The organism is Microbispora sp. NPDC049125, assembly GCF_040802045.1.
In the GTDB taxonomy this organism is placed as follows: domain Bacteria; phylum Actinomycetota; class Actinomycetes; order Streptosporangiales; family Streptosporangiaceae; genus Microbispora.
Genome location: NZ_JBEZDW010000031.1, coordinates 1 through 57671 on the forward strand (window position 1 = coordinate 1; position 57671 = coordinate 57671).

45 protein-coding genes (1 of these 45 running past the window's edge) are annotated in these 57671 nt (G+C 71.7%); 14 read left to right on the plus strand and 31 right to left on the minus strand.

From position 1 onward, the window contains the following. Positions 1 to 119: 119 nt before the first annotated feature. From ilvC to AB0B72_RS29210, 6 genes are all read right to left on the minus strand, one after another. Positions 120 to 1112, minus strand: coding sequence for a ketol-acid reductoisomerase (gene ilvC / locus AB0B72_RS29185; protein ID WP_367742425.1), 993 nt, complete (start codon positions 1110 to 1112; stop codon positions 120 to 122). Between the two features lie 64 nt (positions 1113 to 1176). Further along, positions 1177 to 1701 carry an acetolactate synthase small subunit gene (gene ilvN, locus AB0B72_RS29190; RefSeq protein WP_367742325.1) on the minus strand — a complete coding sequence of 175 codons (525 nt, stop codon included), beginning with the start codon at positions 1699 to 1701 and terminating at the stop codon, positions 1177 to 1179. Continuing rightward, positions 1698 to 3443 carry an acetolactate synthase large subunit gene (locus AB0B72_RS29195; protein ID WP_367742326.1) on the minus strand — a complete coding sequence of 582 codons (1746 nt, stop codon included), beginning with the start codon at positions 3441 to 3443 and terminating at the stop codon, positions 1698 to 1700. The genes ilvN and AB0B72_RS29195 overlap by 4 nt, the downstream gene beginning before the upstream one ends. Positions 3444 to 3900: 457 nt before the next feature. Further along, complete coding sequence (locus AB0B72_RS29200; protein WP_367742327.1) at positions 3901 to 6753, minus strand: putative bifunctional diguanylate cyclase/phosphodiesterase; 2853 nt, start codon at positions 6751 to 6753, stop codon at positions 3901 to 3903. A gap of 186 nt (positions 6754 to 6939) precedes the next feature. Next, on the minus strand, positions 6940 to 7860 hold the full coding sequence (locus tag AB0B72_RS29205) for a 2-hydroxyacid dehydrogenase (protein ID WP_367742329.1): 921 nt from the start codon (positions 7858 to 7860) through the stop codon (positions 6940 to 6942). Between the two features lie 210 nt (positions 7861 to 8070). After that, positions 8071 to 8934, minus strand: a complete 864-nt coding sequence (locus AB0B72_RS29210; RefSeq protein WP_367742331.1) for an SDR family oxidoreductase — start codon at positions 8932 to 8934, stop codon at positions 8071 to 8073. Between the two features lie 87 nt (positions 8935 to 9021). On the opposite strand from AB0B72_RS29210, the gene AB0B72_RS29215 reads away from it, so the two are divergent. Both AB0B72_RS29215 and AB0B72_RS29220 read left to right on the plus strand, forming a co-directional pair. After that, positions 9022 to 9762 carry a TetR/AcrR family transcriptional regulator gene (locus AB0B72_RS29215; protein ID WP_367742334.1) on the plus strand — a complete coding sequence of 247 codons (741 nt, stop codon included), beginning with the start codon at positions 9022 to 9024 and terminating at the stop codon, positions 9760 to 9762. 135 nt (positions 9763 to 9897) lie between these two features. Further along, positions 9898 to 11106 carry a sorbosone dehydrogenase family protein gene (locus AB0B72_RS29220; RefSeq protein WP_367742335.1) on the plus strand — a complete coding sequence of 403 codons (1209 nt, stop codon included), beginning with the start codon at positions 9898 to 9900 and terminating at the stop codon, positions 11104 to 11106. Here AB0B72_RS29220 and AB0B72_RS29225 read toward each other — a convergent pair. From AB0B72_RS29225 to AB0B72_RS29255, 7 genes are all read right to left on the minus strand, one after another. Further along, positions 11092 to 13041, minus strand: a complete 1950-nt coding sequence (locus AB0B72_RS29225; RefSeq protein WP_367742336.1) for a VanW family protein — start codon at positions 13039 to 13041, stop codon at positions 11092 to 11094. The genes AB0B72_RS29220 and AB0B72_RS29225 overlap by 15 nt on opposite strands. A 270-nt stretch (positions 13042 to 13311) precedes the next feature. Beyond that, positions 13312 to 14820 (minus strand): Asp-tRNA(Asn)/Glu-tRNA(Gln) amidotransferase subunit GatB, encoded by a 1509-nt coding sequence (gatB, locus tag AB0B72_RS29230; RefSeq protein ID WP_367742339.1) that lies wholly within the window; start codon positions 14818 to 14820, stop codon positions 13312 to 13314. Then, a complete protein-coding gene (locus AB0B72_RS29235) occupies positions 14813 to 15304 on the minus strand; it encodes a hypothetical protein (RefSeq protein ID WP_367742341.1) in 492 nt (163 codons plus the stop codon). Before AB0B72_RS29235 ends, gatB begins: the two co-directional genes overlap by 8 nt. After that, the gene (locus AB0B72_RS29240; protein ID WP_367742342.1) at positions 15304 to 16563 is read right to left on the minus strand and encodes an AAA family ATPase; all 1260 of its coding nucleotides are present in this window, start codon (positions 16561 to 16563) and stop codon (positions 15304 to 15306) included. Before AB0B72_RS29240 ends, AB0B72_RS29235 begins: the two co-directional genes overlap by 1 nt. Positions 16564 to 16590: 27 nt before the next feature. Further along, the gene (gene gatA, locus AB0B72_RS29245) at positions 16591 to 18081 is read right to left on the minus strand and encodes an Asp-tRNA(Asn)/Glu-tRNA(Gln) amidotransferase subunit GatA (RefSeq protein ID WP_367742343.1); all 1491 of its coding nucleotides are present in this window, start codon (positions 18079 to 18081) and stop codon (positions 16591 to 16593) included. Between the two features lie 31 nt (positions 18082 to 18112). Further along, the gene (gene gatC / locus AB0B72_RS29250) at positions 18113 to 18412 is read right to left on the minus strand and encodes an Asp-tRNA(Asn)/Glu-tRNA(Gln) amidotransferase subunit GatC (protein WP_367742345.1); all 300 of its coding nucleotides are present in this window, start codon (positions 18410 to 18412) and stop codon (positions 18113 to 18115) included. 172 nt (positions 18413 to 18584) lie between these two features. After that, complete coding sequence (locus AB0B72_RS29255) at positions 18585 to 20729, minus strand: putative bifunctional diguanylate cyclase/phosphodiesterase (RefSeq protein WP_367742346.1); 2145 nt, start codon at positions 20727 to 20729, stop codon at positions 18585 to 18587. A 292-nt stretch (positions 20730 to 21021) separates the two neighbouring features. Between AB0B72_RS29255 and AB0B72_RS29260 the strand changes: the two genes are divergently transcribed. Then, positions 21022 to 22452, plus strand: coding sequence for a glycoside hydrolase family 6 protein (locus tag AB0B72_RS29260; RefSeq protein ID WP_367742347.1), 1431 nt, complete (start codon positions 21022 to 21024; stop codon positions 22450 to 22452). 181 nt (positions 22453 to 22633) lie between these two features. Here AB0B72_RS29260 and AB0B72_RS29265 read toward each other — a convergent pair whose 3' ends face one another. Then, on the minus strand, positions 22634 to 23311 hold the full coding sequence (locus tag AB0B72_RS29265) for a hypothetical protein (RefSeq protein ID WP_367742348.1): 678 nt from the start codon (positions 23309 to 23311) through the stop codon (positions 22634 to 22636). 237 nt (positions 23312 to 23548) lie between these two features. On the opposite strand from AB0B72_RS29265, the gene AB0B72_RS29270 reads away from it, so the two are divergent. After that, complete coding sequence (locus AB0B72_RS29270; protein ID WP_367742349.1) at positions 23549 to 24049, plus strand: hypothetical protein; 501 nt, start codon at positions 23549 to 23551, stop codon at positions 24047 to 24049. A 325-nt stretch (positions 24050 to 24374) separates the two neighbouring features. Then, entirely contained in the window at positions 24375 to 24503 is a 129-nt protein-coding gene (locus AB0B72_RS29275; protein WP_367742350.1) for a hypothetical protein, read from the plus strand. A gap of 14 nt (positions 24504 to 24517) precedes the next feature. Here AB0B72_RS29275 and ligA read toward each other — a convergent pair whose 3' ends face one another. After that, positions 24518 to 26662 (minus strand): NAD-dependent DNA ligase LigA, encoded by a 2145-nt coding sequence (gene ligA / locus AB0B72_RS29280; protein ID WP_367742426.1) that lies wholly within the window; start codon positions 26660 to 26662, stop codon positions 24518 to 24520. Between the two features lie 339 nt (positions 26663 to 27001). Continuing rightward, positions 27002 to 28012 (minus strand): methionine synthase, encoded by a 1011-nt coding sequence (locus AB0B72_RS29285; protein ID WP_367742351.1) that lies wholly within the window; start codon positions 28010 to 28012, stop codon positions 27002 to 27004. 19 nt (positions 28013 to 28031) lie between these two features. On the opposite strand from AB0B72_RS29285, the gene AB0B72_RS29290 reads away from it, so the two are divergent. Further along, the gene (locus AB0B72_RS29290) at positions 28032 to 28664 is read left to right on the plus strand and encodes an MBL fold metallo-hydrolase (protein WP_367742352.1); all 633 of its coding nucleotides are present in this window, start codon (positions 28032 to 28034) and stop codon (positions 28662 to 28664) included. 13 nt (positions 28665 to 28677) lie between these two features. Here AB0B72_RS29290 and mnmA read toward each other — a convergent pair whose 3' ends face one another. After that, positions 28678 to 29778 (minus strand): tRNA 2-thiouridine(34) synthase MnmA, encoded by a 1101-nt coding sequence (gene mnmA, locus AB0B72_RS29295; protein WP_367742353.1) that lies wholly within the window; start codon positions 29776 to 29778, stop codon positions 28678 to 28680. 117 nt (positions 29779 to 29895) lie between these two features. On the opposite strand from mnmA, the gene AB0B72_RS29300 reads away from it, so the two are divergent. After that, the gene (locus AB0B72_RS29300) at positions 29896 to 30936 is read left to right on the plus strand and encodes a DUF695 domain-containing protein (protein ID WP_367742354.1); all 1041 of its coding nucleotides are present in this window, start codon (positions 29896 to 29898) and stop codon (positions 30934 to 30936) included. 20 nt (positions 30937 to 30956) lie between these two features. On the opposite strand, the gene AB0B72_RS29305 is transcribed toward AB0B72_RS29300, so the two are convergent. After that, positions 30957 to 32111, minus strand: a complete 1155-nt coding sequence (locus tag AB0B72_RS29305; RefSeq protein WP_367742355.1) for a cysteine desulfurase family protein — start codon at positions 32109 to 32111, stop codon at positions 30957 to 30959. A gap of 104 nt (positions 32112 to 32215) precedes the next feature. Here AB0B72_RS29305 and AB0B72_RS29310 point away from each other — a divergent pair, with 104 nt between their 5' ends. The 3 genes from AB0B72_RS29310 to AB0B72_RS29320 all read left to right on the plus strand — a co-directional run bounded on the left by AB0B72_RS29310 (position 32216) and on the right by AB0B72_RS29320 (position 34940). Continuing rightward, positions 32216 to 32707, plus strand: a complete 492-nt coding sequence (locus tag AB0B72_RS29310) for a TetR/AcrR family transcriptional regulator (protein WP_367742356.1) — start codon at positions 32216 to 32218, stop codon at positions 32705 to 32707. A 176-nt stretch (positions 32708 to 32883) separates the two neighbouring features. Continuing rightward, entirely contained in the window at positions 32884 to 34074 is a 1191-nt protein-coding gene (locus AB0B72_RS29315) for an MFS transporter (RefSeq protein ID WP_367742357.1), read from the plus strand. 80 nt (positions 34075 to 34154) lie between these two features. Next, on the plus strand, positions 34155 to 34940 hold the full coding sequence (locus AB0B72_RS29320) for a rhomboid family intramembrane serine protease (protein ID WP_367742358.1): 786 nt from the start codon (positions 34155 to 34157) through the stop codon (positions 34938 to 34940). 127 nt (positions 34941 to 35067) lie between these two features. Here the strand turns inward: AB0B72_RS29320 and AB0B72_RS29325 are convergent, their stop codons facing one another. From AB0B72_RS29325 to AB0B72_RS29370, 10 genes are all read right to left on the minus strand, one after another. Further along, entirely contained in the window at positions 35068 to 36021 is a 954-nt protein-coding gene (locus AB0B72_RS29325) for an electron transfer flavoprotein subunit alpha/FixB family protein (protein ID WP_367742359.1), read from the minus strand. A gap of 10 nt (positions 36022 to 36031) precedes the next feature. Further along, entirely contained in the window at positions 36032 to 36811 is a 780-nt protein-coding gene (locus tag AB0B72_RS29330; protein WP_367742360.1) for an electron transfer flavoprotein subunit beta, read from the minus strand. A 283-nt stretch (positions 36812 to 37094) separates the two neighbouring features. Next, positions 37095 to 38579 carry a serine/threonine-protein kinase gene (locus AB0B72_RS29335; protein WP_367742361.1) on the minus strand — a complete coding sequence of 495 codons (1485 nt, stop codon included), beginning with the start codon at positions 38577 to 38579 and terminating at the stop codon, positions 37095 to 37097. A 38-nt stretch (positions 38580 to 38617) separates the two neighbouring features. After that, the gene (locus AB0B72_RS29340) at positions 38618 to 40579 is read right to left on the minus strand and encodes a serine/threonine-protein kinase (protein WP_367742362.1); all 1962 of its coding nucleotides are present in this window, start codon (positions 40577 to 40579) and stop codon (positions 38618 to 38620) included. Positions 40580 to 40590: 11 nt separating this feature from the next. Further along, positions 40591 to 42960, minus strand: coding sequence for a protein kinase (locus tag AB0B72_RS29345; protein WP_367742363.1), 2370 nt, complete (start codon positions 42958 to 42960; stop codon positions 40591 to 40593). A gap of 106 nt (positions 42961 to 43066) precedes the next feature. Then, the gene (locus AB0B72_RS29350; RefSeq protein WP_367742364.1) at positions 43067 to 43630 is read right to left on the minus strand and encodes a YbaK/EbsC family protein; all 564 of its coding nucleotides are present in this window, start codon (positions 43628 to 43630) and stop codon (positions 43067 to 43069) included. Beyond that, positions 43631 to 45199, minus strand: coding sequence for a flavin monoamine oxidase family protein (locus AB0B72_RS29355; RefSeq protein WP_367742365.1), 1569 nt, complete (start codon positions 45197 to 45199; stop codon positions 43631 to 43633). A 51-nt stretch (positions 45200 to 45250) separates the two neighbouring features. Continuing rightward, the gene (locus AB0B72_RS29360; protein WP_367742366.1) at positions 45251 to 46093 is read right to left on the minus strand and encodes a M55 family metallopeptidase; all 843 of its coding nucleotides are present in this window, start codon (positions 46091 to 46093) and stop codon (positions 45251 to 45253) included. After that, positions 46090 to 47334: a DUF6395 domain-containing protein gene (locus AB0B72_RS29365; RefSeq protein WP_367742368.1), complete on the minus strand. Its 1245-nt coding sequence runs from the start codon at positions 47332 to 47334 to the stop codon at positions 46090 to 46092. Before AB0B72_RS29365 ends, AB0B72_RS29360 begins: the two co-directional genes overlap by 4 nt. A 5-nt stretch (positions 47335 to 47339) precedes the next feature. Next, the gene (locus AB0B72_RS29370; RefSeq protein WP_367742369.1) at positions 47340 to 47702 is read right to left on the minus strand and encodes a hypothetical protein; all 363 of its coding nucleotides are present in this window, start codon (positions 47700 to 47702) and stop codon (positions 47340 to 47342) included. Positions 47703 to 47847: 145 nt separating this feature from the next. On the opposite strand from AB0B72_RS29370, the gene AB0B72_RS29375 reads away from it, so the two are divergent. Next, positions 47848 to 50544, plus strand: coding sequence for a LuxR C-terminal-related transcriptional regulator (locus AB0B72_RS29375; RefSeq protein ID WP_367742370.1), 2697 nt, complete (start codon positions 47848 to 47850; stop codon positions 50542 to 50544). 2 nt (positions 50545 to 50546) lie between these two features. Continuing rightward, positions 50547 to 51422 carry an alpha/beta fold hydrolase gene (locus AB0B72_RS29380; protein ID WP_367742371.1) on the plus strand — a complete coding sequence of 292 codons (876 nt, stop codon included), beginning with the start codon at positions 50547 to 50549 and terminating at the stop codon, positions 51420 to 51422. Positions 51423 to 51459: 37 nt separating this feature from the next. On the opposite strand, the gene AB0B72_RS29385 is transcribed toward AB0B72_RS29380, so the two are convergent. Next, positions 51460 to 52233 carry an enoyl-CoA hydratase/isomerase family protein gene (locus AB0B72_RS29385; RefSeq protein ID WP_367742372.1) on the minus strand — a complete coding sequence of 258 codons (774 nt, stop codon included), beginning with the start codon at positions 52231 to 52233 and terminating at the stop codon, positions 51460 to 51462. A 51-nt stretch (positions 52234 to 52284) separates the two neighbouring features. After that, positions 52285 to 53370 carry a glycosyltransferase family 4 protein gene (locus AB0B72_RS29390; RefSeq protein ID WP_367742373.1) on the minus strand — a complete coding sequence of 362 codons (1086 nt, stop codon included), beginning with the start codon at positions 53368 to 53370 and terminating at the stop codon, positions 52285 to 52287. Between the two features lie 678 nt (positions 53371 to 54048). Between AB0B72_RS29390 and AB0B72_RS29395 the strand changes: the two genes are divergently transcribed. Then, positions 54049 to 54759, plus strand: coding sequence for a hypothetical protein (locus tag AB0B72_RS29395; RefSeq protein WP_367742374.1), 711 nt, complete (start codon positions 54049 to 54051; stop codon positions 54757 to 54759). A gap of 295 nt (positions 54760 to 55054) precedes the next feature. Then, on the plus strand, positions 55055 to 57439 hold the full coding sequence (gene fxsT, locus AB0B72_RS29400) for an FxSxx-COOH system tetratricopeptide repeat protein (RefSeq protein ID WP_367742375.1): 2385 nt from the start codon (positions 55055 to 55057) through the stop codon (positions 57437 to 57439). A gap of 78 nt (positions 57440 to 57517) precedes the next feature. Here fxsT and glgP read toward each other — a convergent pair whose 3' ends face one another. After that, a protein-coding gene (gene glgP / locus AB0B72_RS29405) for an alpha-glucan family phosphorylase (RefSeq protein WP_367742376.1) crosses the window boundary here: on the minus strand, positions 57518 to 57671 show its 3' end. Its footprint extends 2444 nt past the window's final position; 154 of the gene's 2598 nt are visible here — the last part of the coding sequence; its start codon lies beyond the right edge, outside the window; it ends in the stop codon at positions 57518 to 57520.

Genomic DNA, 57671 nt, shown 5'->3' on the forward strand with positions numbered 1-57671 from the left:
GCGTCCCCGCGGGGTCCCGGGGGCGCGCCGCCCCCCCCCCGGGGGGGGCGCCGCGGCGACGTTCAGGACTGAGCCTTCAGAACTGCAACATCAGAACTGGACCTTCAACGTCCGGGCCTTCAGGACTGGGCGTTCTTGAGCCAGCTCATCATCGGGCGGAGCTTCGCGCCGGTCTCCTCGATCGGGTGCCCGGCCATCTCCTCGCGGTACTTGTTGAAGTTGGCCTGCCCGGAGTCGAACTCCTCGACCAGCTCGCGCGCGAAGCGGCCGTCCTGGACCTCGTCCAGGATGCGGCGCATCTCCTTCTTCGTCTCCGCCGTGACCAGGCGCGGGCCACGGCTGTAACCGCCGTACTCCGCGGTGTCGGAGACCGACCAGTACATCTTCGAGATGCCGCCCTCGTACATCAGGTCGACGATCAGCTTCATCTCGTGGAGGCACTCGAAGTACGCGACCTCGGGCTGGTAGCCCGCCTCGATCAGCGTCTCGAACCCGGCCTTGATCAGCTCGGAGACGCCGCCGCACAGCACCGCCTGCTCACCGAACAGGTCGGTCTCGGTCTCCTCGGTGAAGGTCGTCTTCAGCGCGCCGGCCCGGGTGCCGCCGATGCCCTTGGCGTACGACAGGACCAGCGGCCAGGCGCCACCCGTCGCGTCGCGCTCGACGGCGACGAGACAGGGCACGCCGCGGCCGGCGGCGTACTGGCGGCGGACGAGGTGGCCGGGGCCCTTGGGCGCGACCATGGCGACGTCGACGCCCTCCGGCGCCTCGATCAGGCCGTACCGGATGTTCAGGCCGTGGCCGAAGAACAGCGCGTCGCCCTCGACCAGGTTCGGCGCCACGTGCTCCGCGTACAGGTGCCGCTGGATGTGGTCCGGGGCGAGGATCATCGTGAGGTCGGCCTCTTCGACGGCCTCACCCGGCGTCAGCACGCGCAGCCCGTCCGCCTCGGCCTTCTCCCGGCTCTTCGAGCCCTCGGGAAGGCCGACCCGCACGTCCACGCCGGAGTCGCGCAGGCTCAGGGCGTGCGCGTGGCCCTGGCTGCCGTATCCGAGGACGGCGACGTGGCGGCCCTGGATGATCGACAGGTCGGCGTCGTCGTCGTAGAAGATCTCAGTCACTTGCTTACCTTTCGCAGAATGTCGTCCGATTGCTCGAACCGCTCGAACCGCGCGGCTATGCGCTGCGGTCGAGCGCCCGAAGCGAACGATCGGTGATGGAACGGGCGCCGCGGCCGACGGCCACCATGCCCGACTGCACGAGCTCCTTGATGCCGTACGGCTCAAGGACCCGGACGAACGCCTCCAGCTTGTCGGTCGTGCCCGTGACCTCGATGGTCACCGCGTCGGTGGCGACGTCGACACAGCGGGCCCGGAACAGGTTGACCAGCTCCAGGACGTGGGACCGGCTCTCCGCGTCGGTCCTCACCTTGATCAACATCAGCTCGCGCTGCACCGACTGGACCGAGTCCAGCTCGACGATCTTGATGACGTTGACCAGCTTGTTGAGCTGCTTGGTGACCTGCTCCAGCGGGAGCTCCTCCACGTTGACGACGATCGTCATCCGGGAGATGTCGTCGTGCTCCGTGGGGCCGACGGCCAGCGAGTCGATGTTGAACCCCCGGCGGCTGAACAGCGCCGCCACCCGGGCCAGCACGCCCGGCTTGTTCTCCACCAGAACGGACAGCGTGTGCCTGCTCATTCGTCGCCCTCCCACTTCGGCGCCATGTCGCGGGCGTACTTGATGTCGTCGTTGCTCGTGCCGGCGGCGACCATGGGCCAGACCATGGCGTCCTGGTGGACGACGAAGTCGACCACGACCGGAACGTCGTTGATCTCCATGGCCTTCTGGATGGTCGCGTCGACGTCCTCGGGACGCTCACACCGCAGGCCGACACAACCGTACGCCTCGGCCAGCTTCACGAAGTCCGGAATCCGCTTGACCCTGTTCAGGTCGCTGTTGGAGTACCGCTCGTCGTAGAACAGCGTCTGCCACTGCCTGATCATGCCGAGGTTGCCGTTGTTGATGACCGCCACCTTGATCGGCACGCCCTCGATGGCGCAGGTGGCCAGCTCCTGGTTGGTCATCTGGAAGCAGCCGTCGCCGTCGATGCACCACACCGTGGCGTCCGGCATGCCCATCTTTGCGCCCATCGCGGCCGGGACGGCGAAGCCCATCGTGCCGGCGCCGCCCGAGTTGATGAACGTCCCCGGCTTCTCGTAGCCGATGAACTGCGCCGCCCACATCTGGTGCTGGCCGACGCCCGCGACGTAGTACGCGTCCGGGCCGACGAGCGCGCTCAGCCGCTCCATGACGTACTGCGGGGCCAGGGAGCCGTCCTCGTACTGGTCGTAGCCCAGCGGGTAGGTCTCCTTGTAGCCGTTGAGGAGCCGCCACCAGTCGGCGTAGTCGCCCTTGCGGCCCTCGTTGTGCTCGTTGCGCACCACGGTGACCAGGTCGCCGATCACCTCGCGGCAGTCGCCCACGATCGGGACGTCCGCGTGGCGGTTCTTGGAGATCTCCGCCGGGTCGATGTCGGCGTGGATGACCTTGGCGTTCGGCGCGAAGCTGGACAGCTGGCCGGTCACGCGGTCGTCGAACCGGGTGCCGAGGGCGATCAGCAGGTCCGAGCGCTGCAGGGTCCCGACCGCCGAGACGCTGCCGTGCATGCCCGGCATTCCCATGTGCTGGGGGTGGCTGTCGGGGAACGTGCCGCGGGCCATCAGCGTGGTGACCACCGGGATGCCGGTCAGCTCGGCCAGCTCCAGAAGCTCCGCCGAGGCTCCGGCCTTGTGGACGCCGCCGCCGACGTACAGCACCGGCCGCTTCGCCTCGCGCATCAGCCGGGCGGCCTCGCGGATCTGCTTGGAGTGCGGCCGGGTCACCGGACGGTAGCCGGGCAGCTGCATGACGGGTGGCCAGACGAACGTCGTGAGGGCCTGGAGCGCGTCCTTGGCGATGTCCACCAGCACCGGCCCGGGGCGGCCGGTCGCGGCGATGTGGAACGCCTCCGCGATCGTACGAGGGATGTCCTCGGCCTTGGTGACGAGGAAGTTGTGCTTGGTGATCGGCATGGTGATGCCGGAGATGTCCGCCTCCTGGAAGGCGTCGGTGCCGATCAGGGGGCTGGAGACCTGGCCCGTGATCGCCACCATCGGCACGGAGTCCATGTACGCGTCCGCGATCGGGGTGACCAGGTTGGTGGCCCCCGGGCCGCTGGTCGCCATGCAGACCCCGACGCGACCGGTCGCCTGCGCGTACCCCTCGGCCGCGTGGCCGGCGCCCTGCTCGTGCCGTACAAGCACGTGCCGGACCTTGGTCGAGTCGTAGAGGGGATCGTACGCGGGGAGGATGGCCCCGCCCGGGATCCCGAACACCGTGTCGACCCCGACCTGCTCCAGCGCCCTCACGAGGGCCTGGGCACCTGTCATCTGTTCGGTCATCGGCTCGTTCCTTGTGGCTGAGCGTGTGTGGCTGGGTGGCTGCTGGCATAAAAAATGCCCCGTCCGCCGGGGGCGGAGCTGGGGCGCGCGCAGGACCGAGGGCTTCGTCAGGCTGCGCGCCTGCGAAGTACTACGAGGATCCCACCGCTATGCATGGCTCCACCTTGTCCGATGGACCGCCCCTACGTCAAATCATGTGGGACGCCAATCTCACCATCCGGACTCTACTCGATTGCGCTCGCTTCGCTCGCGCGGGCTCGGGGCGCCCTTGAGGCCGCTTGATCGTGCCGAAGGCGCGTCATCAACACAGCCCTCGTCGCGCTCTGGTCGCTTCGCTCCCGCGCGCTCCTCAGTCCAGACACGGCCGCGCCCCTCACGTGACAGTTGCACGCCGCACCACACCTCGCGCGGGCTCGGGGCGCCCGTGAAGGCCTCGTGACGGCCGGGCGCCTGCGGGCTACGCGGTGTTCTGGAGGGGGCTGCCCATGAGGGTGTCGATCTCGCGGGCGGTCATGGGGCGGGCCACGAGGTAGCCCTGACCGCGGGTGCAGCCCATCTCACGCAGCAGCTCCAGCTGCTCCGCGCGCTCGATGCCCTCGGCGACGACGACGAGACCGAGGTCGTGGCCGAGCCGTACGATCGTGCGGGTCAGCAGGGTGACGGTCTCGTCGCTGCCCAGCCCGGAGACGAACGACGGATCGATCTTGATCATGTCCACGGGAAGCTGGCGGAGGAACGCCAGCGAGGCGTATCCCGTGCCGAAGTCGTCGATGGCGAGCCGTACGCCGAGGGCGCGCAGCTCCGACAGCTTGGTGATGGTGTCGCCGGCGTCCTCGACCAGCATCTCCTCGATGACTTCGAGGGTGAGCGCGCTGGCCGGCAGCCCGCTTTCCGCCAGGGCCTCCGAGACGGTCTCGACGAATCGCGGAGCGGTGATCTGGCGTGTGGACAGGTTGAGCGACAGGCCGATGTCCCACGAGGAGGCCCGCCACGCCGCGACCTCGCGGCACGCCTCGCGGAGGATCCACTCGCTCAGCGGCACGATGATCCCGGTGTCCTCGGCGGGCCCGAGGAACTGCTCGGGCGGCACGATGGTGCCGCCCCGCCACCACCGGACCAGCGCCTCGACCGCCGTGACACGGGAGGTCGCCAGGTCCACGATCGGCTGGTACTCGACGGCGAACTGGTTTTCCAGCAGCGCCTTCTGGAGGTCGGTGGAGATCTCCAGGCGGCGTACGACGTCGGCGTGCATGTGGGTGGCGAAGACCTCCACCCGGCGGCCGCCGAGCTCCTTGGCCCGGGACATCGCGACGTCGGCGTTGCGGAGCAGGTCGCCGGCGGGCAGCCCCTCTTCGGCGAAGGCGACGCCGACGCTGGCCGTCAGCGCGACGTCCCTGTCGGCCACCCGGAACGGCTCGGAGGAGACCGCACGGACGAGGCGCTCGGCGAGGTCGATGGCGGTCTGGGCGTCGGTGCCCCCGGCGGGGCCGCCCTCCAGCAGCACGGCGAACTCGTCGCCGCCCCAGCGGGCCAGCGTGTCGTCGGCCCGTACGGCGGAGCGCAGCCTGCGGGCCGCCTGGCCGAGCAGGTAGTCGCCGCTGGCGTGGCCGACGGAGTCGTTCACCGCGGTGAAGCCGTCGAGGTCGAGGAAGATCACGGCGGTGCGGCTGGCGTCCCGCCGGGTGAGGACGTCGCGGGCGCGCTCCTCGAAGTAGGCCCGGTTGGGCAGCCCGGTCACCCCGTCGTGGAACGTCAGGTGGGTGACCTGGTTGCGCAGCGCGACCTGGTCGCTGAGGTCCCGGACGGTCACCAGGATGAGATCGTCGCCGCGGACGTGGCGGGTCGCGACGGACTCGGTGGGCCGCCAGGTGCCGTCGGAGGCGCGGACCCGGCAGGCGACCCGGCAGCTGTGGCGGTCCGGCATCTCGTCGTCGCCGGCCGTCTGGCGCAGCAGGGCCTGGACTCCCGGCACGTCCTCCGGGTGGATGTAGTCGAAGATCGGACGGCAGACGACGTCTTCGGGGCGGTAGCCGTAGGTCGCCTCGACGCCGGGGCCGATCTCCTGGACGACGCCGTCGTGGTCGCAGACGAGCACGACGTCGCCGGTGTTCTCGGCGAGCTGGCGCAGCTGCTGCTCACCCACGTCGACCAGTCGGCGCATCCCGGCGGTCTCGACGAGGAGCACGAACAGCCGGCCGAGCAGCACGAGGACTGCGGAGGCGGCCACGACGGACAACGCGGCGTCGCGGCCCGAGCTGACGGCGTGGACCGTCACCACCACGGTGGCCACGGCGGCGAGGACGAGCGGGGTGGCGGTCAGCGCGGCCGGGAGCGGACGGCGGACCCTGTCACGCTCCGCCCAGGGGGCGACGGCGAGCACCAGGAAGGCGGCCGGCGCGACCAGACCGGTCGCCAGCGGCGGCGTGTCGCCGTCGAGCCGGGCGAGGGCCGTGGCGATCTCGGCCACCGTTATGGCCGCGAGCACGCCGACGCCGGTGAGGCCGACGATCCGGTTGCCCGAGCGGGAGGCGACCACCGCGGGCGCGACCGCGCACGCGGCGAGGAGGCAGACGATCGGCAGAGCGAGCGTCACGAAGAACGTGCCCGGCTCGTGGGCTCTTCGGAAGGCCGGTCCCAGTACGGCGACCCAGGCCACCACGAAGATGGACGCGGCGGCCAGATGGGCGTCGGCCGCCTGGCGCAGCACACCCCTGGTGTACGCCGGAGGTTTGACCGACAGCCCTGAGCCGATGGCCAGCAGCAGCGCCCCGACCAGCATCAACAGGTCGGCGAAGGTGAGCACGAAGGGGGTGCCGTCGGCGGCCGGGCGGACGCCGACGCCGAGCAGCCAGGTCAGCGAGCCCGCCGACAGCCACCGCCAGGCGGCCGGCTGACGCCGGTGGCGCGGCGCGACCCGGAAGGCCGCCGTGACCAGGGAGACGGCCGCGAGCAGGCCGGTGACGACCCCGGCGACGGCGGCGACGACGGAGGAGGAGCCGCCTGAGAACAGGGCGGCTGCGACCGCCACCGCGCCGAGCCCGGCCGCTGCGGTGAGGAAGACCCGGGGGTCACGCCTGGCGTTCACGCCTGTCGCCTCTGTGGTTGTCGCCGCTGTCGTTGTCGCCTCCGCGGTTTCCGCGTCGGCCGTCGAGCCGGTGCCCGCCGCCGTTCCTGCCGGCGAGTCCGCCGCCGTGCCCGGAACCGATCGCGTCACCGCCTCGACCACGGCGAGCCCGGGGGCCGCCGTACCCGTCGCCGGCGAGGCGGGGGGTGAAGCGGCGTCGTCGCGTTCGGTGGGGTGTGCCGTCACTGCCCCTCCCGTTCTCGACTCGGCTTTACTCTCCCTGTCACATGGCCAGTGTGCGCATAGCCGCTGATCCACAGTGGGACAACCGCCGAGTCGTCACCGATCTGATAACCAGCCGTGCACGATGAGCATCACCGTACGCACCCCAGGTCACGGGGCAGCCACGTTCCGGAATCCTTAGCGGAGCGGTCAGTAATGCCCGGTGATCATGTTATCGAGCCGCCGGCCCGTGGCGTACCGGATGATCTGTTCGCGCACCAGCGCGCGGACGCGCCGTCTGGACGCGGGAGTGCTGCCCGCGACGTGCGGGGTGATGAAGACGCCGGGGGCGGTCCACAGCGGGTGGTCCGGCGGCAGCGGCTCGGCCGGGGTGACGTCGAGCGCGGCGCGCAGGCGGCCGGCGCGCAGCTCGGCGACCAAGGCGCCGGCGTCGACGACCGATCCTCGCGCCGCGTTCACCAGGACCGCGCCATCCTTCATGCGGGCGAGGAACTCCGCGTCGACCAGCCCGGCGGTGGAGGCGGTCGCGGGCACGAGCAGCACGACGACGTCGGCCGCCGGCAGCAGCGCGGGCAGCTCGTCCTCTCCGTGCACGCCCTCCCTGGTGGTCCGCGCCACCCGGACGATCTCCACCTCGAACCCGGTGAGGCGCCGTTCGAGGGCCTCCCCGATCGAGCCGTACCCGACGATGAGCACAGTGGAGTCGGCGAGGACCCCGGTGTGGTGGTAGGTCCACTCCCGGCGCGCCTGGGCGGCGGCGAACTCGGGAAAGTCGCGGAGCACCGCGATCATGGCGCCGACGGCCCACTCGGCCGTGCCGGCGTCGTGCACGCCGCGCGCGTTGCAGAGCACCGCGTGCTCAGGCACGTGCGGCAGGTACGGCTCGACACCGGCGGTCACGGTCTGCAGCAGGCGCAGCTTCTCCATGCGGCGCAGCAGGCCGGGGATGTCGGGCACCGGGACGAGCGGCGGCACCCACACTTCGACCTCCTCGGGCGGGCCGGGCAGGGGCCCTTTCCCGTCGTAGACCGAGCATTCGGCGGCAGGTAGCCCTTCGGGCAGGTGGGACAGCGCGTCGGCGATCTCTTCGGAGGCGACCCAGATCTTCACGAGGTCCAACTTAAACGCGCCGGCCATGCCTTCGTCGTACCGGATGGGACGCTCGTCCCGATCGACCGGGTGGCGGCGGATCGGCCGTACCACTCGGGCAAGAAGCCGTACCGCTCGGGGCGAGAACCGGAGGGAGCCGCCACGCCCGCTCATGCCGAGATGAGTGCGATGTGGCCGCCCAGGTGGGCGGCCACATCCGGAAGGGCAGGTTCACGGCTGGGTGGTGAGTTCCTCCACTACCGAACGGACCGGCGTGGCAGGGCGCTGGAGGAGCTTCTCGAGCTCCGGACCGGTGGTGGAGAACTCCCCTCGGCGTGCCGCGTGGAACATGCCGAGCAGCATGTTCGCCTGATCCGCCGGTACGCCGTGGCCGATCATGGCGGCTGTCCACTCCGCGTCGTCGGCGACGACGCGGCGGATGGTGCGTCCGGTGAGTTCGGTGACGATGCCGGCGATGTCTGCGAGGTCGAGCGCGTCCGGTGCGGTCAGCGGCGGGGTCGGACCGTCGAACCGGCCGTCGTCGGCGAGGATGATCGCTGCCGTTTCTGCGAGGTCGGCGTGCGTGGTCCAGGATATGGGCCCGTCGGCCGGCGCGACGAGTTCGCCGGTTTCGAGCGCCCGGCCGAGCAGGTGCCGGATGGTGTCGGCGTAGAACCCGTTCCGCAGGGCCGTGAACGGTGTGCCCGTCTTGGACAGGTAGCGCTCGGTCGCGGCATGGTCGGGCATCGGAGCGAAGAGCGAATCCTCGGCGGCGCCCTGGTGACTGGTGTAGAGGATGCGCTCGACGCCGGCCTCACGCGCGGCGTCGATCGCCGCGACGTGCTGGGCGATCGCCGCCTCACCCGTCTGATCGACGGAGACGATGAGCACCTGCGTCGCGCCCTCGAACGCGTCCGCGAGGGAGCCGGGGTCGGTGAAGTCGCCACGCCGCACGCGTACCCCGCGTGCGGCCAGGTCGCCGGCGCGGCCGGTGTCGCGGACGCTCACGCCGACCCGGTCCGCCGGGACCCGATCGAGCAGCCGGTCGACGATTTGGGAGCCGAGCCGGCCGGTGCCGCCAGTAACGATGATCATGATTTACGCCTCCTGCTAACGATGTAATAGGAAATACGCTACCACTGTTAGCAACATTGATAGCAAGAGTGCGTTATCATTGGAAGCATGGCCGAGGTGAGGGCGGACAGTGCCGGCAGGCACAAGACGCGAACCAACATCGTGGAGTGCGCGGCGCAGCTCCTGCGTGAGCAGGGCGCGAGCGCGGTCACCACCCGTGCGGTCGCGCAGGCGGCCGGCATGCAGGCGCCGACCATCTATCGGTTCTTCGAGGACAAGGACGCGCTGCTCGACGCCGTCGCGGAACACGTCTTCGCCACCTACGTCGCCGGGAAGACCCTGGCCGAGGACAGCGGCGACCCCATCGAAGTTCTTCGGACGGGGTGGGACACGCATATCGGCTTCGGCCTCGCCAACGCGGCGCTGTTCGGTCTCCTCACCGACCCCGGCCGCGGGGCTCGTTCACCGGCGGCCGCCGCCGGCTTGGAAGTTCTGCGCGCCCGGGTGCACCGCGTCGCGGCGATCGGCCGGCTCCGGGTCTCGGAAAGGCGCGCCGTCGAACTCATTCACGCCGCCGGCACCGGCGTCGTGCTCACCTTGCTCGCCACCCCGCCGGAACACCGGGACCTCGGCCTCGCGGACACGATGTACGAGGCGGTGATGCGATCGATCCTCACCGACATGCCGACGCTTCCCGCGGACGACGCGACCGCGGCCACTGTCGCATTCCGGGCCGTCGCGCCGAAGCTCACAATGCTCACCGACGCCGAGCGCGCCCTGCTGGCCGAGTGGCTGGATCGGGCCGGCGACGGTTCCGGCACGCCCGGCGCCTTCGCCGGCACTGACTGAGACGCTGTTGGGTGTCCTGCCGGCGGTCCGGCCCCCGTCACCGCGGCGGCATCGACGGCTCACCGTATGAGACGACCTCTTAGGGAACCTTCTCCCCGGGCAGCGAGTATGGGATGGGACGAGGAGGTCGAAATCATGGTCGGACGTGGCCCGGAGGCGCGCTCACGCCGGTGGTCGAGGACGCTGGCCGCGGTGGTCATGGCGTGCACCGTGCTCGCCGCGTGCACCGCGCTCGCCGCGTGCTCCGCGGAGACGGGAGGCGGCGCGGCGGGAGGCGGCGCGGCGGGAGGCGGCGCGGCGGGAGGTGGCGCGGTCGGCGGCGGCGCCCCGGAGGCGGGAGCGACGACCCCCGCACCCGAGGGGACGGCGGCGGCGCCGGGCCGGCCGCGCACCCTGGTGACAGGCCTGGAGGTGCCCTGGGCCATCGCGTTCCTGCCGGGCGGCGACGCCCTGGTGACCGAGCGGGACTCGGCGCGACTCCTGCGGGTCACCCCCGCGGGCAAGGCCACCGAGGTGGGCAGGATCGAGGAGGCGTCCCCCAGCGGCGAGGGGGGCCTGCTGGGCGTGGCCGTCTCCCCCACCTACAGGAACGATCACTATGTCTTCGTGTACGTCACCTCCTCTCAGGACAACCGGGTGGTGCGGTACCGCTACGACGGCCGGCTGTCCGACCCCGTCGCGATCGTCACGGGCATCCCGAAGGGCGGCATCCACAACGGCGGCCGCCTCGCGTTCGGCCCCGACGGGAGCCTGTACGCCTCGACCGGCGAGACCGGTGACCGGCCCCTGGCCCAGGACAAGGGTGCGCTCGGCGGCAAGATCCTCCGCATGACCATGGACGGCAAGCCTGCGCCGGGCAACCCCTTCGGCACGCTCGTCTGGTCGTACGGCCACCGGAACGTGCAGGGCATGGCCTGGGACGACCGTGGCCGCATGTACGCCACCGAGTTCGGCCAGAACACCTTCGACGAGGTCAACCTGATCGAGAAGGGGCGCAACTACGGCTGGCCGGAGGTCGAAGGCGTGGGCGGGCGGAAGGAGTACGCCGACCCGCTGCTGACCTGGTCGACCGGCGAGGCCTCACCGTCCGGGCTGGCGTACGCGGGAGGGTCGCTGTGGGCGGCGGCGCTGCGCGGCGAGCGGCTGTGGCAGATCCCGCTGCGCGCCGACGGCGGGGCGGGCCGTCCGGTGGCCCGGTACGCCGGCGACTACGGCAGGCTCAGGGCCGTCGCGACGGCCCCCGACGGGACGCTGTGGGTGAGCACCAGCAACCGGGACGGGCGGGGCTCTCCCCGCCCGGGCGACGACCGCATCCTGGTCCTGCGCCCGTCACCCGCCGGATGACGGGCAGACCACCGCCGCCCGGGGCTGGTAGACGGCGCGGAACGACTGGCGGTCGACCATCTCGCCGTTCTGCTTGAGGACCCGTGTGACCTCCGCGGTGAACCCGGCCTGCCCGGCCTGGGGCACGCAGGCGCCGCCTCCCCTCACCGCGGGCAGCCGGTCATGCTCGGTCTTCACCGGGTCCCCGAGCTCGACGTCGAACCGCTTGGTGCTCCACAACCGGAACGTCAGAGAGCTTCCCTTGACGGACGCCTGCACGAGCACGCCGTACGGCGAGTCGTTCTTCCAGACGAGGTCGGGGCCGGGGTAGGAGACGGCGGCCTCCAGGCCCGCGGGGAGCTGCTGGGTGTGCACGTCGGGTGGCGTGTACTCGACGACCTCGAGTCCGGCGCGGACCACGGCGTTCAGCATGGCGGTGCCGTACTGCGACATCCCGGGCACGTCGAGGCCGGCCTGCCCGCGGACCATCGTCGGACCGGCCCCGCTGAACCCCGCGGCGCCGTCGCGCCGGCCGAGGAACCTGTTGAGCGAGAACGTCTCCCCGGGCTTGACGAGGTGGTCGTCGACGAGCCGGGCGGCGGTCGCGATGTTGGCCGTCCGCTGCACGCAGCAGGCGAACGAGGTCGTGTAGCGGCCGACCTCCTCCTTCACTCCCATCCGCAGCGCGTCGTCGTCGCCGACGCGTGGCGGCCCGCTTGTCACCGTCGCGGTGACCGTACGGCTCTCGCCGTCGAGCGCCGCGAGCAGGTCGGTGGCGAGGCGGCCGGTGTCGATGGTCTTGCCGGGCGCGGCGTGCACCAGCGCCGGCTTGCCGTCCTTGACGACGAAGGCGGCGTCGCGGGCGGTCTCCGCGGGGTCGATCAGGCGCCTTTCCAGGTCGGCCGCCACCGCTTCGGCGTCGAACTCGTGCCGCAGCCTGTGCCCCTCCGGTACGAAGGTGAGGTTCGCGGCCAGCGTGGCGGGGTCGATCTGGGCGGAGGCCGTCCCCGTGGTCACCGTGACGGGCGCGGCCACCGCCCGCCTCGCCCACTCCACCGCGTGGCGCACCTCGCTCCGGGTCACCTGCGGCGCGGTGCGCACCACAGCCACCGGGACGATCGTGTCCGGGCTCAGGTAGGCCTTCTGGATGGCGTTCGCCACCGCCGCTCTGTCGATCTTGCGGTCCACCTGCGGGTAGGTGGGCACGGGGGTGAGCCCGTGGAAGGTGACGCCCCCTTCGTGACCCGGATTGTCCAGGGCGGCCGCCACTTCGTCGGCGATCGTCGCGTCCAGCTTGACCCGATCGACCGACACGACCGGCCCGATCTCACGGCTGCCGGTGAGCGCGGTCCAGACCTGCGCCGGGCTGGGGAACGCGCTGGACGCGCGGGACACGGTGGCGTCCACGTCGAGTGACAGCCCGGCGTGCTGCGGGTCGACGGTGAGCCGGCGCATGCCCTGCCTGACGATGATCGGCGCGTGGGTCTGGGCGTAGAGGCGATCGCCGAGCGTGGCCCTCGCCTCGGCCACGCGCTGGCCGCCGATGTCCACGCCGAGGACGGTCGTGCCGGGCGGGATCCGCCCGGCCATCGAGACGCCCGGCACGAGGTAGGCCAGCAGGAGCAGCGTGAACAAGACGATGAGGGCATTGCGCAGGGTGCGCCCCTGAGGCAGCGGCTCGGGGCCGATGTAGACGACCGGGGGCTCCTCGCGGATCGTCTTGTCGGCGACGGGCCACGGCTCCACAGGCTGGGGGGGCGGCGGCAGGCTGCTCTCGGGGGCGATCCTTGCGGCGGCGATCGGCGGCGGAGTGATCTCGCCGAAGATGTCGGCCGACACCCCTTTGGGGAGCGAGGCCACGCCGGGGCGGACCGGGTGCCTGTGGGGAGAAACGACCGGAGGCGCCGCCGCGGACGGATCCGTCGGCGGGTCGATGGACGCTCCGGCGTTCCGCACGCCTCGGTCTCCTCAGGCTCAAGGGCAACTTCGCTCAGTTAACCCTAAAGCACCCACTGCTGGATATGTCATAAAACCATGACCTCCAGTAGGGCAATGCAACATTAGCCAGAGTGGTATGCCCGGGCCGGCCACATCACTGCCGCGGGTCGCGTCCGTATCCGACGGAAGGCCCGCCAAGTGCGAGGGCGGGCCTTCTCGTCATACGGATGTCCATTCGGCTGCGACGGTGTCTCCCACCTGCCGTCACGGCGCGGCGGGCGGCCCCGGCTACCCCTCTACGCCGAGCTTCTCCAGGATCAGCTCACGCGCCCGGCCGGCGTCGGCCTTGCCCCGGCTGGCCTTCATCACGCCGCCGACCAGAGCGCCCACCGCCGCGATCTTGCCGCTCCGCACCTTGTCCGCGGCGTCGGCGTTGCCGGCGAGGACCTGGTCGATGATGGCCGACAGCTCGCCCTCGTCGTTGACGATCCGCAGACCCCGCTTCTCGACCACGTCGTCCGGGCCGCCCTCGCCCGCCAAAACGCCTTCGAGCACCTGGCGGGCCAGCTTGTCGTTCAGCGCGCCGGAGGCGACCAGCTCGGCCACCCGGGCCACCTGCCCCGGCGTGATCGGCAGGTCGGCCAGCGGGGCGCCGGACTCGTTGGCCCGGCGGGCCAGCTCGCCCATCCACCACTTGCGCGCGTCAGCGGCCGGCGCGCCGGCCGCCACGGTCGCCTCCACCAGGTCGATCGCGTCGGCGTTGTGCATCGCGGCCATGTCCAGGTCGGACACACCCCACTCCGCCTGCAGGCGGGAGCGGCGCGCGGACGGCGGCTCGGGCAGCGTGGCCCGCAGCGACTCCACCCACGCGGGGTCGGGGGCGATGGGCAGCAGGTCGGGCTCGGGGAAGTAGCGGTAGTCCTGCGCCTCCTCCTTGGACCGGCCGGACGTGGTGGCCCCCGTGTCCTCGTGGAAGTGCCGCGTCTCCTGGATGATCCGGCCGCCGGCGGCGAGGATGCCCGCCTGGCGCTCGATCTCCCCTCGCACCGCCCGCTCGACGCTGCGCAGCGAGTTGACGTTCTTGGTCTCCGTACGGGTGCCCCACTCGGACGCCCCTCGCGGCATCAGCGAGACGTTGACGTCGCAGCGCAGCGAGCCCTGCTCCATCCGGACGTCGGACACGCCGAGGGAGCGCATCACCTCGCGCAGCTCCGTGACGTACGCCCTGGCGACCTCGGGGGCGAGCCTGCCGGTCCCCGGGATGGGCTTGGTGACGATCTCGACGAGCGGGATGCCGGCCCGGTTGTAGTCGACGATCGAGTAGTCGGCGCCGTGGATCCGGCCCGTCGCACCGCCGACGTGGGTCGACTTCCCGGTGTCCTCCTCCAGGTGGACGCGCTCGATCTCCACCCTGATCGTCTTGCCGTCCACCTGGACGTCCAGGTAGCCGTCCGTGCACAGCGGCTCGTCGTACTGGCTGATCTGGTAGTTCTTCGGCATGTCCGGATAGAAGTAGTTCTTCCGGGCGAACCTGCACCACGTGGCGATGGAGCAGTTCAGAGCGAGACCCATCCGGATCGTCGACTCGATCGCCTTCTCGTTGGCCACCGGCAGCGACCCGGGCAGAGCCAGGCACACCGGGCAGACGTGCGTGTTCGGCGGCGCGCCGAACTCCGTCGGGCAGCCGCAGAACATCTTCGACGCGGTGCCCAGCTCGACGTGCGTCTCCAGCCCGAGAACCGGCTCGAAGCGCTCCAGCGCCTCGTCATACGGCATGAGCGTCGCGATATCAGCCATGCTGGTAACCCAGTCCTTCCAATGCTTCAGTCATGTCGTTCCACCATTGCCGGAAGGCGGGCACCTTCCTGAGTACGCCGATGTCGGCCGTCTCCGCCACCGTCACGTAGAGCGCACGCAGCACGCCGCTCTTGCTCGGGTTGATCCCGGCCTCGTCCCTCAGCAGCGTCTCGATGACGGCCTTGGGGTCGGGGCAGGACTCCACACCCGGCCCGGAATCCGGCGCCCGTCCGAGCCTGCGCACGTTGAGCGCCTTCACCAGAGCCGTCCGGTCGGCGAGCACCCACGCCTCGGTCTCCCGCATCGGCACGACGGGGACCAGAGGCTCCGGGAACCCGCCCGCGACCCAAGTCTGCCGCATGCGCTTCACAACCGGGTCGGACTTGGTGGCCGGTGCGCCGTCGTGGTGGTAGAGGACGACGTCGAACGCGCCCCGTTCCCCTCCCAGGGCCTCCCTGACCAGCACGCAGCTCAGGCTCCGCATCAGACCGGCTCCTCCACCCCGGTCCTGAACCTGTCGAGCTCCGACTCCGTGATCCGCGGCCACCTCTCCTCTTCGACGCGGACCGGCCCGCCGCCCTCCCTCAGCCGCCTCACCCGGCTCACCCGGCTGGCGACCCCGCCCTCGATGAGGGTGGTCATGTCCAGGAAGGCGATGTTCGCGCGGGGCACGACGTCAAGCACGACCGGAGAGTGGCTCGTGAAGACCACCTGGCGGCCGAAGGGTGCTCCGCCCTTCTCGCCGGGCTGGGAAGGCTCGGGCAGGTCCGTGACCAGGCCGCGCGCCAAGTCGAGCAACTGCCGCAGTCTTTCCGGGAACACCCCGTTCTCCGGCTCCTCCACAGCGAGCGTCCCGCGGTCGTGGAGTGCGGCCAGAACGGCCAGCATGCGGAGCGTGCCGTCGGATGCGGACTCCGCGTCCAGTCCCTCGTCGTACGGCGAGGAGAATTCAAGCCGGACATCCCTGCGGCGCTCGTCCTCGACGATCTCGAAGTCGCTGATCTCCCGGACCAGGCCGACAAGGTGCATCTTGATCTCGCCGACCACCCCGAGCGGCCGGTTCTCCGATGCCGTCTCCCGCGCCAGGGAGCGGAGATGGTTGGGCAGGTTGCGCCCGGTCGATTCCATCCGCCGGGGGCCGCCGATCTCGCTCGCCCGGCGCAGAGAGCCGGCTTCGAGATGCAGCGACCGCACCTCCTTCAGCTCCCGCCGGACTTCGCGCAGAGTCGCCCGTTCCTCATTCGACAGCCCCTCGGAAATCTCCAACGGAGCGAGCGACCCCATCGACTCGGCCAACGGGGGGAGAACCGACCGTGGGTCGCGCTCTGGCGCCGGAGTCCGGACAACCGGCCTGTCTTCCCTCAACGGCACCGGCAGGAGGCGCTGGTCCTCGACGTTGATCCCCTCAAGGGCACCCTGCGGCTCGGCCCAGGCGAGCCCCAGTTCGTAGCGCCAATGACGGTGCTTCACATCAGACTCGGGAAGCAGGAACTCGACGGCGAAGCTCATACGGTCGACCCGGGTGCCGTCGCCGCGCCTGCGGAACAGGCCCCGGGCGTCGCCGCGTACCTCCGTCACGGTCGCGTCCACACCTCGGGTGGCGGCGGTGGCGACAAAGGTGAGGGCGTCCAGGAGGTTGGACTTGCCGCTGGCGTTGGTGCCGATGAGGACGAGGAACGGCGGCAGGTCGAGGGCGAAGTCCTGGAAGGACTTGAAGCCGTCGATCTCGATGCGGGTGATCATGCCGCCGTTCCTCCCCTCCGCGACCTTCTAGAGCGCGGGCGCCCTGGACAGCAGGGAGCCGCCCCAGCGGCTCTCGAACGCCTGCTCGACGGCCGCGCCGACGCGGTAGCACCGGTCGTCCCCGAGAACCGGCGCCATGATCTGCAGGCCGACCGGCAGCCCGTCCTCGTCGGCCAGGCCGCAGGGGACGGAGATGGCGGCGTTGCCCGCCAGGTTGCTCGGGATCGTGCACAGGTCCGCGAGGTACATGGCCATCGGGTCGTCGGCCCGCTCCCCGATCGGGAACGCCGTCGTCGGCGTCGTCGGCGAGACCAGCACGTCGACCTGGTGGAAGGCCGCCTCGAAGTCACGCGAGATCAGCGTGCGGACCTTCTGCGCCTGCCCGTAGTAGGCGTCGTAGTAGCCCGACGACAGGGCGTACGTGCCGAGCATGATGCGCCGCTTGACCTCGGGCCCGAAGCCGGCGGCCCGGGTCAGGGCCATGACCTCCTCGGCGCTGCGGGAGCCGTCGTCGCCGACGCGCAGGCCGTACCGCATGGCGTCGAAGCGGGCGAGGTTCGACGAGCACTCCGACGGCGCGATCAGGTAGTACGCGGGCAGCGCGTACTCGAACGCGGGGCAGGACACCTCGACGACCTTGGCGCCGAGCGACTCCAGCAGCTCGACCGCCTCCTGGAACCGGGCGAGCACGCCGGGCTGGTAGCCGTCGCCGCCGAACTCCTTGACCACGCCGACCCGCATGCCGGCGACGTCCGCCTGGCGGGCGGCCTCGACCACCGGCGGGACCGGCGCGTCGATCGACGTCGAGTCCATCGGGTCGTGCCCGGAGAACGCCTCCTGCAGCAGTGCGGCGTCGAGCACGTTGCGCGCGAACGGCCCCGGCGTGTCGAGCGACGACGCGAACGCGATCAGCCCGTACCGGGACGAGCCGCCGTAGGTCGGCTTCATGCCGACGATGCCGGTCACGGCGGCGGGCTGCCGGATGGAGCCGCCGGTGTCCGTACCGGTGGAAAGCGGCGCCTCGTAGGCCGACACGGCCGCGGACGACCCGCCGGACGAGCCGCCCGGGATGCGGGACAGGTCCCACGGGTTGCGAGTGGGGCCGTACGCCGAGTTCTCCGTGGAGGAGCCCATCGCGAACTCGTCCAGGTTCGTCTTGCCCAGGATGACCAGCCCGGCCTCGCGGAGGCGGCGTGTCACCGTCGCGTCATACGGCGGGCGCCAGCCTTCGAGGATCTTGGAACCAGCGGTCGTCGGCATGCCGGTGGTGGTGAAGACGTCCTTGTGGGCGATCGGCACGCCGGCCAGCGGGCCGGGCGTCTCGCCGCGGGCGATGCGCTCGTCGACGTCGCGGGCCTGGGCCAGCGCCGACTCGGCGTCGACGTGGAGGAAGGCGTGGATGTCGCCGTCGACCTCCGCGATGCGGTCGAGGTGGGCCTGGGCGACCTCCACGGCGGAGGCCTCACCTGAGGCGATCAGCCTGCCCAGCTCGGCGGCGGTCTTGTGGATGAGGCTCATGCGGACTCCCCCATGGGCGTGCGTCGGCGGCTCACGCTTCCTCCCCCAGGATCCTGGGCACGCGGAACCGGTCGTCCTCCACGGCGGGCGCTCCGGCCAGGGCGTCCTGCGGCGTGAGGCTGGGCCGTACCTCGTCGGGGCGGAACACGTTGGTCAGCGGCAGCGCGTGCGAGGACGGCGGAATGTCGTCGGCAGCGACCTCGGAGACGCGGGCCACCGCCCCGACGATCTGGTCGAGCTGGGCGGCGAAGTGGTCGAGCTCATCGTCGGCCAGCGCCAGCCGGGACAGCCGGGCGAGGTGAGCGACCTGATCGCGGGTTATGGCGGACATGAGTCGTCGAACCCGTTTCATGGATGGAGATTGGACCTTCTCATCCTAGGGCTCGTCCCCGAGCGCGGCCGACGCATTACTCCTGGCGGGTCCCCGTGGCGCCCGGCACTCCTGGCGGGTCCCCGTGGCGCCCCGGCCCGTTCTCCCGCGTACGGAGCCCTGCGCCGCAGCCTCAGTGCGGGGCCAGCCGCGCGCCGTCGGCGGCGTGGGCGGTGAACGAGGCGCTCAGGCGGCCGCGCAGCCAGACGGTGGCCTCGGCGGCCGGCATGGGCTTGGCGAGCCACCATCCCTGACCGGCCTGGCAGCCCATCTTCCGCAGGAGCTGTGCGATCTCATGCGACTCGACGCCCTCCGCCACCGAGCGCAGCCCGAGCGACCTGACCAGGTCGATGATCGACCGGACGATCCGCTCGTCGTCGGCCGACTCGCCCAGCCGCCGGACGAACGACGCGTCGATCTTGACCTCCGACACCGGGAGCCGCTGGAGGCGGACCAGCGACGAGTAGCCGGTGCCGAAGTCGTCGAGCGAGAGCTGGATGCCCAGTGCGGCGAGCGCGCGTATGGTCTCCGCGCTGTACGCCTGATCGGTCATCAAGATCCGCTCGGTCACCTCCAGCTGGATCGCTTCGGCGGGTAACTCCAGTTTGTCCAGCCCGGCCTCGAGCTGCTCGGGGAGGCTGGAGTCGAGGAGGTCGCGGGCGGTCACGTTGACCGAGATCGGCACGTCCATGCCCGCGTGCCACCACCGGGCCGCCTGCTGCAGGGCCCGCTGGATGACGTGCTGGGTGAGCTCGCGCATGAGGTACGACTGCTCGGCCAGCGGGATGAACTCGCCGGGCGAGACCGGGCCGCGGACGGGATGCCACCAGCGCAGCAGCGCCTCCACGCTCTCCACCCGGCCGTCGTCGAGGCTGACCTTGGGCTGGTAGTGGAGGTCGAGCTGGTCGGAGTCGATCGCCCGCCGCAGGTCGCCCAGCAGGCTCAGCCGCTCGGGGGAGTTGCGGTCTTTGGCCGGAAGGTAGAACTCGACGCCGGTGCGCCCCTCCTTGGCCAGGTACATCGCCACGTCGGACCGCTGCATCAGCAGCTCGAAGTCGGGCGCGTGGTCCGGGTAGAGCGCGATGCCGATCGAGGCGTCCAGGTCGAACGTCATCCCCTCCAGGCGTACGGGCTCGGTAAGGGCGACCCGGAGCCGGGACGCGACCTCCTTGGCCGCCTGCGCGTCCCTGATGGACGGCAGCAGCACGGCGAACTCGTCGCCGCCGAGCCGGGCCACGACGTCGCCCGGGCGCACGCTGTGGGTCAGGCGGTGGGCCACGAGCTGCAGCAGCCGGTCCCCGACGGGGTGGCCGAGCGTGTCGTTGACCTCCTTGAAGCGGTCCAGGTCGAGCAGGAGCAGGCCGACCCGCTCGTGCCGCCGGGCCTCGGCCAGCGCCTCCTCCGTACGCAGGATGAGCATCTTGCGGTTGGGCAGGCCGGTGAGACCGTCGTGGGTCGCCTGGTGGTCGCGGCGCAGGGAGAGCGTCGCGGTGAAGTAGACGGCGGTCAGCGGGGCGATGAAGAGCGGCACCAGGGCCGACGAGTGCGCCATGACCACCACCACCAGCGGCGCCAGCCCGAGCAGGGCGCCGTACACCAGCGCCTGGGGGCCGATCGACGCCTTGAGCACGCGGATGACGGGCCTGCGCTCGTGCAGCGCCACCGCGCCGCAGACCAGCGCGGCGCGGACCGCGAAGTATGCCAGCCCCGCCAGGACGATGGCGGGGATGTCCATGCCGTCCGGCGTCCACGGCGAGGCGGGCCTGGGGTGGATCCCGAACGCGCCGAACGTGACGGCCGCCGCCGTGCAGGCGAGCGTGACCTGCGCCAGGTTGAACATCACGCGATGCGGGGCCCGGCGGTGCACCAGGCCGCTGACCAGCACCGCCACCGCCTGCAGCAGCGCCGCCGTCGGCAGGCCGTGGTACATGATGACGGCGAACGTGAACATCGTCGAGGTCGGGGTGCCCCCGACGATCGTCGAGGAGGTGACCGCGACCGGCCGGAGCTCTCCGAGCACCACCAGGGTCGCCAGCATCCAGAACAGCGGCGTCCGCCCCACCTCGGCCAGGTCGCCGGCGCCGAAGCGCACCTGCGCGACGATCAGCGCGGTCAGGCCGACGGCGATGACCGCGGTGAGGTAGGCCCACAGGGGCGTCCCCGGGCGCGGGCCGGTGTCACGGGTGTCCATGGGCCGGTTGAGCTCAGGGATCTCGGCGGTGGGCAGAAGCGCGCGCGGCCATCCGGCGAGCGGCGTGAGGCTGCGAGAAAGCGTCATAGGTAAGAAACCCCCCAAGAGGTCACTATCGGAGGGTACGACCTCTGGGCCACTTCGCGAAACCGGTTGGGCACTGTCCGTCACCGAATATTTCGTCTGATCCCCCGATTTCACCCCGCATGAGCCTCACGGTGAAAGTTTCACATGCGTGAACCTGCCCGTTCGGGCGCTGCCTGCGGGTTTTACGTTGACACGTCAGCCGAATGGGTGCCGGGCCTTCTGCCACCTCATCCTCCTCCCTACCATCCGAGGGACTGTGGGAGCGCTCCCACATTACCGGACGGAGTATTTGATGTCTCGCAGAAGGCGCATGACGGCGGCATTGGTCGCCGCGACCGCCACGGTCGCGGTGGGGGTCGCCGTCCTCACCTCGTCCGCCGCTCAGGCCGCCGACTCGGCGTTCTACGTGGACCCGCAGACCAACGCGGCCAAGTGGGTGGCCGCCAACCCCGGTGACAGCCGCGCCCAGGTCATCCGTGACCGGGTCGCCGCCGTCCCGCAGGGCCGCTGGTTCGCCAGCTACAACCCCTCGACCGTCCGCGGCCAGGTCGACGCGTACGTCGGCGCGGCCGCGGCCGCCGGCAAGATCCCGATCATGGTCGTGTACGAGATGCCGAACCGCGACTGCGGCGGCGCGAGCGCCGGCGGCGCGCCCGACCACGCCTCATACCGCTCCTGGATCGACCAGATCGCCCTCGGCCTCGGCGGCCGTCCGGCGACGATCATCCTGGAGCCCGACGCACTGTCGATCATGCCCAACTGCATGAGCTCCTCCCAGCAGGCCGAGGTGCAGGCCTCCATGGCGTACGCCGGCAAGAAGTTCCGCGCCACGTCCTCACAGGTCAAGGTGTACTTCGACGCGGGCCACGACGCCTGGGTCGGGGCCTCCGACATGGCCAACCGGCTGCGCGGCGCCGACGTGGCCAACAGCGCGAACGGCATCGCGCTCAACACCTCGAACTACCGGTCCACTCCCGGCCTGGTCTCGTACGCCAAGAGCGTCATCGCGGCGACCGGGGTGAACGGCCTGAAGGCGGTCATCGACACCAGCCGCAACGGCAACGGCCCTTCGGGCAGCGAATGGTGCGACCCGGCCGGCCGGGCGACGGGCACGTGGAGCACGACGAACACCGGCGACTCGGCCATCGACGCGTTCCTCTGGGTGAAGCCTCCGGGCGAGTCGGACGGCTGCATCGCCCCGGCAGGCCAGTTCGTGCCGCAGCGGGCCTACGACCTGGCGATCGCGGCGCCGTACACGCCGAACCCCACGCCGACCCCGACTCGGACCCCCACACCGACCCCCACACCGACCCCGACTCCCACACCGACGCCGACCCCCACACCGACGCCCACTCCCACGCCTACGCCGAGCCCCTCACCGAGCCCCTCGCCGAGCCCCTCACCGACGTTCAACGGCGACAAGGGCTGCACGGCCGTCTACAAGGTGGTCAACCCGTGGCAGGGCGGCTTCCAGGGTGAGGTCACCGTCACGAGCGCGGGCACGGCGGCGATCACCAACTGGACGGTGAAGTGGAACATGCCCAGCGGGCAGTCCATCACCCAGGCGTGGAATGCCAACCTCACCGGCAGCACCAGCATCACGGCCTCGAACCTGAACTGGAACGGCAACCTGGCGCCTGGCGCCAGCACCTCGTTCGGCTTCCTCGGCAGCTCCAGCGGGACCCCCAGCACCCCCTCCCCCCTGGTCTGCACCACTTCCTGACCCTCTGAGTCCCTGCGTGCCGTACGGCTCCCCGCCGTACGGCACGCAGGGCGTTCCATTTCTCGCCGAGCCATTCCATCGCTTCGTGAGGGGCCGGATGCGTTTCGCCGGCACCCGATGGCATGGCCGGTCGGCAGTTCCTCGTGTTCGAGCGGGAAGGCGGCGTCAGGCAGGCCCTCGCTCATGCCCCGGGCGTACTCCCGCTCGGGCGTTCGGGCGCCCCCTCCGCATGCCCGGTTCGGGTCGTTTCCAGGTACTCCCGCAGACCTTCCAGATGTTTCTTGAATATCTCGGCGGCCCGGCCCTTGTGCCGCTGCGCGGGACTGCGCGAGATGATCATGTCGGCGGCCTGGGCTCTGTCCAGGCTTCTGGCGAGCTCGATGCCCTCGTCCGCCAGGTCGCCGGCCCGCTCATCATCCTGTGCCGCCTCCGCGAGCACGCTGGGCGCGAAGTAGTAGAAACGCAGGTCCCGCCGTTCCGGAGGGAGAAGGGTGAGCTCGCGGTGGAGCTCCGCGAGCTCCTCCAGAGTCCTGACCGCATCCTCCCGCAGGGACGCGCGGAGCGCGCCAAGGGCGAACCTCTCGCCGGGATGCGCCTCGATCACCTTCGTCAGCATCTCCGCCGCGGCCGGATGCTCATGGTCGTCGTAGAACTGCAGGTTCTCCCGCGCGTAGTGGAGGACCCGCTTGTCGCCCTGCGCCCTCGGGTCGAGCAGGGCCTCCATGATCACCTGCCGTACGTCCTCGGGGTCCAGATCGTAGCCATACCCCTCATCGAGGTCATCGTCTTCATCGAGGCCATGGTCCTCATCGAGGAACTCGTCGAGAGCGAGGGGGTGGAAGAAGCGCTCTGGAAGCATCACACGAGCTTTCCATGCCCACCCGATGCCGGACGTGCGTTTCGGCTCCGTAGCCCGGTGTCACCGGATTCACCTCCCGGTCCCAGTACGGTCCGGATACATCCGACCGACACTCACATTCCGGGCTTGAGCAACCGGGGAGCAGGAAACTATCTGTGACGATACCTTTACGCTGTGCTTACTGCCTGCGTTGACGAGAGCCTTCGTCGCCGCCCTCACGACGACAGCGTTTACGCGATGGCTGCCGTGATCATAGATTCCGCCGATCATGAGGGCGTCCGCGCGGATCTGGAATCTCTCCGTACAGGCAAGAGCCGCCGCCTGCACTGGCGTGAGGAGTCCTCAACGCGACACCTTGTCATCTGTGAAGCGATCGCGCGCATGCCCCTGCAAAGCCTTGTCACCATCCACATATTCAGCAGAGGCGTCCCCTACGAGCGAGCGAGGCGCCTCTGTCTGGAGAGGCTTCTGCACGAACTCGACCAAGCCCGGGTCGGCCTGACCACCATCGAAAGCCGTTCGGCCAAGATGGATCGCCTCGACCTCTTGCTGATCATGGGGATTCGCAAAGCGAAGCGCCTCTCCGACACCATCAGGGCCATCTGGCAGTACCCCGAAGAAGAGCCACTTCTTTGGGCCGCGGATGCGGTGGCAGGAGCCGTGACCTGGTGGCTGGACGGCCGGTTCGACGGTTTCAACGCTCTGACGGGGCGCACCCACCTGGTATTCATCGACTGAGGAAGCAAGACAGCGCGAAGGCCGGGCACCCGATTCCATCGGTAGTCCCGGCCTCACTTCCACCACCCACCGGGGGCGGGGCAACACCGAGCATGCCTCACCGAACGTGTTCGAGCAAGTGCCCATGAGTGACGGCCAGTATCCGGCTTCACCCCGAGCCACGAGCGACACGCAGGCCAAAGATCCAACGCCGTCCAATAGGCGGCGAGAGCACGAAGGGCTGACGCCCGTATCCATAGACTGAGACTGGCCGGCAGAGGGCTCGATCAAGTGGCTGGAGAACGCGTCGTTCGGGCGGCATGAGTACGAAAGCCTGGTGTGTGACATGCTCGCCGTCCCGGGCACCGACTCCACGACTCCTCTGGTGACCGTTTCACGATGCGGAGTCGCCGGCGACCTGCCACTCGCCGCGCACTGGGCCCCGGAGGACCTGCTGGCCGCCTGGCAGTCATAAGTGAAGCTCTGGAGTCACTCCTCAGGGGTGACGGCGACCTCGCGGGCGGCCTCGGGGCCCTGGTCCAGAAGTGTGCGGAAGCCGCTCTCGTCGAGAATTGGCACGCCGAGTTTGACCGCCTTGTCGTACTTCGAGCCGGGGCTCTCCCCCACCACCACGAAGCCGGTCTTCTTCGACACCGAGCTGGAGACCTTGCCTCCCCGGCTGCTGATCGCCTGCGCCGCCTCGTCCCGGCTGAAGCCCTCCAGCGTGCCGGTGACGACGAACGTCAGGCCTTCGAGCGTCCGCGGCCCCTCGTCCGGCGCCGGCTCGTCGGCCATGCGGACGCCGGCGGCCTTCCACCTGTCGACGATCTCCTGGTGCCAGTCGACGGAGAACCATTCTCTGATCGTGGCCGCGACGCGTGGCCCGATGCCCTCCACCGCGGCCAGCTCCTCCTCAGAAGCGGCGGCGATCGCGTCGATCGAGCGGAACTCCGCGGCCAGCGCCCGGGCCGTGGGCGGGCCGATGTGCCGGATGCTCAGAGCCACGAGCACCCGCCAGAGCGGCGCCTGCTTGGCCTTCTCCAGCTGCTCCAGCATCTTCTCGGCGTTCTTGCTGGGGGCGCCCGAAAGGTTGGCGAAGAACGAGACGACCTTCTGCTCGCCCGTCTCGGGGTCGGTCTTCGGCAGCCCGTTCTCGGGGTCGCGGACGATCGACCGGATGGGCAGCAGGCGTTCGGCGGTGAGGTCGAACAGGTCGGCCTCGGTCCGCACCGGCGGCTCCTGGGGTGGCAGAGGCTGGGTGAGCGCGGTCGCCGCCACGTATCCCAGCCCCTCGATGTCGAAGGCGTTGCGCCCGGCCGCGAAGAAGATCCGCTCGCGGAGCTGCGCGGGACAGGCCCTGGCGTTCGGGCAGCGCAGATCGGCGTCGCCCTCCCGCTCGTAGGCCAGCTCGGTGCCGCACTCCGGGCAGTGGGTGGGCATCACGAACGCGCGCTCGCTACCGTCCCGCAGGTCCGTCACCGGCCCGACGATCTCGGGGATGACGTCGCCGGCCTTGCGCAGGACCACGGTGTCGCCGATGAGCACGCCCTTCCGCGCGACCTCGGAGGCGTTGTGCAGCGTGGCCCGCTCCACGGTGGACTGGGCCACCACGATCGGCTTCATCACGCCGTATGGGGTGACCCTGCCGGTGCGGCCCACGCCGACCTGGATGTCGAGGAGCTGGGTGGTGACCTCCTCCGGCGGGTACTTGTACGCGATGGCCCACCGGGGCGCCCTGCTGGTGGAGCCGAGCTGCCGTTGCACCGGGATCCGGTCGACCTTGACCACCACGCCGTCGATCTCGTACTCGGGATCGTGGCGGTGCTCGTTGTAGAAGGCGATGAAGTCACGGATCTCGTCGAGGCTCCCGACCACCTTGTACCGGTCGCTGACCGGCAGCCCGAAGCCGGCGAGCCGCGCGTAGGTGTCCGACTGGGTCACCGGCGGCTCGGCGCCCTCCCACTTCCCCACTCCGTGCACGATCAGCCGGAGCGGGCGCTGCGCCGTGACCCGCGGGTCCTTCTGCCGCAGGGAGCCGGCGGCCGAGTTGCGCGGGTTGGCGAAGGGCGGCTTGCCCGCGTCCATGAGCTGCTCGTTCAGCCTCTTGAATCCCTCGACGGGCAGGAAGACCTCGCCGCGCACCTCGATCAGGTCGGGCACGTCGTCCCCGGCCAGGCGGTGCGGCACATCGTCGAGCGTGCGGATGTTGGGGGTGATGTCGTCGCCGGTGCGGCCGTCGCCACGGGTCGCGCCCCGGACCAGGCGGCCCTTCTCGTACACGAGGGCCACGGCCAGGCCGTCGATCTTGAGCTCGCACAGGTACGGCCCGGGGTCGGCCTCGATCAGGCGCTCGGCCCGCGCCTGCCAGGCCGCGAGGCCTTCGTCGGTGAAGGCGTTGTCGAGGCTCTCCATCCGCTGGAGGTGGCTCACCGCCGCGAACTCGGTGGAGACGGGCGCTCCCACCTTCTGGGTGGGCGAGTCGGGAGTCCGCAGGCTCGGATGCTCCTCCTCCAGCGCGACGATCTCCCGCATCCACGTGTCGTACTGCGCGTCGCTCACCGTCGGGGAGTCGAGCACGTAGTAGCGCCAGTTGGCCTGATCGATCAGCTCCGCGAGCTCGGCGTGCCGCTCCAGCGCCTCCGGCGGCGCGCTTTCGGCCCCAGCCTCGGCCTCGACCCCGACTTCGTTCACCTGTTCGGCCACGTCGACCTCTCCCCTCGTCAACGACCCAGGGAAACCGTATCTCCGAGCACCGACAGAGTCTCCCCTGGCCGGAGGACGCGCGGGAGCCGCGCCGAGGACGGGCCCGGCTCCCGCCGATCCATTCCGTCGGGGGCCCGCACCAGACCATGGCGGGCACCCCGTCAAGGAGTGATCGACGCCTACGGTAGACCGCTCACGGCGGGCTTTCATCCGGTTTTGGAACGCTGCAGCGTACGGGTCCCCGACACGCGGCGGCGTACGGACCTCCGGCTATTCGCCCGGGTCCTCCTGGAGCACCCGGGCCGCCTCCCGGCACCGGGCGAGCGCGGCCTTGGCGTACGCGGGCGAGGCGCCGGCGAGACCGCACGACGGAGTGAGCACGACCTGAGTGGCGAGGCGGGCGGGTGCGAAGCCGAGCCGCCGCCACAGCTCCACCGCCGGCGCGGCGACGACGCCCTTGTCCGGCAGGCGCGCGTCCGTCCCCGGGACGACTCCCAGGAAGAGGGCGATCCCCTTCTCGACGGCCTCTCCGACGTGGTCCTCCTCGCGCCGCCGCAGCCGCGAGGCGTCGAGCGAGATCCCCTGAGCCCCCGCCGTGCGGATGACCTCGATGGGCACGCCGGACGCGCAGCAATGGACGATCGGGAAGGCGCCGGCGGCCGACACGGCGGCGATCACGGCGGCGAGCCGATCCCTCGCGACGGTGGGCTCCACGGCGGCCAGACGCCCGAAGCCCGACGCGGTCGGGACGGCACCGGCGAGCACACCCGGTAGCCCGGGCTCGTCGAGCTGGACGACGAGGCGGGCCCCCGGCACCCTGCGCCGCACGTCGGCGACGTGCTGGGTGAGCCCCTCGGCGAGTGACTCGACCAGGTCCCGTACGGCTCCCGCGTCGGCGAGCATCTTGTTCCCGTACCGCAGCTCGACCGCCCCGGCGAGCGTCCACGGGCCGCAGACCTGGATCTTCAGGGGGCCCTGGTACCCCTGCGCGATCTCCTCCAGGCCGTCGAGGTCGCGCGCCAGGTGGTCGCGGGCCCGCTTGTGGTCGCGGCCGGGCCGGTCGGCGAGCCTCCACCCGGAGGGCTGCACCTCGGCAGGCAGCTCGACCAGCAGCGACGCGGTCCGCCCGATCATGTCGGCGCCGACGCCGCGTGCCGGCAGCTCGGGGAGGAAGGGCATGGGCAGCTCGCCGAAGGCCGTGCGCAGCGCCTCCAGATGGTCGTCGCCCGGGTACGACCCCACCCCCGAGGCTGTGGCCTCGACCCAGGGAAACTCGTTCACGGCCACTAGCTTAGGGACTATGAAACTCACCAAACTCGGACACGCGTGCTGGCGGCTGGAGAAGGACGCCTCGACGCTGGTCATCGACCCGGGCTCCTTCAGCGGAGAGGGCCTGCTCGACGGGGCGGCCGCGGTGCTGATCACCCACGAGCACTTCGACCACGTCGACGCCGGGCTGCTCAAGGCGGCCGGCCCGGCCCTGGAGGTCTACACCTGCCAGGCGGTGGCCGACCAGCTCGGCGACATCCCGGCGACGGTGCACGTCGTCCGGGACGGGGACGGGTTCGACACCGCCGGGTTCTCGGTCAAGACGATCGGCGAACTGCACGCGAAGAACCACCCCGACGTGCCCCAGGTGCAGAACGTGGGCTTCCTGGTGGACGAGGAGGTCTTCTACCCCGGCGACGCGCTGACCCTGCCCGGCGTCGAGATCCCCACGCTGCTCGTGCCGACGAACGCACCCTGGCTGCGGGCATCGGACATGATCCTCTACCTGCGCGACGTACGCCCCCTCCGCGCCTACTCCACGCATGACGGGCTGGTGAACGAGATCGGGCAGATGCTGATCGACAAGTGGCTCGACGGCGAGGCGGACGAGCAGAAGGCCGATTTCCGCCGGGTGCCGGTCGGCGAGTCGGTCGAGATCCCGTAGCCGACCGGATCTGTCAGGCCGCCGAGGCGATCGTGGCGGACCCGATGACGGTGTCGCCGTCGTAGAGGACGGCGCCCTGTCCCGCCGCGACGCCCGCGGCCGGCCTGTCCAGCTCGATGTGCAGCGTGCCGCCGGACAGCTGGGCGCGGCAGCCGTACACCTCGCCGTGCGCGCGTAGCTGCACCGCGCAGGTGATCGGCTCGTACGGCTCCCGCACCGGCCCGTTCCAGACGGGCCGCTCGCCCACGACGGCGCGCACCTCCAGCGACGCCCTCGGGCCGACGGTCACCGTGTTGGTCACCGGCTCGACGGACAGCACGTAACGCGGCCGCCCGTCGGTGGCCGGGCGGTCCATGTGCAGCCCCTTGCGCTGCCCGATCGTGTAGCCGTACGCGCCCTGGTGGGTGCCGACCACGTGCCCGGTCAGCGCGTCGACGATGGGACCCTCCGCGGCGCCGAGCCGCTCGGCCAGGAACCCGCGGGTGTCCCCGTCGGCGATGAAGCAGATGTCGTGGCTGTCGGGCTTGTCGGCGACCATGAGCCCCCGGCGGGCCGCCTCCTCGCGGACCTGCGCCTTCGTCGAGCCGCCCAGCGGGAAGATCGCGTGGGCGAGCTGCTCACGGGTCAGCACGCCCAGCACGTACGACTGGTCCTTGCCCTCGTCGACGCTGCGCCGCAGCACGCCGCCGTCGAGACGCGCGTGATGGCCGGTGGCGACCGCGTCGAAGCCCAGCGCGAGCGCCCGGTCGAGCACCGCCTCGAACTTGATCTTCTCGTTGCAGCGCAGGCACGGGTTGGGGGTGCGGCCGGCGGCGTACTCGCTGACGAAGTCCTCCACCACGTCGCGATGGAACCGCTCGGCCATGTCCCAGACGTAGAAGGGGATGCCGATCACGTCGGCGGCACGCCGGGCGTCGCGCGAGTCCTCCAGCGTGCAGCAGCCGCGCGCGCCGGTCCGGTACGACTGGGGGTTCGACGACAGCGCGAGGTGGACGCCGGTGACGTCGTGCCCCGCCTCGGCGATCCTGGCGGCGGCGACGGCAGAGTCGACCCCGCCGGACATGGCGGCGAGGACGCGGAGCCTGGGTGTGCGGAGCCTGGGTGTGGGAGCCATAGCCCTTCCGAGATTACCCGTACGGCGGGCTCGCCCCGGCCCTCGCCCTGGGCCTGTGGAAAACCCGCTCCCGGCGGCGTTGGCACCCGGCCCGGCGAGCTGGGAGGATACGGGGCCATGCGACTGTTCGGGCGCAAGGACCGGCCTGCTGAGCAGGCGGAGGCCATCGCCGGCTTCTGGACCTGGTGGGCTGAGGCCCGCCCTCAGATCGACGCGCAGGTGGAGGTGGAGGACGCCGGGGCGCTGGCGGAGATCATCGGCCCCGCCGTCGACGCCCTGGATCCCGGCCTGGTCTGGGAGGTCGCCCCCGGCGGCACGGCGCGGCACGCTCTGGTGGTGACCGCCTCGGGAGACCCGGAGCTGCGTCCGTTCGCGCACCGGTGGGCCCTCGCCGCCCCGCCCGCCGACGAGCTGTGGGAGTTCCATCCGTCTCGCCAGGCCAACCCACGCGCGGCGGAGCTGACGGTCGACGTCGGCGGGCGCGAGTTCGGGCTGGACCGGCTGGTGATGGGCATGCGGGTGCCGCCGGGGAATCCCCGGGTGGATGTCGCCGCCTTCCACCCGATATTTCCGGATATCGAGGATGAGACGCGGATGGAGGCGACACTTCTCGCGCTCGACTGGCTGCTGGGCGAGGACGAGGTGGCCCGCTGGATCGGCGACATCGTCGCGGCCGAGTTCGAGCCGATCGACGCCATCGCGGCCGCGCACCTGCCCGCCGTGGTCGCCGACGTGGCCGCCGGTTTCGCGGACGAGCAGTGGGCGCTGCTCGAAGGGCGGACGGCGAGCGGAAAACCGATCACGGCGGCGGCCCGCTACCCGCTCCGCCCGGTCGACCACCCGCTCAACGACCAGCACATCGCGATCACCCTGCCCTACCGCGACGCGGACGCCGACGGCCTGCCCGCCGACGGGCCGTCGAAGGCGCTCGCCGAGTTCCAGGAGCGCCTCGGCGGCCGGATCGGCTCGCTCACCTCCGCCGTGCTGGCCGCTCACGTCACCGCCGAGGGCAGCCGGGTGCTGCACGTCTACGCCGACCCGGCGGCCGAGTGGACGCCCGTCATCAAGGAGCTGGCCGCGACCTGGCAGGAGGGCAGGGCCAAGGTGGACGTCGCCGACGATCCCTCATGGGGGGCCGTGGCGCTCTTCCTCACCTGACGCGGGCTCAGCTCAGGGGCTCAGCTCAGGCCGGCCCGGCGGGCGCGCTCCACGACGTGGCCGATGACCTCGGCCACCCGGTCCACGTCGGCCTCGGTGCTGGTGTGGCCCAGGGTGAACCGCAGCGACCCCCGGGCACGAGCGCCGTCCCTGCCCATCGCCAGCAGCACATGGGACGGCTGGGCGACGCCCGCCGAGCACGCCGATCCGGTGGAGCACTCCACGCCCTTGGCGTCCAGCAGCATGAGCAGCGCGTCGCCCTCACAGCCGGGGAAGGAGAAGTGCGCGTTCCCCGGCAGCCGCTCGACGGGGTCGCCGTTGAGCAGGACGTCCGGCACGGCCTGCCGTACGCGGACGATGAGATCGTCGCGCAGAGACGACAGCCGCGCCGCGTTGGCGGCCTGGCGATCGACGGCGGTCTGCACGGCGGCGGCGAAGCCGGCGATGGCCGGCGCGTCGAGCGTGCCGGACCTGACGTCGCGCTCCTGCCCTCCGCCGTGGAGGACGGGAACGGGATCGACGCCGCGGGCGAGCAGCAGCGCCCCGACTCCGATGGGGCCGCCGACCTTGTGCCCGGACACGGTCATCGCGTCGACGCCGGACTCCGCGAACGAGACAGGGAGCTGGCCGACCGCCTGCACCGCGTCGGTGTGGAACGGGATCCCGTACTCGTGGGCGATGGCGGCCAGCACGCGGATCGGCTGCACCGTGCCCACCTCGTTGTTGGCCCACATCACGCTGACCAGCGCGACGTCGCCGGGGTCACGCTCGATCGCCGCGCGCAGGGTGCCCGGGTCGACGCGCCCGTGGTCGTCGACCTCCAGGAGCTCCACCGTCGCCCCGTGGTGGTCGCCCAGCCAGTGGGCGGGATCGAGGGCGGCGTGGTGCTCGATCGCGCTGAGCAGGATCCGGGGGCGCTTGCGCGCCCAGTACAGCCCCTTGATGGCCAGGTTGTCGGCCTCCGTGCCGCCTGCCGTGAACACGACCTCGCTCGGCCGGGCACCCAGCGCGCACGCGATCGTCTCCCGCGACTCCTCGACGACCCTGCGGGCGCGGCGCCCGGCCGCGTGCAGCGACGACGGGTTGCCGACCTGCCCGAGCTGGGCGGTCATGGCCTCGATCGCCTCGGGAAGCATAGGGGTGGTCGAGGCATGGTCCAGATACGCAGTCCCCACGGCCCCTCCCATACGCACGCTCAGCCAAACAAGCGTATAGGGGCTTTTCCCCGCCGCCACCCCCCTGGTGGACACTGTACCGTCCAGCCGGTACAGTAAGGCGCATGAGGAGGGACGAACTGCTCGACGCGGCCGAATGTCTGCTCGATGACCAGGGTGCCCACGCGCTCACCCTGGCCGCCGTCGCCGACCGCGCCGGCGTCAGCAAGGGCGGCCTCCTCTACCACTTCGCCAGCAAGGAAGCCCTGGTCAAGGGCATGATCGAGCGTTTGATCGCAGAGTTCGACGCGCTGGTCGCGGCACAGGACGAGAGCACCTACACCCGGGCCTACCTGGCGGCCACCTTCGAGGCGGTCCAGTCCGGCCGGCTGAGACGCTGGGCCGTGGTCACCGGGGCCGCGGGCGATCCCGCGCTGCTCGCGCCGATACGCGAGGCGCTGGCGCGCTGGCACCTGTACGGGCTGGACGAGGAGCCCGACCCTGCGACGTCCCGGATCGTACGCCTGGCGTGCGAGGGTGTCTGGGAGGTCGCGACCCACTGCCCGTCGATCGTCGACTACTCCGAAGTCCGGCGCAGGCTGCTCGACCTGCTGTGACGCCACCGCGGCACCGCTGAGGCGCCGCGCGCCCCCCCTTCGCCCTCGTGCGTTTCGCCCTCCTCCCCCCCGGCTGACCGTTGTTGGTGGTCGCCCTTCCGGCTGTCCGGCCGTAAGGGCGACCGGCTGGTGTGTGCCCGTCGCACCCGATGCGAAACCCGTGAAAGGAATCTGTGATGACCCGCGCCCTGAGGACGGCCCGCAATGGGACGATCCTCACCTTCGTCCTGGCCGGTCTGCTGTGTGGAACGTTCACCGTCCGCGTTCCGGCGCTGGCCGAACGGCTCCGCCTGCCGGAGTCGTCGGTCGGCCTCGTCCTGCTCTTATGGGGGATCGGCGCGCTCGTCACCATGCAGCTGATGCGTCTGGTCATGGCGAGGGTCGGCAGTCGCGGCGTCCTGCGGGCGGCCGCCCCCCTGAGCGCGGCGTCGCTGGGGCTCGTCGCCGTCGCGCCGTCCTTCCCCGTGCTGCTCATCGCGGCCATGATCTTCGGCATGGCGTTCGGCGCGCTCGACGTCGCCATGAGCGCTCAGGGCTCCACGGTCGAGCGCGCGTACGACAGGCCGCTGATGAGCGGGATGCACGCGGGATGGTGTGTGGGCGCCATCTCGGCGGGGCTGCTCGGCACGGCGGCCATCGCCACCGGGCTGTCCTTCACCGCGCACCTCCTGATCGTGGCGCTGGCGTCACTTCCCGCGTCGGTCGCCCTCAGCCGCACCTACCTTCCCGACGCCGCGTCCGGCAACGCCCCCGAGGGACGCCGGGGCAGGCTCCCCGCCGTCGTCTACCTGCTGGGCGCGGTCATGTTCGCCGCGTTCATGGTCGAAGGCGTCGTCGCCGACTGGAACGGCCTGTACCTCATCGGCACGCTCCGCGCTCCCGAGGCGCTCGCCGCGCTCGGCTATCCCGTGTTCGAGGCGGGCATGCTGGTCGCGCGGCTGCGCGGCGACCGGCTACGCGGCCGGTACGGCGCGCGCCGCCTGATCGTCTTCTCCGGAGGCGCCACGGCGGTCGCGTTCCTGGCCGTCATCGCGGCGCCCTCCGCGCCGGTGGCGGTGGCGGGGATGTTCCTCATCGGCCTCTCCGTTGCCACCATCTCGCCGATGACGGTGTCTCTGGCGGGCACCGCCACGGCCGACCCCGGCCCGGCGATCGCGCAGGCGGGCGCCATGGGCTACGCGGGGCTCCTGCTGGGGCCGGTCGTCATCGGCTTCCTGTCCGCGGCGGCCTCCCTGCGGGCGGCCATGGGCACCGCGGTGGTGCTCGGCGTCCTCATCGCCGTCGCCGCCCGCTTCCTGCCCTCCTCCCGTACGGCTCCCGCCGAGAGGCCTGCCCCCGCGGAGGAGCAACTCCAGCTGGCGGCCTGACGCCCGGCAGGACAATTGTCCGGCCGAGGGAAGGACATGACGATCTGCCGGGGACGGCGGCGGAGCGGGATGATCGGGAGGTGCGGATTCGCCCCTTCCCCTTCCTGACCGCCGCCGTGGCGGCCGTCACGGCGGTGCCAAGCCTCGTCCAGCTCGCCGACACCGCGTTGCTCGGCGCCTTCCGGCGTGATCCCGCGCTCGTGCGTACAGGCGAGTGGTGGCGGCTCGCCACCTCGCTCGTCTTCCAGGACGGCGGCCTGCTGGGCACGGCCTTCAACCTCGTCACCCTGCTCGTGATCGGCACGATGGCGGAGCGGGCCCTCGGCCGCGGGCGGTGGCTCGCGCTCTACCTTGCCGGAGCGGCCGCCGGTCAGGTGGCGGGCATGCTGTACGGCACGGCGGGAGCGGGCAACTCGATAGCCGTGTGCGGCCTGGCGGGCGGCGTCCTCACCGCTTTCCTCGCCCGCTCACGAGCGGCCGACGCGACGCCGGGGCGATCGGACGCCACGCCGGGGCGATCGGACGCCACGCCGGGGCGATCGGACGCCACGCCGGGGCGATCGGAGACGGCGCCCGGCCGGCTGGAGGCGTCGGTGGCCGCCTTCTACTCGGCGGTGGTCGCCACTCCCGCCTTCGGCGACTCCACGGCGGCGGTGGTGGCGTCCGTGGTGGTGGCGTCGGCCGGGACCCAGCTCGTCGCGCACAGGGATCGGCTGCCGCGGACGACGTTCCCCGCTCTCGCCCTCGCCGCAGGAGTCGTCCTCACCGCGCTGTCCGATCTGCACGGCCCGGCACTGCTGGCCGGCCTCGGGATGGGCGCGGTACTCACACTCCCCCAGGCCACCCCTCGGCGTACCCGGATGTGACAGACGTCCGAGCGGCGCCGAGGTGCGGCGCCGCTCCGGACGGCGAGACGAGACGAGACGAGACGAGACAACGGAACGGCAGGACGAGGCGACGAGACTGCGAGAAGGAACGGCGGGGCGAACCGCGCTACTTGCGCTTCTCGATCTCTTCGGTGAGCTGCGGGACGATCTGGAAAAGGTCCCCCACGACGCCGAAGTCCGCGATCTCGAAGAGCGGAGCCTCTCCGTCCTTGTTGATGACGACGATCGTCTTGGAGGTCTGCATCCCGGCCCGGTGCTGGATGGCGCCGGAGATGCCCGCCGCGACGTAGAGCTGCGGTGAGACGGTCTTGCCCGTCTGCCCGACCTGGAACTGGTGCGGGTACCAGCCGGCGTCGGTGGCGGCCCGTGAGGCGCCCACCGCCGCCCCCAGGGAGTCGGCCAGCTTCTCGATGATCGAGAAGTTGTCCGCGGAACCGACGCCCCGCCCGCCGGAGACCACGATCGCGGCCTCGGTGAGCTCCGGACGGCCGCCCTTCTCCTGCGTGACCTTCTCGACGATCTTGGCGGCCCTGGCGGCGTCCGACAGGGTGACCTCCACCTTCTCCTCGGCGCCGGCGGCGGGAGCCGTGACGGGGGCCGTGGCGTTCGGGCGGACCGCGATGATCGGAATGCCCTTGACCACCCGGCTCCGGACGTTCACACCGCCACCGAAGATCGACAGCTCGGCGACGAAGCCCTCCTCCACGCCCACGGCGTCCGTGATGACGCCGGAGTCCGTCTTGATCGCCAGGCGGCCGGCGACCTCCTTGCCCTCGCCCGTCGCGGCGACGAGGACGCCGGCCGGCGACCGCTCCGCCACCAGCTGGGCCAGCAGCTCGGCCTTGGGCGCCACGACGTACTGCCCGATCTCCTCGCTGTCCGCCACGTAGATCTTCTCGGCGCCGTACTCGGCCAGCCTGGCCTTGGCGGTGTCCGAGTAGCCGGGGCCCGCCCACACCGCCGCCGGGGCGCCCAGCGACCGGGCGAGCGTCAGCAGCTCGAAGGTAACCTTCTTGATCTCACCGTCGACGTGGTCGACGAGAACCAGAACCTCACTCATCCCAAGCCCCTCAGACGAACTTCTTCGACGCGAGGAACTCGGCGATCTTCGAACCGCCGTCGCCCTCGTCCTTGATGACCGTGCCGGCCGCCCGCGGCGGAGCCGGGGCGAAGTCGACGACCTCGCTCCACGCGCTGGCGAGGCCGACCTGGTCGAGCGCGATCTCCGCGTCCGCGACGCCGAGCGTCTCCACCGGCTTCTTCTTCGCGGCCATGATGCCCTTGAAGGACGGGTACCGCGGCTCGTTGATCTTCTCGACGACCGACACGACCGCGGGCAGCGAGGCCTCGACCCTGTCGTGGCCGTAGTCGGTGAGCCGCTCGACGGTGATGGCCTGGCCGTTCACCTCGACCTTCCCGGCGAGGGTAAGCTGCGCCACGCCGAGCCGCTCGGCCAGCATCGCGGCCAGCATGCCGGTGCGGGCGTCGGTCGACTCCGAGCCCAGGACGACCAGGTCGAAACCGATCTTCTTGAGGGTCTGGGCGATGGCGTAGGAGGTCGACAGCGCGTCCGAGCCGTGCAGCGCGTCGTCGGTCAGGTGGACCGCCTTGTCCGCGCCCATCGCGAGGGCCTTGCGGATGGTCTCGGTGGCCCTGGCGGGGCCCATGCTGAGGACGGTGACCTCGCCTCCGTGGGCCTCCTTGAGCCGCAGCGCCTCCTCGACCGCGTACTCGTCGAGCTCGTTCACCACGCCGTCGGCGGCGTCGCGGTCGAGCGTCTTGTCATCGGACCTCAGCTTGCGCTCGGTCGCCGTGTCGGGGACCTGCTTCACGCAGACGACGATGTTCATGGCCGGTGGCCGACCTCCCGTTTCCGTACGGCTGACGCCGCGGTTCTCGGTACGTGGCGCGGGGCACGCGCACGCCGTTCAGACTGCCAGGTGCTCATGGGCGCGATGACAGTGGGTGGCCCGGGGTGTGGAGCTCTCCCTGGTCCCCCATCGACATGTTACCCATCGGTAGCTTGGACGCAAACTTCCCGGTCGTACGGCCGGGAACTCCGGCGCGTGACTCCACGCCGCGTCCGTTCCACGATACCGAGCTTTGTTCCATAACCGGCCCACGCGGCGGGTGTCAGCTCGCGACGACCAGGGCGACGAGCAGGAACAGGACGGTGCCGACCGCCAGCAGCAGGGTCCCGGTGCTGAACAGCGTGCTGAGCAGGGCCCATACGGCCACCACTCCCACCCCGCCGACCACGTCCACCGCCACCCGGGACCGCGACCGGGCCACCAGCCCGAAGCCGGCGTCGATCAGCAGGGCGATGCCGTACAGGACGAGCAGGAGCAGTGAGACCTCGGGCAGGTTGTGCCGCGCCGCCGCGGCGAACAGGCCGACGACGACCGCGGAGCCGATCACCCAGCGGCGGTGGACCTTCTGGCGGTGCCTGGCGCGGGCGTCCGGCCCCGGCCGCCTCCGCTCACCCGGCCGCCACTGGCGGGTGACCGCCTCGTCGATGCCGCCCGCCCCTGTCATCTCGTCCTGCCACGGCCGGTCCAGGTCCGCGGGCGGCACGCCCGGCGGGAGCGGGTCGCGGGAGGCGAGCGGATCGGCGTAGGAGGCGCGAACGCCCGGGACCGGCTCGCCCGCCATGGGCGCTCCCCTGCCCGGCGCTCCCCTGCCCGCGCGCCGCCGCCCGTCCCGCCCGTTCCGCCGGTCGTGCCACCGCCCGCCTGAGCGCTCATCCAGTTGCCCGTCCGGCTGCCCGCCCGGCTGCCCGTCGCGCCGCTCATGCCCAGGCGGGGCGGCGGCATGGAGGCGGCCGGTGAGCTCGTCCGCCGCCGGCCGCGCCGCGGGATCGGTCCGCAGGCAGCGCTCCAGCAACGGCGCCAGCCAGGCGGGGACGCCGGACAGGTCGGGCTCCCGGTGGACCACCCGGTAGGCGATCGCCGCCGCCGGTCCGGTCCCGTACGGCTGCCGCCCCGACGAAGCGAAGGCCACGGTCGCCGCCCAGGCGAAGACATCGGCCTCGGGACCGGCGTCCCCGCCCTCCAGCACCTCGGGGGCGAGGTAGCCCGGAGTGCCGACGACCGCACCCGACGCCGTCACCGAGGCCGACTCCAGCGCGCAGGCGATGCCGAAGTCGATCACGTACGGCTCGCCGTCCGCGATGATCACGTTGGCGGGTTTGAGGTCCCTGTGCACCACCCCGGCCGCGTGGATGGACTCCAGCGCCTCGGCGAGGCCGGCCGCCAGCCGCACGAGGTCGCCGTCCCGGGCCGGCCCGTCCTTGGCGAGGACGGTGCTCAGCGCCCGGCCCTGGACGTAGCGGGTGACGATGTACGGCCGATCGCCCGTGAGCGAGGCGTCGAGCACCTCGGCCACGTGCCGCCCGCGCACCCGGCGCATGGTCTCCACTTCCCGCGCGAGGCGGGTGAGGGCGAAGGCGTCCGAGGCGACGTGCGGGTGGAGCACCTTGACGGCGACCGTGTGGCCGTGGGGATCGAGGGCGAGGTGCACCTCCCCGAACCCGCCGGAGCCGAGCGTCGAGACCAGGCGATAGGGCCCCAGATGGTGGGGCGCGGACTGATCGGGCGAAGCGTGCTCCGGCGAACCCATAACGCTCCTCCTCGCGCTCCGGGGCGTCGGCCGCCCGGTCAGTTCCAGAAAGTGAGGAAGCCCAGGCCTATCTTGTCCATGATGTCGCCGATCACGCCGCCGACCAGGTTGACTACCGTGTCCTCACCTTTTCGTCGGAGATCCGTGACGATGTGGTTGATCGCCACGTGCGGCGGGTCCCACGGCGCCCACGAGGCGTCGGCCGACAGTGCGGTCATCACCGCGAACAGGGCCACCGTGCCGACCGCGATCGTGACGACCATCCCGGCACCGGGGCTGCGGATCACCGCCGTGAGCGTCCGGGCGACGGCCTTGCGCGGAGCGCCCCCGCCGGGAAGCACGAACAGCCCGCCGACGAAGGCCCCGGCGGCGTACGCGGCCGCCGGGTCGGTCGGCAATCCCACGGGCTTGACCAGGACGCCCCACACGCACATGGCGAACATCGCGGCCAGCGGCACCTGGATGAGCGTGGCCACCCCCGCCTTGATCAGCGCCCACGGCGTGCCGAGCACCACGAGGAGCGGGTCGGCGCCGCTGCCCCTCCCGGCGGCCCGGCGGTCGGCGACGTCCCCGACCAGGTAGTGGCCCACCCGCAGAGTCAACGCCACGACCACGGCGAACAGGCTGACCACCACGGGCAGCATGCAGGCCAGGGCGACGAGCGTGACGAGCAGCAGGGCGCCCAGGATGGGGTGCCCGGCCCGGTAGCGGGGCCGCTGCTCATCCCGCTCGTACGGCCGGGCCGGCGCGGGCGGAGGCGCCTGCCGCCCGGGAACGGGCGACGGGACGCCGCCGGGCGGAGCCGGGTAGCCGGCAACCCGCTGGTCGGGCTGCGGGGGGTGGCCCGGCGGAGGCTGGTACGCCGGCGGGCGCGCGGGCTGGCCGTACGCCGCCTCGCCGTACCCGCCGGAGCCGTACACCGGCAGATTGGGGTAGGCCGGAGGGGGCGCGGCGGCGGCGCGCCTGGGCTTGGGCGCCCGGGGCTCGCGGCGCGGCCGGTCCGGCTCGACGTAGTTCACCGGCGGCAGCAGATCGGAGTAGGTGTGGCCGGCGGGCAGGACGCTGGTGCGGTCCGGCCGGCCGTTCGCCGGCGCCGCGTCGTCGAGGACCCTCGTCTCGCCCGGGGCGTGCCCGTTGACGCCCGTCCCGTCGAGGATCCTGGTCCCGCCGTCGCCGGGCATCTCCCGCAGAGTGGTCACCGAGGGGTCGAGCGTCCGGGTGAGCCTGAGCAGCGACGCGGCGGTGGGGCGGGAGGAGGCCTCGGAGGCGAGGGCCAGCCGCAGCCAGCCCCGCATCCACACCGGCGCGAGGTCGACCTGCGCCTTCCCCTCCAGAATGTTGTAACAGACCGACTCGAACGTGCCCGACCCGAAGGGCGGCTTGCCGGTCGCCGCGAAGAACACGGTGGCCGCCAGCGCGTGCACGTCGGCCGCCTGGGTGATCTCGGAGTCGCGGATGATCTCGGGAGCCAGGTAGCCGGGGGTGCCGACGAACATCCCGGTCTGGGTCAGCCGGGTCGCGTTGACCAGGTGCGCGATGCCGAAGTCGATCACCAGCGGCTCGCCGTCCACGAGCATCACGTTCGCCGGCTTGAGGTCGCGGTGCACGACGTCGGCGGCGTGGATCGCCACCAGCGCCTCGCACAGGCCCCGCGCGATCTGGATGACGTCGGCCGCCGGCAGCGGCCCGTCCTCCAGCACGGTCTGCTCTAAGGTGCGGCCGGGGGCGTACCTCGTCACGATGTACGGCGTGGCGCCCGTCAGGTCGGCGTCGAGCACCTCGGCGACCCGCTTGCTGCGCACCCGGCGCATGGTCTCCACCTCGCGGGTGAGCCGGTCCCTCGCCTTGAGGTCGCTCGCCACGTGCGGGTGGAGGACCTTCACGGCGACCTCGCGTCCCTCGGCGTCCAGCCCGAGGTGCACGACACCCATGCCCCCCTCGCCCAGGCGCCGGAGCAGCCGGTAGGGGCCGATCCTCTCGGGAGCCTCAGTTGCCGACATTTCGTCCCCCGTCACCCATTACCTGCCTGTGATTGCAGATCCCCCAAGCGTGTCACTACCGACAGAACGTCGATGGGTCCCCAGAAGTGCCCTGCTGTCTGTTTACCCAGCACGCTGCTGAGTGCGATCGCCGCCACCAGCACGGCCAGGACGCCGATCCCCAGAGCGGCCCCCTTCGCCGCCCCGCCGCCGGGGAACAGCGACGCCAGCGTCCGCCGCATCTGCCGTCCCGGGCCCTCCACGCCCGGGCCCGCGCAGACGGTCCACAGGGCGACGGCGATCCCCCAGCTCAGCGCCGCGAGCACCGGCATCGACCCGACGAGCACGGTCAGCAGCAGCGTGACCGGCAGGCCGAGGACCAGCGCGTACGGCACGAGCGCGATCGTCACGCCGATCGACTTCACCAGAGCGGCCGGCTGGCCGAGCACGCGGATCACGTCGGTGGCCGCCGCCCCCGCCGGGCGGCGGGAGGCGAGCTGCGGCTGCGCGATGTCGGCCGCCCTCAGCAGCACGGCCACCGGTAGGGCGAGCATGCACACCAGCAGAGGCGCGATCACCGCCAGGCAGGTCATGACGACGAGCAGCAGCGCGCTCGCCACGCCGTACGCCTTGGAGCGCTGGAGGAGCACTCCCGCGGGGAGAGGCGAGGGCGGCACGGTCGGCGGCGGCACCCGGACGGTCGGCAGGAACGGCGCCGGGCTCTGCTGGTGGATGTGCGGCGTCTGCTCGTAGATCTCGGCGGCCTGCTCGAAGAAGGCCTGGTCACGCGGGGTGCCCGCCGCCTGGCGGAGCTCCTCGGAGGTCACCCTCCGGGTCGGGATGTCCTTGTCGGGACGGCGCATCGGCGTGTCCCAGTCCGACGGCGGCGCCGATCCTGGCCCGGCCGGACGAGCGGCGGACGTGGGCGGCATGGAGGCGGCGGGCGGGGCCATCCAGGTGGGGACGTCGCCCTCGGAGGGCTTGAGAGGCATGGGGGGCTCGGGGGAGCCGGGGGTGGCGGAGGGCGTGGAGACGCCGCGCGAGCCCGCCGGGTCGAAGCGGGTGGCGATGTCCCCCTCGGGCCGTCCGGGCGCGGGCTGCGGGGGCGCGCCACGGGAGCCGGGCTCGAACCGGGTGGGTATGTCGCCCTCGGGCCGGACGGGACGTGCGGGAGCGCTGTCGGCGATCCCCGCCCTGCGCAGGTCCTCTCCCGTGACACGCACCGTCGGGAAGGGGTCGCCGGGATGGCCCGCGGCCGGGGTGTCCCTCAGCAGCGACACGAACTCCTCGGCCGACGGCGACGGCGAAGAAGACGGCGGGGTGGCCACCGGGGCCACCGGCGGGGCGACGAACGGGATGCCGCCGGGCGAGGCATGCGCGGAGCCCGCACCACCCGAACCGCCGGCACCCGAACCCGCGACACCCGAACCCGCGACACTCGAACCCTGGCCGCCGAAGGCCGCGGCTCCGGTGGAGGGCATGGGCGGCGAGGAACGTCCGTGCGGGCCGGAGGCGCCGGGCCGGTCGAAGTCGGGCACGGGCTGGCCGCTCGTCTCGTCGACGTTGGGCACGGTGGTGATGTGGTCGGGCACCCTGGGCGGGCCACCCGCGGGCGGCATCAGCTCGGCGACCCGGCGCACCAGCTCGGCCGCCGTCGGCCGCCTGGAGGGATCCCGGTGGAAGGCGGCACGCAGCACCGGCTGGAGCGGCGCGGGCGCGGCGACCACATTGGCCTTGCCCGACGTGATGTTGAAGAAGATCATCTCCAGCGTGCCCTTGCCGAACGGCGGCAGGCCGGTCGCGGCGTACAGCAGGGTGCCGGCCCAGGCGTGGACGTCGACCTCGGGCCCCGCCTCGTGGCCCTCGATGATCTCCGGCGCGAGGTAGCCGGGTGTGCCGATGAACATGCCCGTCTGGGTCAGCCGGGTGGCGTCCACCGCCTGCGCGATGCCGAAGTCGATGAGCACCGGCCGGCCGTCCAGCATGAGCACGTTGCCGGGCTTCAGGTCGCGGTGGATGACCCCGGAGGCGTGGACGGCGGCGAGCGCCTCCGCCACGCCCCTGGCCACCTTGAGCAGGGCGTCGAGGGGCAGCGGGCCGTCCTTCTTGATGATCTCGTCGAGCGCCCGGCCCGGCACGTACCGGGTCACGATGTAGGGCCGCTGCCCGGTCACGTCGGCGTCGACGACCTCCGCGATGTGCGGGTTGCGCACCCGGCGCATGGTCTCCACCTCGCGCGACAGCCTCCTGCGCGCGACGTCGTCCCCCGCCACCTCCGGGCGCAGGACCTTGACGGCCACCTGCCTGCCGTGGGGGTCCAGAGCAAGGTGGACCACGCCCATGCCGCCCTCACCGAGCCGCCGCAGCAGCCGGTACGGACCAAGTCGGTCGTCCTGATTCATTGCGTAAGCACCATACCGACTAAAAGAACGCCCATGAGTGAACCATCGCGCCACATTCCTGCTCAGCACAACGTCGCGGAAGGGCACGCGGTTTCCCAGGAGACGGTCAAATGGTGAGCGCCAGGACCTCCCCGCGCGTCGCCTTGACCAGAGATTCGCCGGAAAGTGCCAGCTTGGACCGGCGCAGGCCACTGCCGATCACGACGAATGAGCGCCTGGTCACATTTTCGTCAACGAGCACCGGCCAGCCCTCCGGGAGCCCCAGGGGCGTGATGCCGCCATACTCCATGCCGGTCAGCTCCACGGCCTCCGCCTGCGGCGCGAAGGACGCCTTGCGCGCCTCCAGGTGACGGCGGACCACGCCGTTGATGTCCGCCCGTCCGGTGGCGAGCACCATGACGGCGGCGTACCGGATCTCGCCCCCGCGCTTCGCGCTCACGATCACGCAGTTGGCCGAGTCCTCCATGGCGACGCCGTACCGCTCGCAGAACGCGGCCGTGTCGGCCAGCTCGGGGTCGATCGCGGCGACGCGCGCGCCGAGCCCGCCTTCCTGTACGGCCTGCCGGACGGCCCTGGCGACCGGCTCGGCCAGCAGGTCGGGGCGGTCGGCGGCGGGGACCCAGTCGAGAGGCACGTCATGGGGCTCGCCGATGGGCTCGTCGATGGGCATTCAGCTCTCCTTCACTACGCGCTGGTGCAGATCGGTGACCGCGGCGCGGGCGGACTCCAGGGCTCCCGCCTGCCACGCGATCAGGTACGTCAGCCAGTCTCCCGCGAAGTAGACCCGCCCGGCGGGCTTGCGCAGCAGGTTGAACTGGGCGTCGTAGGAGGGCCAGGCCACCCAGGCGCCCTCGATGTGCGGCTGGCCGGCCCAGGCCACCGACACGCTGGACAGCAGGTCGTTCCGGTAGTTCTCGCCGTGGATCTTCATGCCCTGGAGGAGCGCCCGGCGCTGCCGTTCGAGGTGGGGCAGCCGGGCGTAGGCGTCGGCGTCGTCTCCCAGGTTGTAGTACCCGACCAGCAGCCCGCGTGAGCCGTGGAAACCGTACGACGGGTACCAGATGTGCGAGATGTCCATGTCGGTCTCGGTGATGCCGCCGTAGATGCGCTCGTCGATCTCCCACCAGCGGCGGCCGTACTCAAGCCCGATCTTGCCTCCGGAGACCGGGACGGGCGTGCGCAGCGCGGCCACCACCCCGGCCTCCAGGTTGCCGGGGATCCGGGCGAGCACGTGGGGAGGCAGCGCGGCCACGCAGTAGTCCGCCCTGATCGAGCCGCCACTGTGGAGGACCTCCACCCCGTCGGGCAGGTTCGTGATCTTCTTGACCACGGCCGAGGTCCGGATGCGGTCACGGCCGACGGCGTCGGCGAGCGCCGCCGCGATGGCGTCCATGCCGCCGACCGGCTGGAACATCGGCGAGGCCTGCTCGTAGCCGAACGGGAAGGTGATCGAGCGGCCGAGCCCGTAGTTCAGCACCTCGGTGAGGGGAGGCGGCGTCCCGAGCGGCGCCGGCGGCAGCATGCCCGGGTTCGACCGCAGGCCCCTGCGATCGGAGCCGGTGTAGGTGTGGCTCCTGCCGATGTCGCCGAACTCCGACAGGAAGTCGAGCAGCACCTCCTTGTCGCCGGGGGTGAGCCGCCGGTCGAGCGCCCCGGTGTCGGTGGCCTTCGCCAGGAGCTCGCTGAGGTACCCGTAGGTGTCGGCCCGGGCCGTACGGGCGCGGACCGGCGCCTTCATGCCCTTGTTGTAGACGTAGGCGGAGGAGTTGTCGTTGACGAACGGCTCGATGGGGACGCCCAGCTCCCGGCAGTAGTCGAGGGTGACCATCCACTGGGCGATCCGCGCCGGGCCCGCGTTGAAGTACACGCCGTCGCCGAACTTCACCTGCTGGGTCTGGCCGGAGATCTCCGCCACCCGGTCGCCGCCGCGCAGCGTCATGCTCCGGCCGCCGACGCGGTCGCGGGCCTCCAGGATCGTGCAGTCGTAGCCGGCCTTGCCCAGCTCGTACGCCGTGGCGAGCCCGGCGACCCCGGCGCCCAGGATCACGACGGAGGCCGCTCCCCTGCCGGTCAGCGCGAAGTCGGAGCGCTGCGGCGGCGTGTAGTCCTTGGGCTGCGAGTTGGGAGCCAGCCCCAGCGCGCCCATCGCGGCGTACATCGCCCCCGCGCCTCCGGCGGCGCCAAGCCCCACCAGGAGGGCCCGCCGCGTCAGCACTCCGTCGCGGTCACCCCCGCTCACGCCCCGCCCACCCGCCTCGTCGCAGTTTCCGTCCGCCTGAGATCCCGGGCGTCAGCCGTACACGCCGCTGTCGCACGAGATCCGGCCGCCGATCATCGAGAAGATCCCGAAGAGGGACATGATGTCGTGATAGTCGTCCGTGGTGAACTCGGTGTGCCGCGGGCCGATCTGCTTGACCCCGGGTACGAGCGCGCACGCCGCCGCGATGGCCGTGGAGTTCCACTCCACCCCCAGCGTGTACGGCGGTGGCACCACGTAGGGCTGGAAGTCGGCCAGCCGGCCGAGCGCCCGCGCCGTTCCCTCGCGGATCCGCCGCCAGGCGACGCTCGGGGGCAGCAGCTCGGCGGCGAACATGTCGATGCCCGTCTTCACGGCGACGGTCTCGACGTCGCCGAGCAGCTCGCGGGCCTCCTCGCAGACCGCCTCGTCGCCGGTGACGACCGCGACCGGCACGCCCAGCGCTCCGGCGAACCCGGCGACCAGCCGGGTCTCGCCGCAGATCTCGCCGTTCAGATAGACGTCCTGGATCTCCTTGCCCATCCACGTGTGGTTGAGCACGCCGTGCTGGACGCCCGCCCGCGCGTGGTAGCCGCCGAAGCAGGCGGCGGCGAAGTCGCCGGTCAGCCCCTGCCCCATCCGGTGCGGCTTGCCGGCGCCGCGGATCAGCGTGGCACGCGGGTCGAGCAGGTCGATCCTGAGGTTCTTGGTGGACCCGTGCGCGTCGTTGACCACCACCGCCTCGGCCCCGGCGTCGAAGGCGCCCTCCACGATCGCTCCGGCGTCCCCCGTCATCAGTTCGCAGCCGCGCTCGTAGCCGCGGCCGCCCGCGTGCATCTCCTCGGGGTCGGTCAAGCCGGTGACCCCTTCCATGTCCATCGACAGGTAGATCTTCATGGTTCCCCCCTGGCCGCCCCCCAGGTCTCCACCCGGCGCGCCTCGTCCCCGGTCATCAGCCCGATGGTGTCACCCACGTACGCGTCGACCTGCTTGCGCCACCGCTCGGGGACCTCCTCGATCGCGGGAGGGTAGCAGCGCTCCAGCCAGCGGGTGGACTCCACTGTGGCCTGGAGGTATTCGGCCGCCCGCGCGAAGGGCGTGGTCTCGATGCCGGGCACGTGCGCGCAGCCGTACTCGATGGTCTCCTGGCCTCCGTACGGAGGCGGCTCCTGCCACTTGCGGGCGGCGACCATGCCCGCGGTGATCGTGGTGTTGAGCGGCCGCCTCTCGACCGCCGCGAGGATCAGCTCCTTGCGCAGGCACTTGGCGCACTTGCCGCACGGCCCCTGCGCGTCGCCCTTCAGGCACCAGCGGACGAGGGGCGCCAGCTCGGAGGCCATCGCCATCCGCATGGTCACCGGCTCGCTGAGGCCCCCGACGGGGAGCACGAGCGGGATCCCGGCCGCCGCGAACAGGCGGCCCCAGAGCCCGCCGGCCGCCCACATGGGGTTGTCGGGACTGTAACGGTGGGTGTACCTGTCGCCGCCGAGCCAGCGCGAGCCCAGTTCGTAGCCGAAGGCCACGCCGCCGAGGTCGAGCTCCCCGGCCAGCAGGAGCGCCCCGGCGGCCACCGCGTGGTGCTCGGGGAACCCGGGCCGGGGGACGCTCAGGAGGAACTCCAGATCCGACTGGACGACGGTCACGTCCCGGCCGGTCCGCCGGGCGAGGCCGGCGAGCACGTCGGACCGGTAGTGGGTCCAGCGGTTCGGCACCCGGGGGTGGCTCACCCGCTGGAAGTGCACGAACGGGGCGTCCGGGAAGATCTCCGCGACCGCCATGGAGTCGGCGCCGCCGCTGTAGGAGATCGCCAGCCGGGTGCCGGTCCGCGGGTCCTCCCCCACCGGCCCGGCGTCCACCCCCCAGCCGTCGTGGAGCGCCTCGGCGACCCCGGGCGACACGGGCCGGTCGAAGACGACCCTCCGCCCGGTCCAGGGCGCGGCCACCGTCCACGCGGCCACGGCCAGCAGGTCGGGGTGGATCTCGCCCGGCCACCGCCCGTCCGGCAGGCGCACGTGGCACGTGTTGGTGCGCAGTTCGAGAGGCTCGCCGTCGGTGCAGGCCCCGGTCGTCCTGTCCTCGGGGTCGAGCAGGAAGACCAGCCGGGCCAGGCCCTCGTCGAAGGTCCACTTCACCCGCACGGCGCCTACCCCACCGGCCTGGTGGCCGCCACCCGGGCGGACAGGTCGTCGATGGCCTGCCAGATGCGCATCTCGCTCTGCAGCAGCGTGTCGAGCGCCTCGGCCGTCTCCGTCGCCAGCCGGTGGGCCTCGGCGGCCCGGCCGTCGGACGGGGCCGGCCTGGCGGGCTGGGCGGGGGTGGTCCGGCGCAACCGGTCGATCTCTCCGCGCAGCGCCACGACCTCACGGCGGAGCATCTGGATCTCCCACAGGGTGTCCTTGATGTCCTGCCTGTGGTCGGGCTTGGTGACGTACCTCGCGTCCAGGCGGGACCACAGCGCCCGGCGCAGCCGTGACGGGGTCAGCACTCGCACGACGAACCGCATCATGAACCGCCACGATAGCGGCATTTTCCATCGATTCCCGACGCAAAGTGCAGAGTTGCTCCGAGGCTGGCCGAGGAGCCGCCGCGCGGCCGTCTCACCCGGACAAGGGTGCCGGACGGGACCTCGCCACGCAATACAGTCTGCGGTTGTGCTTTACGGCAGATCAGCGGAAACGGCCGCGATCGACGACCTGATCGACCGGGCCGGGAAAGGTCTCGGGGGCGCACTGGTGCTGCGCGGCGAGGCCGGTGCCGGCAAGACGGCCCTGCTCGACCTGGCGGCCTCCCGCGGCGGGCCCATGCGAGTGCTGCGGACCACGGGGGCCGAGGCGGAGGGCGATCTGGCGTTCGCCGCCCTGCACCAGTTGCTGCTCCCGGTGACCGGGCTGCTCGGCGCGCTGCCGGAACCGCAGGCCGCGGCCGTACGCGGCGCGCTCGGGCTGGCCCCTGCCGGTTCGGGCGATCGGTTCCTGCTGGCGGCCGGGGTGCTCTCGCTGCTGGCCGAGGCCGCCGCGCCGGACGGGCTGATGTGCGTGATCGACGACTTCCAATGGGTGGACCGGCCGTCGGCCGACGCCTTGCTGTTCGCCGCCAGGCGGCTCGGCACCGAGCCGATCGCGATGCCGCTGGCCGTACGGGGCGACACGCCGGTGAAGGGCCTGCCCTCGCTGGAGGTCGCCGGGCTGGCGGAACCGGCGGCCGCCGAGCTGCTCGACGCCGGGTTCACGCTCGCGGCGCCGGTCAGGCGCGACCTCGTGGCGCTGACCGGGGGCAACCCGCTGGCGCTGCGCGAGACGGCCCGGCTGCTCACGCCCGTCCAGCGGGCCGGCCGGGAACCGCTGCCCGACCCCCTGCCCGGCGGGAGCCGGCTCTTCGGCGACCAGGTGGCCGCGTTGTCCGCGGGGGCGCGACTGACGGCCCTGCTGGCGGCGGTCGAGAGCGATCTCGACCTGGTGCTGCGGGCCGCCGACCGGCTGGGCGCGGGAGAGGCGGCGTTTCCCGAGCTCGAGTCCGCCGGGCTCGCGAGCGTGTCCGGGACGCACGTGCGGTTCCGCCATCCGCTGATCCGGTCGGCGGTGTACGAGACGGCCTCCCCCGCCGCACGCCGGGGGGCGCACGCGGCACTGGCCGAGGTGTCGGGCGGGGACCGGCGGGCCCGGCATCTGGCCGGGGCCGCGCTCGGTCAGGACGAATCGGTCGCCGAGGCGCTCGCGCTGGCCGCGGAACGGGCCCGGGACCGGGGCGGGTACGGCGCCGCCGCCACCACTCTGACCAGGGCCGCCGAGCTCACCCCCGATCCGCTCGCGCGCGCCCGGCGGCTCAAGGACGCCGCCGGGGCCGCATGGCTCGGGGGCCGTCCCGGGCAGGCGGAGTCCCTGCTGGCCGAGGCCCGCGAGTTCGCCGGGGCGGACACCGCGCTGACCATGGAGATCGCCCGGCTGCGCGGACGGTTCGAGCTGAACTCCGGCGACGCCGCCGAGGCCGTACGGATCCTCGCGGCGGGCGACACCCTGGACATGCTGGCCGACGCCTTCGAGGCGGCGTCGTACGTCGGCGACACGGCGGCCATCGTGGAGATCGGGCGGCGGGCGGCGGCCTTCCCCGAGGGGTTCCTGCGCGACGTGGTCTCCGGCGTCGGGGCGACGCTCGCGGGCGACGGCGGGCACGAGCTGCTCAGGCGGGCGCTCGGCCGTACGAGCGAGCTGCGCGAGGCCGCCGAGTTCCTGTGGGCGGCGGCGGCGGCCAGCCACCTGGGCGAGGTGGACCTGTCCACCGAGCTGGCGGAGCGGGCCGGGCGGGTGGCCAGGGTCTCCGGGATGACAGGCCAGCTGCCCGTGGTGCTGGAGTTCGTCGCCACCGCGGAGCGGCTGGCCGGGCGCCTCGCGGAGAGCCGGGCCGTCTCGGAGGAGGGCCTGGAGCTGGCTTCCGAGGCCGGATACGCCAACACCGTGGCCGCGCACCTGGCCAACCTCGCGGCCGTGGCGGCCCTGCGCGGCGAGGAGGAGCCCTGCGCCCGGTACGCCAGGGAGGCGCTGGCCATCGCCGTCCCGCACCGGGTGGGCCTGCGCGCCGCTGTCGCGGCGTACGCCCTGGCCATGCTCGACCTGTGCCTGGGCCGGTTCGCCGCGGCGCACGACCGGTTCACCGCGATCGTCGCCGCGGGCCCGGGCGCCGGGCATCCGGCCGTGGTCTGGCGGAGCACGCCCGACCGGATCGAGGCCGCCGTCGGCGCGGGCGACCCGGAGGCCGCCAGGGCGGCGCTGGAGGCGTACGAGCGCTGGTCGGCCCACGCGGGGACGGCCGATTCCCGGGCGCTGCTCGCCCGGTGCCGCGGCCTGGTCCTGCCGGACGACCAGGCGGTCGAGGCGCTCCGGGAGGCGTCACGGCTGCACGCCAACCCGTTCGAGGCGGCCAGGACGGGGTTGCTGCTGGGTGAGGCGCTGCGCCGTACGCACCGGCCGGCAGAGGCCAGGGCACACCTGCGCGCGGCGTTCGAGACGTTCCAGCGCGCCGGAGCCGCCCCGTGGGCGGAACGTGCGTACGGCGAGCTGCGTGCGGCGGGCGAGAGCATACGGGCCGAGGACACGCCCGCGGCCCTCGGAGCGGCACCCGGCGTGCGGGGGACGGCGCTGGACACGCTCACCCCGCAGGAGCTGCGCATCGCCACCCTGGTGGCGGGCGGCGCGACCAGCAAGGAGATCGCCGCCCGGCTGTTCCTCAGCCCGCGCACGGTCGAATACCACCTGTACAAGATCTATCCGAAGCTCGGCATCACCTCACGTACGGAACTGGCGCGGCTAGTAGTTCTACTGAAGGCGCCGGTGACGGCGAACGGGATGCTCTAGCCATGCCAAGAATCTGGAGCGAAGAGTTCGGGGCCGCGGGCGACGCGCCGATCGTGCTGGTGATGGGGTCGATGTCGCAGGGCATCGCGTGGCCGGACGAGTTCGTGGGCCGGCTCACCGCCGGCGGCCGGCGCGTGATCCGCTACGACCACCGCGACACCGGGATGTCCGACGTCGCCGACTTCTCGAAGGATCCGTACACCTGGGACGACATCAAGGACGACGTGCTGCGGGTGATGGACGCGCACGGGCTGGACAGCGCGCACTTGGTCGGCCATTCGGCGGGCGGGCTGCTCGGGCAGCTGATCGCGGTGGAGCGGCCGGAGCGGGTGCGGACGCTCACCGTCATCGCCTCGTCGCCGCTCGGCGGCGGTGAGGGTGCGGTGCTCATGCGGGCGCTAATGGGCGAGCCGCAGCCCGAGGGCAGCCTGCCCGGGCCCACGCCGGAGTTCGTCGCGTTCTACCGCGAGCTGATCGCCGCGCCGCCGCCGCGCGACCGGCGGGAGCGGATCGAGCGCATGATCGCGGAGGACCGCGTGCTGCACGGCACCGGCCTGCCGTTCGACGAGGACGCCTCGCGCAGGCTGGCCGAGCGCCTGTACGACCGGGCGCGGAACCTCGACGCGGCGGCCAATCACCGCCTGGCGGCGGCGGCGAAGCCGGACTTCGAGCCGGTGGGCGTCCTGCACCGGGTCAAGGCGCCCACCCTGGTCGTCGAGGGCACGCACGAACCCGCCAAGCCGGGCCACGGCGCCCTCATCCGCGAGTCGATCCCCGGCGCCCGGCTGATGACGGTCGAGGGCATGGGCCACACGTTGCCGCCCGAGGTGCACGCGGCACTGGCCGACGCCGTCCTCGCCCACACGGCGGCCGGGTGACCCCGTCCCGCCGGCCGCGCGTCAGCGTCCGGTGAACTCAGCTTCCGGTGAATTTGGGGCGGCGCTTGTCGGCGAAGGCCGTCATGCCCTCTCTGGCGTCCTCGGTGGCGAACAGCCCCGAGAACTGCAGCCGCTCGATCTCCAGGCCGGTGTCGAGATCGGCCTCCAGCCCGCGGTCCACCGCCTGCTTGGCCGCCCGGACGGCCGCCAGCGGCCCCCCGGCGAACGTGGCGGCCATCTCCAGCGCGGCGGTGTAGACCTCGGTGTCGGGCACGACCCGGTCGACCAGCCCCATCGACAGCGCCTCGGCGGCGTCCACGTGCCTGCCCGTGAAGATCAGGTCCTTGGCCTTCGCCGGGCCGACGAGCCGGGGCAGCCGCTGTGTGCCCCCGGCCCCCGGGATGATGCCGAGGGTGATCTCCGGCTGGCCGAGCTTGGCGCTCTCCCCGGCGACCCGGAAGTCGGCGCACAGGGCGAGCTCGCAGCCGCCGCCCAGGGCGTATCCGGTGATCGCCGCGATGACGGGCTTGCCGACGCGGGCGACGGCGGTGAAGCAGTCCTGGAGGGTGCGGGAGTGAACCGCCATGTCGGCGTAGGACATCACCGCCATCTCCTTGATGTCGGCCCCGGCCGCGAACACCCGCTCCCCGCCGTACAGGATTACGGCGTGCACGCCCCGGTCGGCGTCCACCAGGCGCGCCGCCTCGGCGATCTCCTCCTGGACCTGCCTGTTGAGCGCGTTCATCTTGGGCCGGTCCAGCCGGATGGTCGCGATGTGGTCGGCGATCTCCACGCTGACGAATTCACCCATGACACCGTCGTCCTCTCCGCTGGCCCGTCAGGTGACACGATAGAGCGCGGATCAGCGTGCCATCGGGAGCCGGTGCCGGGATTTACGCGATGCGGCCCGGAGGACCCGGTGGTACACGTTCTCGTACGCGCAGGCCATGACCGAGACGTCGAAGCTCCGCAGCGTGTGGGCGCGTACGGCGGCGGGATCGAGCGCGCCGGCCTCCTCGATCGCCCGCGGGAGCTGCCCGGCCTCGTCGCGGACGTGGCCCGTCACGCCGTCGAGGACGACCTCGGGTACGGCTCCCCTGTTCAGGGCCACGACCGGCGTCCCGCAGGCCATCGCCTCGATCATCGTCATGCCGAACGGCTCCTCCCACTGCACGGGGAACAGCAGGCAGCGGGCCCGGGACAGCAGCTCCCGCTTGAGCGCGGCGTCGGCCTCGCCGACGAACTCCACCCCCGGCCCGAGGAGCGGCTCGACGCGCTCCCGGAAGTACTCCCGTTCGCACTCCTCCGTCAGCCTGCCCGCCAGGACGATGGAGCGGCCGGCCGCCCGGGCGGCCTCGACGGCCAGGTGGGCGCCCTTGTCCGGGTTGAAGCGGCCCAGCCACAGCACCCACTCCTCCTTGCTGCCGAGGAAGGGGAACGTGCCGACGTCCACGGCGTTGTGCACGCGCGCGACCCAGTTGAGATCGGGGGCGGCGGCCCGCTGCGACCAGGAGATGGCGACCAGCGAGACGGCCGCCCCCAGCGCGCGGTAGAAGTCGCCGAGCTCCCCCGCCACCTCGCAGTGACAGGTGACCACCGTCGGCGTGGACCGGCCGCAGGCGCTCAGCGGACCGGCCAGCGAGTGGTCGTGCACGACGTCGGGCGCTAGCCGCCGGAGGAACCGGGTGGCCTTCGCCGCGTGCACCACCTCGGGAAAGGGCTCCCCGATCCTGCCGGACGGAGGTTCGTCGTAGGTCCGCAGGTCGGCGCCCTCGCCGGCGCCGATGACGGTCACCCGGTGCCCCCGGGCCAGCAGGCCGCGCACCAGATCCGCCGTCATCGACTCGATGCCGCCGTACCCTCGCGGCGGGACGTGGTACCAGGGCGGCGCGACCATCGCGATGTGGAGCGGCCGCCGCGCGCTCCCCGGTTCCCCTGCCGGATCCATGATCACCTCCAGCGACGTGCGCCACCCGGTGTCGGGGGGCGCCGAGCACGCTGAAAGGGCGGTCACAACGCGGAAGCCGTGCAGACCGCCGGGGAGGCTCGATCAGCCCTTGCCGCCGCCTCCCGGGTCCACCGCGCCGCAAGCCGCGCGCCGGGAGGGTCACTCCTCGGCTGTGCACCACTCCCACCCTCTCACCTGCGACGAAAGCCGCATTGGCGACCCCTGCGGTACGGCGGCAGAAGCGGGGAGAGGTCCGGTGGACGATCACGGCGGAGCGGACGCCTCGTCACCGAGCCGGCGCATCACCGGACCTGACGGGTGAGCGGGCTGTACACCGCGTACGACATCCGGTGTAATCACCTTCGGGGCTAATCCACCAAATGGTCGACAAACGGCACCACCTTGCGGACACGGAAGGCGTGGGACCCACCGAGACGGAATGTGGAGACCCGTCCCGCCGCAGGAAAAGGAGCCGTGCCCGACGTGGAAATCACCAAGCAACTGGCCGGTCTCCACTCGCACATCGACCGATTACATCCGCACACCTGTCCCCGTTCCGCGAGTCTTTTCCTCGCCGAGGGACGCATCGGTCTCCCCCTCCTCCCCCATGCGCCCCCGAATCTGCGACGGGACTACCTTCACACCCTCTGTGAAGGGCTGACGCGCATACATCGATGCATGACCGGGCATCTGTCCGCGTACGCGGAATGGGGAACCGATGAATGGGCGGCTTACGCGCGGGCCCTCGAACCCCTGGGACGAGTGGCGGTGCGCACCGCCACCATGATGACGTCCGACGTGGAGGCTCTCCGCCCGCTTGAGCGCGTCATCGTGCTGGCCGGCGACCTCACCGGGCTTCCGCGTCCTCCCCTGGTCCCGTACGAGGCGTTCAAGAGGTCCTTCCAGACCGAGCCGCACAAGATCCGCGTCCTGCTCGACTGGAGCATGCTGGACGCCCATCACCAGGCCGGCGACGTCAAGGTGACCCTGCACATCCATGGGTCACCGCGCGACTTCCATGACACCTTCGCGCCCTGGTACCACCGGGATCACCTCCATGAGGCCGAGTTCGACGACCCGGACGCCCGGCCGTGGCGCTTCTCCGAACCCGACGCCGGCAGCCGGTGGCTGTCTTCCGAGCACCAGGAGAAGATCGAGCACTTCCTTCATGACTACCGCCGGACGGAGCCGTCGCAGCCGCTGCGCCTGTCACTCGCGACCCTCGACCTCGGAGACACCCGGGCCCTGGTCCTGGACGGCAACCACCGGCTGGCCGCCATCCTCCGCATGGCCATGAGGTCACACCGGATCAGGGTGGCGGAGTTCCGCCTCTCGGCACCCCTCAGCAGGCGACTTCTTCCCGACCTCACCCACTGGCACGTGGGGTGACTCCACCCGTGAAACACCACGATCACTCCCCGACCCGTTATATGTACACTTTTGTCACCTTCGGTGGAAGTCGGCGGCTCGTGTCTCTCAACAGGAGCGATGGATGCGGTTTCGCAGAACTGAGGACGTTCCTGGACGCGAAAGCCCGACGAACACCCGTAGGCAGCGGATTCTATGGATTGGCGGAACGATCGCGGCGGCGCTCGCAGCATTCGGGACATACGCCGGAGTTGTGGCACAGGTCTCCGGGCCTTTATCGGAATCGCAAACGGTCTGGACCGCGATCGCCTCACTGGTGGCGGGCATCTTCGCATTCCTGACCGCCGCCGCCGGCGGCTATGCCGTACTCACCCGGCGTCCGGCACTCGACTCACGGCCGCCCGACACCGACACCAGGCGGATCTGGGGAGGCGTCCCACCCCGCAACCCCAGCTTCACCAATCGCGTGCGGGATCTCGAGCTCATCCGCACCGCCCTCACCCGGCGCAAGCACGGGACGGCCATCCGGAGCTGCGCCGTCCACGGGCTGGGCGGAGTCGGGAAGTCCTCTCTGATGTGCGAGTACGCGCACCGGTACCGGCACGACTACCGCCTGATCTGGTGGGTTCGCGCGGAGCACAACGCCTCACTCGCGGGGGATCTGGCCCGCCTGCTCAGCGCCATGAGCGGACAAGCGGAGTATGACCAGGCCGACATCTTCGCCCGGCTCGCCCAGGAGCTCCATCGCTGGGAGCCCTGGCTGATCATGTTCGACGACGCGAGGGACGCGGCGTCGCTACGGGAGTCCTGGCCAGAGGTGGGCACCGGGGACATCCTCGTGACCTCGCGCTCCTCCAACTGGGAAGAGCTGACCGACGAGGCGGTCCACGTAGAGGTGTTCAGTCATGATCACGCGATCACACTGCTGCGCAAGCGGACCGCCGACGCGGACGACCGCTCGGCCGCCGAGGTCGCCGAGCGGCTCGGGCGCCTTCCCCTCGCCCTCGTCCAGGCCGCCTCCTACGTGTCCCAGACGAGCACCACGCTGGCTCACTACGCCGGCCTCGTCGAAAGCCGCATGGGCGCGGTCCTCGCCGCCACGCCGCCCTCGGACTACAACGCCACCATCGCGACGACCTGGTCCATGTCGATCGACGAGGCGGCCGCCCGCGCCAAAGGGGCCAGGGCACTGCTCACGTTCTGCTCGTTCATGGCGCCGGAGGCGATCCCCCGCAATCTTCCCGTCGAGTGCGCGGAGATCTTCCCCGAGGGCGAGTTGCGGGACATCGCCACCAACCGGATCGACTACGATCTCGCGGTCGCCGCGCTGAACCGCTACTCGCTGCTCACGGCGGACGCCGAGTTCCTGTCCGTGCACCGCCTCGTCCAGTTCACCATGCGTGCCAGCCTGGGTGAGGCCGATCAGCGCGCATGGGGGGAGGCGGTCATCCGCACCCTGAACGCCGCGTTCCCGCAATCCCCAGGGGACAAGCCCACCTGGGGCCGATGCGCCGAACTCATGCCGCACGTGTTGGCGGCGGCCGATCACGCCCGGGCCCTCGGTGTCGACGAGCCCACCGGAGCCCTGCTCCTGCGGGCGGGGGTGTATCTGGCGAAGCGCAGCTTCTTCACCTCGTCCCTGGAGGTTCTGCGACTGGCTCTCCTCCACCTGGAACGCGCTACGGAGGCCGACAGCCTGGAAGTCGCCGAGACATGCGGGGAGCTCGCCCGCGTGCAATATCGCCGGGCGGATCTCGCCGACGCGATACTCCATTGCAAGAGAGCGGTACGGATCAAGGAGAAGCGGCTGGGGCCGGCCGCTCCGGAGCTGGCCGACGACCTCATGCGTCTCGGCACCGTGCTCATGGAGATGTCCCGGCTGGACGAGGCGGACGATGCGCTGAACCGGGCGATGTCGCTCGTCGAGCAGTCATGGGGCCCGACGGACCGGCGGCTGGTCCGGGTGCTCGGCCGCCTGTCGTACCTTCACCAGCGTCAAGGAAGGCTCCAGACAGCGCTTGCCTACGCGTACCGGCAGATGGACATCGAGAACGCGTCAGTGGAGGCCGACGAGTGCGCCATCGCGGAGATCCATCACCGGCTGGGGGGCGCACTCGCCGCGATGGGGGATTTCTCCGCCGCCAAGGAGCAGCACACCGCGGCCTACGAGGTCTTCCTCCGGCTTCACGGACCGGCCTCCTTCGATGTGCTCAAGACGGAGACGGCGTTGAGCGACTGCTGCAGAGAGCTGGGGGACCTCAAACGGGCCACGGAGTGGGCGCGTGACGCGGTGGAGGAGCTGACGGCGCTCCACGGGTTCGATCATCCGGACAAGGCGACCGCTCTGCGGAGCCTCGGCAGCGCCTTGCTGGCCAGAGGCCGGACCGGCGAGGCCGAGCGACTCCTCCGGACGTCGGTCGCGATCTACGAGCGATTCTACGAGGACGACCACCCGTACGTCGCGGAGGCGCTGGCGCCCCTCGCGCAGGCTCAGCTCGGTCAGGGCCACGCCGACGATGCCGAGGGCACCCTCGGCAGGGCCGAGAGCATCGTGACGGAGAGGTACGGCCCCGAGCACCCCGCGCTGGCCCCGGTCCTGCGCGTGCTCGCCGCCCTTCGCCGCAGGCAGGGCCGCCCCGCCGAGGCCGACGAGCTTGAGACGCGGGCGGACGCCATCATGGTGGCGAGCCGCCACTCCTGACGCAGCCCGTTCCGGACGCGGAAACCCGCTCCCCTGTGAACGCCGGCCCTCGCGGACCGGCGTTCACAGGCCACGGTTTCAGCGCAGCGTGCCGTTGGTCATCCCGACCGGCTCCTCGGGGACGGCGATCAGGCCGAGCTCCGCGGGGGACGCCATGAGCGGGTGGAACGGGACCGCGCGGACGGTGTAGCCGAAGGCGCCGGTGCGGTCGAGCGGGACGACGCCCGTGTAG

Bases quoted from the DNA above. Each gene is read 5' to 3' on its own strand.
- ilvN (WP_367742325.1), bottom strand. From the start codon at position 1,701: ATGAGCAGGCACACGCTGTCCGTTCTGGTGGAGAACAAGCCGGGCGTG.
- AB0B72_RS29195 (WP_367742326.1), bottom strand. From the start codon at position 3,443: ATGACCGAACAGATGACAGGTGCCCAGGCCCTCGTGAGGGCGCTGGAG.
- AB0B72_RS29210 (WP_367742331.1), bottom strand. From the start codon at position 8,934: ATGATCATCGTTACTGGCGGCACCGGCCGGCTCGGCTCCCAAATCGTC.
- AB0B72_RS29215 (WP_367742334.1), top strand. From the start codon at position 9,022: ATGGCCGAGGTGAGGGCGGACAGTGCCGGCAGGCACAAGACGCGAACC.
- AB0B72_RS29220 (WP_367742335.1), top strand. From the start codon at position 9,898: ATGGTCGGACGTGGCCCGGAGGCGCGCTCACGCCGGTGGTCGAGGACG.
- gatB (WP_367742339.1), bottom strand. From the start codon at position 14,820: ATGGCTGATATCGCGACGCTCATGCCGTATGACGAGGCGCTGGAGCGC.
- AB0B72_RS29235 (WP_367742341.1), bottom strand. From the start codon at position 15,304: ATGCGGAGCCTGAGCTGCGTGCTGGTCAGGGAGGCCCTGGGAGGGGAA.
- AB0B72_RS29240 (WP_367742342.1), bottom strand. From the start codon at position 16,563: ATGATCACCCGCATCGAGATCGACGGCTTCAAGTCCTTCCAGGACTTC.
- gatA (WP_367742343.1), bottom strand. From the start codon at position 18,081: ATGAGCCTCATCCACAAGACCGCCGCCGAGCTGGGCAGGCTGATCGCC.
- gatC (WP_367742345.1), bottom strand. From the start codon at position 18,412: ATGTCCGCCATAACCCGCGATCAGGTCGCTCACCTCGCCCGGCTGTCC.
- AB0B72_RS29255 (WP_367742346.1), bottom strand. From the start codon at position 20,729: ATGACGCTTTCTCGCAGCCTCACGCCGCTCGCCGGATGGCCGCGCGCG.
- AB0B72_RS29260 (WP_367742347.1), top strand. From the start codon at position 21,022: ATGTCTCGCAGAAGGCGCATGACGGCGGCATTGGTCGCCGCGACCGCC.
- AB0B72_RS29265 (WP_367742348.1), bottom strand. From the start codon at position 23,311: ATGCTTCCAGAGCGCTTCTTCCACCCCCTCGCTCTCGACGAGTTCCTC.
- AB0B72_RS29270 (WP_367742349.1), top strand. From the start codon at position 23,549: ATGGCTGCCGTGATCATAGATTCCGCCGATCATGAGGGCGTCCGCGCG.
- AB0B72_RS29275 (WP_367742350.1), top strand. From the start codon at position 24,375: ATGCTCGCCGTCCCGGGCACCGACTCCACGACTCCTCTGGTGACCGTT.
- AB0B72_RS29290 (WP_367742352.1), top strand. From the start codon at position 28,032: ATGAAACTCACCAAACTCGGACACGCGTGCTGGCGGCTGGAGAAGGAC.
- mnmA (WP_367742353.1), bottom strand. From the start codon at position 29,778: ATGGCTCCCACACCCAGGCTCCGCACACCCAGGCTCCGCGTCCTCGCC.
- AB0B72_RS29300 (WP_367742354.1), top strand. From the start codon at position 29,896: ATGCGACTGTTCGGGCGCAAGGACCGGCCTGCTGAGCAGGCGGAGGCC.
- AB0B72_RS29310 (WP_367742356.1), top strand. From the start codon at position 32,216: ATGAGGAGGGACGAACTGCTCGACGCGGCCGAATGTCTGCTCGATGAC.
- AB0B72_RS29315 (WP_367742357.1), top strand. From the start codon at position 32,884: ATGACCCGCGCCCTGAGGACGGCCCGCAATGGGACGATCCTCACCTTC.
- AB0B72_RS29325 (WP_367742359.1), bottom strand. From the start codon at position 36,021: ATGAGTGAGGTTCTGGTTCTCGTCGACCACGTCGACGGTGAGATCAAG.
- AB0B72_RS29330 (WP_367742360.1), bottom strand. From the start codon at position 36,811: ATGAACATCGTCGTCTGCGTGAAGCAGGTCCCCGACACGGCGACCGAG.
- AB0B72_RS29335 (WP_367742361.1), bottom strand. From the start codon at position 38,579: ATGGGTTCGCCGGAGCACGCTTCGCCCGATCAGTCCGCGCCCCACCAT.
- AB0B72_RS29340 (WP_367742362.1), bottom strand. From the start codon at position 40,579: ATGTCGGCAACTGAGGCTCCCGAGAGGATCGGCCCCTACCGGCTGCTC.
- AB0B72_RS29345 (WP_367742363.1), bottom strand. From the start codon at position 42,960: ATGAATCAGGACGACCGACTTGGTCCGTACCGGCTGCTGCGGCGGCTC.
- AB0B72_RS29350 (WP_367742364.1), bottom strand. From the start codon at position 43,630: ATGCCCATCGACGAGCCCATCGGCGAGCCCCATGACGTGCCTCTCGAC.
- AB0B72_RS29360 (WP_367742366.1), bottom strand. From the start codon at position 46,093: ATGAAGATCTACCTGTCGATGGACATGGAAGGGGTCACCGGCTTGACC.
- AB0B72_RS29370 (WP_367742369.1), bottom strand. From the start codon at position 47,702: ATGATGCGGTTCGTCGTGCGAGTGCTGACCCCGTCACGGCTGCGCCGG.
- AB0B72_RS29380 (WP_367742371.1), top strand. From the start codon at position 50,547: ATGCCAAGAATCTGGAGCGAAGAGTTCGGGGCCGCGGGCGACGCGCCG.
- AB0B72_RS29385 (WP_367742372.1), bottom strand. From the start codon at position 52,233: ATGGGTGAATTCGTCAGCGTGGAGATCGCCGACCACATCGCGACCATC.
- AB0B72_RS29390 (WP_367742373.1), bottom strand. From the start codon at position 53,370: ATGGATCCGGCAGGGGAACCGGGGAGCGCGCGGCGGCCGCTCCACATC.
- AB0B72_RS29395 (WP_367742374.1), top strand. From the start codon at position 54,049: ATGACCGGGCATCTGTCCGCGTACGCGGAATGGGGAACCGATGAATGG.